The organism is Nocardia sp. NPDC050713, assembly GCF_040654315.1.
GTDB lineage: Bacteria > Actinomycetota > Actinomycetes > Mycobacteriales > Mycobacteriaceae > Nocardia.
In genome coordinates, this window is the sequence record NZ_JBFAHS010000020.1 from 55,966 (window position 1) to 113,636 (window position 57,671).

At 68.3% G+C, this 57,671-nt stretch carries 45 protein-coding genes (2 of these 45 only partly in view); 27 read left to right on the forward strand and 18 right to left on the reverse strand.

Going from position 1 to position 57,671, the window contains the following annotated elements; translation table 11 throughout:
* A protein-coding gene (locus AB0H49_RS29930; protein WP_357256172.1) for a lipase maturation factor family protein crosses the window boundary here: on the reverse strand, positions 1 to 362 show its beginning. The gene continues 1,072 nt to the left of window position 1, outside the view; the window shows 362 of its 1,434 coding nt (coding positions 1–362); it begins with the start codon at positions 360 to 362; its stop codon lies off the left edge, out of view.
* A 327-nt stretch (positions 363 to 689) separates the two neighbouring features.
* Positions 690 to 1,871: an elongation factor Tu gene (gene tuf, locus AB0H49_RS29935; protein WP_357256174.1), complete on the reverse strand. Its 1,182-nt coding sequence runs from the start codon at positions 1,869 to 1,871 to the stop codon at positions 690 to 692.
* Between the two features lie 344 nt (positions 1,872 to 2,215).
* Here tuf and AB0H49_RS29940 point away from each other — a divergent pair, with 344 nt between their 5' ends.
* On the forward strand, positions 2,216 to 2,776 hold the full coding sequence (locus tag AB0H49_RS29940; protein ID WP_354998182.1) for a dihydrofolate reductase family protein: 561 nt from the start codon (positions 2,216 to 2,218) through the stop codon (positions 2,774 to 2,776).
* Between the two features lie 67 nt (positions 2,777 to 2,843).
* On the opposite strand, the gene AB0H49_RS29945 is transcribed toward AB0H49_RS29940, so the two are convergent.
* From AB0H49_RS29945 to AB0H49_RS29955, 3 genes are read right to left on the reverse strand one after another with little or no spacing between them, the layout of a single operon-like run.
* Complete coding sequence (locus tag AB0H49_RS29945; protein ID WP_357256176.1) at positions 2,844 to 5,159, reverse strand: heavy metal translocating P-type ATPase; 2,316 nt, start codon at positions 5,157 to 5,159, stop codon at positions 2,844 to 2,846.
* Positions 5,160 to 5,189: 30 nt separating this feature from the next.
* Complete coding sequence (locus AB0H49_RS29950; protein WP_357256178.1) at positions 5,190 to 6,110, reverse strand: hypothetical protein; 921 nt, start codon at positions 6,108 to 6,110, stop codon at positions 5,190 to 5,192.
* Positions 6,111 to 6,140: 30 nt separating this feature from the next.
* Entirely contained in the window at positions 6,141 to 6,362 is a 222-nt protein-coding gene (locus AB0H49_RS29955) for a heavy metal-associated domain-containing protein (protein ID WP_354998179.1), read from the reverse strand.
* 129 nt (positions 6,363 to 6,491) lie between these two features.
* Here AB0H49_RS29955 and AB0H49_RS29960 point away from each other — a divergent pair, with 129 nt between their 5' ends.
* Complete coding sequence (locus AB0H49_RS29960; protein ID WP_357256180.1) at positions 6,492 to 6,629, forward strand: hypothetical protein; 138 nt, start codon at positions 6,492 to 6,494, stop codon at positions 6,627 to 6,629.
* Between the two features lie 190 nt (positions 6,630 to 6,819).
* Here the strand turns inward: AB0H49_RS29960 and AB0H49_RS29965 are convergent, their stop codons facing one another.
* The 9 genes from AB0H49_RS29965 to AB0H49_RS30005 form a co-directional block, all read right to left on the reverse strand.
* The gene (locus AB0H49_RS29965; RefSeq protein WP_357256182.1) at positions 6,820 to 7,482 is read right to left on the reverse strand and encodes a sterol desaturase family protein; all 663 of its coding nucleotides are present in this window, start codon (positions 7,480 to 7,482) and stop codon (positions 6,820 to 6,822) included.
* A 24-nt stretch (positions 7,483 to 7,506) separates the two neighbouring features.
* A complete protein-coding gene (locus AB0H49_RS29970; protein WP_357256184.1) occupies positions 7,507 to 8,271 on the reverse strand; it encodes a GntR family transcriptional regulator in 765 nt (254 codons plus the stop codon).
* A gap of 146 nt (positions 8,272 to 8,417) precedes the next feature.
* Positions 8,418 to 9,068, reverse strand: a complete 651-nt coding sequence (locus tag AB0H49_RS29975) for a hypothetical protein (protein ID WP_354998175.1) — start codon at positions 9,066 to 9,068, stop codon at positions 8,418 to 8,420.
* Positions 9,065 to 10,735 (reverse strand): ABC transporter family substrate-binding protein, encoded by a 1,671-nt coding sequence (locus tag AB0H49_RS29980; protein ID WP_357256186.1) that lies wholly within the window; start codon positions 10,733 to 10,735, stop codon positions 9,065 to 9,067. The genes AB0H49_RS29975 and AB0H49_RS29980 overlap by 4 nt, the downstream gene beginning before the upstream one ends.
* Positions 10,736 to 10,770: 35 nt before the next feature.
* Positions 10,771 to 12,453 carry an ABC transporter family substrate-binding protein gene (locus AB0H49_RS29985; RefSeq protein ID WP_354998173.1) on the reverse strand — a complete coding sequence of 561 codons (1,683 nt, stop codon included), beginning with the start codon at positions 12,451 to 12,453 and terminating at the stop codon, positions 10,771 to 10,773.
* A complete protein-coding gene (locus AB0H49_RS29990; protein ID WP_357256188.1) occupies positions 12,450 to 14,129 on the reverse strand; it encodes an ABC transporter family substrate-binding protein in 1,680 nt (559 codons plus the stop codon). Before AB0H49_RS29990 ends, AB0H49_RS29985 begins: the two co-directional genes overlap by 4 nt.
* A gap of 13 nt (positions 14,130 to 14,142) precedes the next feature.
* Positions 14,143 to 16,014, reverse strand: coding sequence for an ABC transporter ATP-binding protein (locus tag AB0H49_RS29995; RefSeq protein WP_357256190.1), 1,872 nt, complete (start codon positions 16,012 to 16,014; stop codon positions 14,143 to 14,145).
* Positions 16,011 to 16,937 carry an ABC transporter permease gene (locus AB0H49_RS30000; RefSeq protein WP_354998170.1) on the reverse strand — a complete coding sequence of 309 codons (927 nt, stop codon included), beginning with the start codon at positions 16,935 to 16,937 and terminating at the stop codon, positions 16,011 to 16,013. Before AB0H49_RS30000 ends, AB0H49_RS29995 begins: the two co-directional genes overlap by 4 nt.
* A 40-nt stretch (positions 16,938 to 16,977) precedes the next feature.
* The gene (locus tag AB0H49_RS30005) at positions 16,978 to 17,955 is read right to left on the reverse strand and encodes an ABC transporter permease (protein ID WP_141807929.1); all 978 of its coding nucleotides are present in this window, start codon (positions 17,953 to 17,955) and stop codon (positions 16,978 to 16,980) included.
* Positions 17,956 to 18,108: 153 nt separating this feature from the next.
* Here AB0H49_RS30005 and AB0H49_RS30010 point away from each other — a divergent pair, with 153 nt between their 5' ends.
* Positions 18,109 to 18,948, forward strand: coding sequence for an HAD family hydrolase (locus AB0H49_RS30010; RefSeq protein ID WP_357256240.1), 840 nt, complete (start codon positions 18,109 to 18,111; stop codon positions 18,946 to 18,948).
* A 39-nt stretch (positions 18,949 to 18,987) separates the two neighbouring features.
* On the opposite strand, the gene AB0H49_RS30015 is transcribed toward AB0H49_RS30010, so the two are convergent.
* Positions 18,988 to 21,432 carry an N-acetylmuramoyl-L-alanine amidase gene (locus AB0H49_RS30015; RefSeq protein WP_357256193.1) on the reverse strand — a complete coding sequence of 815 codons (2,445 nt, stop codon included), beginning with the start codon at positions 21,430 to 21,432 and terminating at the stop codon, positions 18,988 to 18,990.
* A gap of 265 nt (positions 21,433 to 21,697) precedes the next feature.
* Between AB0H49_RS30015 and AB0H49_RS30020 the strand changes: the two genes are divergently transcribed.
* On the forward strand, positions 21,698 to 23,104 hold the full coding sequence (locus AB0H49_RS30020; RefSeq protein WP_357256195.1) for a SpoIID/LytB domain-containing protein: 1,407 nt from the start codon (positions 21,698 to 21,700) through the stop codon (positions 23,102 to 23,104).
* Between the two features lie 33 nt (positions 23,105 to 23,137).
* Here AB0H49_RS30020 and AB0H49_RS30025 read toward each other — a convergent pair whose 3' ends face one another.
* Complete coding sequence (locus AB0H49_RS30025) at positions 23,138 to 23,638, reverse strand: MarR family transcriptional regulator (protein WP_357256197.1); 501 nt, start codon at positions 23,636 to 23,638, stop codon at positions 23,138 to 23,140.
* A 107-nt stretch (positions 23,639 to 23,745) separates the two neighbouring features.
* Between AB0H49_RS30025 and AB0H49_RS30030 the strand changes: the two genes are divergently transcribed.
* The 6 genes from AB0H49_RS30030 (at position 23,746) to AB0H49_RS30055 (ending at position 28,506) form a co-directional block, all read left to right on the forward strand.
* Positions 23,746 to 24,729 (forward strand): EamA family transporter, encoded by a 984-nt coding sequence (locus AB0H49_RS30030; protein WP_357256199.1) that lies wholly within the window; start codon positions 23,746 to 23,748, stop codon positions 24,727 to 24,729.
* Between the two features lie 75 nt (positions 24,730 to 24,804).
* Entirely contained in the window at positions 24,805 to 25,578 is a 774-nt protein-coding gene (locus AB0H49_RS30035; protein WP_357256200.1) for a MerR family transcriptional regulator, read from the forward strand.
* Positions 25,579 to 25,737: 159 nt separating this feature from the next.
* A complete protein-coding gene (locus tag AB0H49_RS30040; RefSeq protein WP_357256202.1) occupies positions 25,738 to 26,211 on the forward strand; it encodes a hypothetical protein in 474 nt (157 codons plus the stop codon).
* 74 nt (positions 26,212 to 26,285) lie between these two features.
* Positions 26,286 to 27,284 carry a hypothetical protein gene (locus AB0H49_RS30045; RefSeq protein ID WP_357256204.1) on the forward strand — a complete coding sequence of 333 codons (999 nt, stop codon included), beginning with the start codon at positions 26,286 to 26,288 and terminating at the stop codon, positions 27,282 to 27,284.
* A 32-nt stretch (positions 27,285 to 27,316) separates the two neighbouring features.
* A complete protein-coding gene (locus AB0H49_RS30050; RefSeq protein WP_354998162.1) occupies positions 27,317 to 27,904 on the forward strand; it encodes a hypothetical protein in 588 nt (195 codons plus the stop codon).
* Between the two features lie 77 nt (positions 27,905 to 27,981).
* Positions 27,982 to 28,506, forward strand: a complete 525-nt coding sequence (locus tag AB0H49_RS30055; protein WP_357256206.1) for a hypothetical protein — start codon at positions 27,982 to 27,984, stop codon at positions 28,504 to 28,506.
* A gap of 248 nt (positions 28,507 to 28,754) precedes the next feature.
* Here AB0H49_RS30055 and AB0H49_RS30060 read toward each other — a convergent pair whose 3' ends face one another.
* Positions 28,755 to 29,972 (reverse strand): hypothetical protein, encoded by a 1,218-nt coding sequence (locus AB0H49_RS30060; RefSeq protein ID WP_357256208.1) that lies wholly within the window; start codon positions 29,970 to 29,972, stop codon positions 28,755 to 28,757.
* A gap of 205 nt (positions 29,973 to 30,177) precedes the next feature.
* Between AB0H49_RS30060 and glf the strand changes: the two genes are divergently transcribed.
* The 16 genes from glf to AB0H49_RS30140 all read left to right on the forward strand — a co-directional run bounded on the left by glf (position 30,178) and on the right by AB0H49_RS30140 (position 56,135).
* Complete coding sequence (gene glf, locus AB0H49_RS30065) at positions 30,178 to 31,407, forward strand: UDP-galactopyranose mutase (protein WP_357256210.1); 1,230 nt, start codon at positions 30,178 to 30,180, stop codon at positions 31,405 to 31,407.
* Positions 31,404 to 33,335, forward strand: coding sequence for a glycosyltransferase (locus AB0H49_RS30070; RefSeq protein WP_357256212.1), 1,932 nt, complete (start codon positions 31,404 to 31,406; stop codon positions 33,333 to 33,335). Before glf ends, AB0H49_RS30070 begins: the two co-directional genes overlap by 4 nt.
* Complete coding sequence (locus AB0H49_RS30075; RefSeq protein ID WP_357256214.1) at positions 33,336 to 33,908, forward strand: phosphatase PAP2 family protein; 573 nt, start codon at positions 33,336 to 33,338, stop codon at positions 33,906 to 33,908.
* 74 nt (positions 33,909 to 33,982) lie between these two features.
* Positions 33,983 to 34,909, forward strand: a complete 927-nt coding sequence (locus tag AB0H49_RS30080; protein WP_357256216.1) for a decaprenyl-phosphate phosphoribosyltransferase — start codon at positions 33,983 to 33,985, stop codon at positions 34,907 to 34,909.
* Between the two features lie 7 nt (positions 34,910 to 34,916).
* The gene (gene zomB / locus AB0H49_RS30085; RefSeq protein WP_357256241.1) at positions 34,917 to 36,833 is read left to right on the forward strand and encodes a flagellar motor control protein ZomB; all 1,917 of its coding nucleotides are present in this window, start codon (positions 34,917 to 34,919) and stop codon (positions 36,831 to 36,833) included.
* Between the two features lie 326 nt (positions 36,834 to 37,159).
* On the forward strand, positions 37,160 to 38,155 hold the full coding sequence (locus AB0H49_RS30090; RefSeq protein WP_354998155.1) for an alpha/beta hydrolase family protein: 996 nt from the start codon (positions 37,160 to 37,162) through the stop codon (positions 38,153 to 38,155).
* 301 nt (positions 38,156 to 38,456) lie between these two features.
* Positions 38,457 to 39,512 carry an alpha/beta hydrolase family protein gene (locus tag AB0H49_RS30095; RefSeq protein ID WP_354998154.1) on the forward strand — a complete coding sequence of 352 codons (1,056 nt, stop codon included), beginning with the start codon at positions 38,457 to 38,459 and terminating at the stop codon, positions 39,510 to 39,512.
* A gap of 423 nt (positions 39,513 to 39,935) precedes the next feature.
* The gene (locus AB0H49_RS30100; protein WP_354998153.1) at positions 39,936 to 40,925 is read left to right on the forward strand and encodes an alpha/beta hydrolase family protein; all 990 of its coding nucleotides are present in this window, start codon (positions 39,936 to 39,938) and stop codon (positions 40,923 to 40,925) included.
* Positions 40,926 to 41,222: 297 nt separating this feature from the next.
* A complete protein-coding gene (locus tag AB0H49_RS30105) occupies positions 41,223 to 42,260 on the forward strand; it encodes an alpha/beta hydrolase family protein (protein WP_354998152.1) in 1,038 nt (345 codons plus the stop codon).
* Positions 42,261 to 42,467: 207 nt separating this feature from the next.
* Complete coding sequence (locus AB0H49_RS30110; RefSeq protein WP_357256218.1) at positions 42,468 to 44,270, forward strand: alpha/beta hydrolase-fold protein; 1,803 nt, start codon at positions 42,468 to 42,470, stop codon at positions 44,268 to 44,270.
* Between the two features lie 102 nt (positions 44,271 to 44,372).
* Positions 44,373 to 44,921 carry a DUF732 domain-containing protein gene (locus tag AB0H49_RS30115; RefSeq protein ID WP_354998150.1) on the forward strand — a complete coding sequence of 183 codons (549 nt, stop codon included), beginning with the start codon at positions 44,373 to 44,375 and terminating at the stop codon, positions 44,919 to 44,921.
* Entirely contained in the window at positions 44,921 to 45,901 is a 981-nt protein-coding gene (locus AB0H49_RS30120) for a cutinase family protein (RefSeq protein ID WP_354998149.1), read from the forward strand. Before AB0H49_RS30115 ends, AB0H49_RS30120 begins: the two co-directional genes overlap by 1 nt.
* A gap of 167 nt (positions 45,902 to 46,068) precedes the next feature.
* Positions 46,069 to 47,088, forward strand: a complete 1,020-nt coding sequence (locus tag AB0H49_RS30125) for an LLM class F420-dependent oxidoreductase (protein ID WP_354998148.1) — start codon at positions 46,069 to 46,071, stop codon at positions 47,086 to 47,088.
* 192 nt (positions 47,089 to 47,280) lie between these two features.
* Complete coding sequence (gene fadD32, locus AB0H49_RS30130) at positions 47,281 to 49,200, forward strand: long-chain-fatty-acid--AMP ligase FadD32 (RefSeq protein ID WP_354998147.1); 1,920 nt, start codon at positions 47,281 to 47,283, stop codon at positions 49,198 to 49,200.
* 111 nt (positions 49,201 to 49,311) lie between these two features.
* A complete protein-coding gene (gene pks13 / locus AB0H49_RS30135) occupies positions 49,312 to 54,594 on the forward strand; it encodes a polyketide synthase Pks13 (RefSeq protein ID WP_357256219.1) in 5,283 nt (1,760 codons plus the stop codon).
* The gene (locus tag AB0H49_RS30140; RefSeq protein WP_354998145.1) at positions 54,591 to 56,135 is read left to right on the forward strand and encodes an acyl-CoA carboxylase subunit beta; all 1,545 of its coding nucleotides are present in this window, start codon (positions 54,591 to 54,593) and stop codon (positions 56,133 to 56,135) included. Before pks13 ends, AB0H49_RS30140 begins: the two co-directional genes overlap by 4 nt.
* A gap of 71 nt (positions 56,136 to 56,206) precedes the next feature.
* Here AB0H49_RS30140 and AB0H49_RS30145 read toward each other — a convergent pair whose 3' ends face one another.
* On the reverse strand, positions 56,207 to 56,710 hold the full coding sequence (locus AB0H49_RS30145; protein WP_357256220.1) for a peptidylprolyl isomerase: 504 nt from the start codon (positions 56,708 to 56,710) through the stop codon (positions 56,207 to 56,209).
* Positions 56,711 to 56,849: 139 nt separating this feature from the next.
* Here AB0H49_RS30145 and AB0H49_RS30150 point away from each other — a divergent pair, with 139 nt between their 5' ends.
* On the forward strand, positions 56,850 to 57,671 hold the 5' portion of the coding sequence (locus AB0H49_RS30150) for an arabinosyltransferase domain-containing protein (RefSeq protein ID WP_357256221.1). The gene runs 2,508 nt beyond the window's last position; 822 of the gene's 3,330 nt are visible here — the first part of the coding sequence; the start codon lies at positions 56,850 to 56,852; its stop codon lies off the right edge, out of view.

Consider the following 57,671-nt stretch of genomic DNA (forward strand, 5'->3'; position numbering starts at 1 on the left):
TACCAGGCCTGGCCGATGTTGACGATCGACAGATACAGCGCCCACAGCACCGTCCACAGCGCCATGGCCGCCCACAGCGGCACCACATCTCCGAGCCCCGCGACCATCGCCGCCGAGAGCGCCACCCCCGCCCACGCCACACCCGCGAAGAACCGATCCGAATAGTGCAGGTGGAACAGGCTCGGCGAGCGCCGCGGCGAGACCCGTCGCAGGAACCGCGGCGCGGGCAGCATCCCGTGCTCGCCGATCAGCGCACGGAACTGCAACGCCGCTCCGAGGAAGGCGAGCAGGTACACCACCGCCAAGCCACGCTGAAAGATCAGCCTGGCCTGCCAGTATTCGGGCGCCGTGAACCACTCCATGCCCGCAGCTCCTCGGACGGTGGGCGTCCATGGTGCTTCCGTACTACCCAACCGCCCAGCACGGAAACGCCCCGCAGCCGCCTTGGCTGCCCCGGTGGCACAGACGGTGTGGACGCTTCACATAGGCACCGGCTGTGTGAAGCGTCCGCACGCTGTGTGGCCCCGCCAATCGCAGGCCGCCGCAGGCGCTTCGACCAGCCGTTGGCAGTGCCGCGAACGCTTTGGCTGTCCCGGTCGCACAAACTGTGTGGACGCCTCACATAGGTACCGCCTGTGTGAGGCGTCCACATGCTGTGTGGTCCCCGCCAACCGCTCGCTGGCCGGGGTTCAGGTGACGGTCAGGACCGTGCCCGCGCCGACCGTGCGGCCGCCCTCGCGGATGGCGAAGCCGAGGTTCGGCTCCAGCGGGAGCGCTCGGCCGAGCTCGACGGTGAGCTCGACCGTGTCGCCCGGGTGGGCGAGCGCGGTGTCGGCGGGCAGCGTGACGTCGCCGACCACATCGCCGGTGCGCACGTAGAACTGCGGCCGGTAACCGGTGGCGATCGGGGTGCGCCTGCCGCCCTCGGCCGTACCGAGCAGGTACACGCGCGCGGTGAAGCGGGTGCGCACCGCGATGCTGCCCGGCGCGGCGACCACCTGGCCGCGGCGGACCTGACCGCGCTGCACGCCGCGCAGCAGCAGCGCGACGTTGTCGCCCGCCTCGGCGAACTCCATGGTCCGGCCGAAGGTTTCGACGCCGGTCACGACCGTCGTCAACGCCTCACCGCCGAGACCGAGCAGCTCCACCCGGTCGCCGAGCCGGACCTGGCCGCGCTCGATCGCCCCCGTGACGACCGTCCCGCGACCGGTGATCGTGAGGACGTTCTCCACCGGAAGCAGGAACGGCGCGTCGGTGTAGCGGACCGGTATCGGCACGTGCGCGTCCACCGCGTCGAGCAGGTCGAGCAGCGCCGCCGTCCAGCGCTCGTCGCCCGCCAGCGCGCGCAGCCCCGAGACTCGCACGATCGGCGCGGTGTCGCCCGGGTAACCCTGGGCGGTGAGCAGCTCGCGGATCTCCAGCTCGATCAGCTCGAGCAGTTCCGGGTCGCCCGCGTCGGCCTTGTTCAGCGCCACCACGATGTGCTCGACGCCGACCTGCCTGGCGAGCAGCACGTGCTCGGCGGTCTGCGGCATCACGCCGTCCTGCGCGGAGACCACCAGGATCGCACCGTCCAGCTGGGACGCGCCGGTGATCATGTTCTTCACGAAGTCGGCGTGGCCCGGCATGTCGACGTGCGCGTAATGCCGTGTGGCGGTCTCGTATTCGACGTGCGCGATATTGATCGTGATGCCGCGCATCGCCTCCTCGGGGGCCCGGTCGATCCGGTCGAACGGCACGAACGCGCCGCCACCCCGCTCGGCGAGCACCTTGGTGATCGCGGCGGTCAGCGTGGTCTTGCCGTGGTCGACGTGCCCCATGGTGCCGATGTTCAGGTGCGGCTTGGTGCGGACATAGCTTTGCTTCGACATGTGTGTTCCTTGGTTTCCGGGCGAGCGCCCGAATGTCACGGGGGGACCTCTTCGACGGGGGCACCTTCCCCGTCGGAGATCCCGGGACATCCCGGGGAAGGTCAGCGTCGGGCGCCGTCGAACAGCGCGGCCACTGCCGCCGCTGCCAGGGCAGCCGCCATCGCGCCCGCGACCGCGGACTCCAGAACGATGGCGAGCCGGAACATGTCGAGCAGAGTACGGCCGCGGCGGGCCGCACGGCGAGCGATTTTTCTTGCGATGAGTTTTGCGGCCGTGCGCCGTCTGTATGTGTGAGATGCTCCGGACGTTCCGGGCACACAGCAACACATAAGCGAGGTCATGAAATGGGCAAGGTCGTTGTCTCCGAATTCGTTTCGGCCGATGGCATCATCGAGAACCCGGCGTGGACGTTCCCGTTCTGGAACGACAGCATCGCGAACTTCAAGAGCCGCGAGGTGTTCGACGCGGACGCGCTGCTGCTCGGTCGCACGACCTACGAGGGCTTCGCCGCGTCCTGGCCGGAGCACCCGGAGGAGGGCGAGTACAAGGACCGGATGAACAGCATGCCCAAGCACGTCGCCACCACCTCGCTCACCGAGCTGGCGTGGAACGCGACCCGCATCGAGGGCGATGTCGCCGAGGGCGTTGCCAAGCTGCGCGCCGAGCACGATCTGCTGGTCTTCGGCAGCGGCGCGCTGATCAACACGCTGCGCGCCAACCACCTCGTCGACGAGTACCGGCTGGTGATCTACCCGGTGCTGCTCGGCAAGGGCCAGCGGCTGTTCGAACCCGTCGACGCCGAGGACACCATGGAGCTGGCCGCCTCGGAGGTCCTGGACAACGGCGTGATCCTGGCGACCTACAAGGTCACCGCCCACAGCGTCGTGCGCCCCTCCTTCGACTGATTTCCGCGCGAAAAGGCGGGACGGCCATGTGGGGTGCCGTCCCGCCCTCTCTGTTTGTTGTCGCGCCCTACAGCGCCGTGGAGCGAAAACCGCGCAGCCGCAGGCTGTTGCTGACGACGAACACCGAGGAGAACGCCATCGCCGCACCGGCGAGCATCGGGTTCAGCAGCCCCGCCATGGCCAGCGGGATCGCGGCCACGTTGTAGGCGAAAGCCCAGAACAGATTGCCCTTGATGGTGCCGAGTGTCTTGCGGGACAACCGGATCGCGTCCGCCGCGGCGCGCAGGTCGCCGCGCACCAGGGTCAGGTCGCTCGCCTCGATGGCGACGTCGGTGCCGGTGCCCATGGCGAGTCCGAGATCGGCCTTGGCGAGCGCCGCGGCGTCGTTGACACCGTCACCGACCATCGCGACCACCTTGCCCTCGGACTGCAACCGCTCGACGGTGGCCACCTTGTCCTGCGGCAGCACCTCGGCGATGACCTCCTCGATGCCGACCTGATCGGCGATGGCCCGTGCCGCGGCCTTGTTGTCGCCGGTCAGCATGATCGGGGTCAAGCCGAGCGCCTTCAGCTGCGAGACCGCCTCGGCCGAGGTCGCTTTCACCGCGTCGGCGACCACCAGCACGCCGCGCGCCTTGCCGTCCCAGCCGACCGCGACGGGGGTCTTGCCCTCCGACTCCGCCGCGTGCCAGGCCCGCTCCAGCTCGGCGTCCAGGTGCTGCGACCAGTCGGCGAGCAACCGGGCCCGCCCGACGATCACCGCGTGCCCGTCCACCACGCCCTGCACGCCGAGGCCCTCGATGTTGGCGAAGCCTTCGACCGCCGCCAGCTCGCCGACCTTCTCGCGGGCGCCCTTGGCGATCGCCTGCGCGATCGGGTGCTCCGACGAATCCTCCAGCGCACCAGCCAAACTCAGCACTCGATCGGTGTCTTCGCCGTCGGCGGCGAGCACGTCGAGCAGGGTCATCTTGCCGGTGGTGACGGTGCCGGTCTTGTCCAGCACCACGGTGTCCACCCTGCGGGTCGACTCCAGCACCTCGGGGCCCTTGATCAGGATGCCCAGCTGCGCACCGCGTCCGGTGCCGACCATCAGCGCGGTCGGTGTGGCCAATCCGAGGGCGCACGGGCAGGCGATGATCAGCACCGCGACCGCCGCGGTGAACGCCGCCGCCACGGAACCGCCGGTGCCGAGCCAGAATCCGAGCGTCGCGACCGCGAGCGCGATCACCACCGGCACGAAGATTCCGGAGATCTTGTCGGCCAGCCGCTGGGCCTGCGCCTTGCCGTTCTGCGCGTCCTCGACCAGCTTCGCCATCTGCGCGAGCTGGGTGTCGGCGCCGATCCGGGTGGCGCGCACCACGATCCGTCCGCCGACGTTGACCGTCGCGCCGACGACGGCGTCGTCCGTGGCCACCTCGACCGGCACCGATTCACCGGTCAGCATCGACGCGTCGACCGCCGAGGAACCTTCCACGATCACGCCGTCGGTGGCGATCTTCTCGCCGGGGCGGACCACGAATTCGTCGCCGACACCGAGTTGTTCGATCGGAATCCGCTGCTCCACGCGGTCTCCATTGCCGCGGGGCCCTCCGTGGTCACGCTCACTGCCTCCGTGCCCGTCACTCGCGCCGGGACGCAGCACCGAGACTTCCTTCGCGCCGAGCTGGAGCAGAGCGCGCAGCGCCGCGCCCGCCCGCCGCTTCGACCTCGCCTCGAAGAAGCGCCCGGCCAGGATGAACGTGGTGACGCCCGCCGCGGCCTCCAAGTAGATGTTGCCGGTGCCGTCCATCCGGGAGATGGTGAACTCGAACGGGTGGGTCATGCCCGGCGTGCCCGCGGTGCCCCAGAACAGCGCGTAGAGCGACCAGCCCAGCGCGGCCAGGGTGCCCATCGAGACCAGGGTGTCCATGGTGGCGGTGCCGTGGCGCAGGTTGGTCCACGCCGCACGGTGGAACGGCAGCGCGCCCCAGATCACCACCGGCGCGGCCAGCGTCAGCGAGAGCCACTGCCAGTTGGTGAACTGCAACGCGGGGATCATCGCCATGGCGATCACCGGAACGGTCGACACCAGCGAGACGAGCAGCCTGGTCCGCAGGGCGGCGGTCGGATCCGCCTCGGCCGACTCTTCGGTCTTCTCCTCGGCCGGTGGTGCGGGCAGGGCGGCGGTGTAGCCCGCCTGCTCGACGGTGGCGATCAGGTCCTCGGGGGAGACGTCACCGGTGAAATCGACCCGCGCCTTCTCGGTCGCGTAGTTGACGGTGGCGGTGACGCCGTCCAGCTTGTTCAGCTTCTTCTCGATGCGGTTGGCGCAGGATGCGCAGGTCATGCCGCCGATCACCAATTCGACCTGGCCGGTGGCCGGTGATTGCGTCGCGGTCGTCATCGGTCTTCCTTTCTTTGCGGCATGTGGTGATCAGTGGCCGTGGCCTGGCTCGCCATGGCCGGTCTGCGCGTTGCCCGACGGTACCGAGAGCGTGAACTCGGCCGTGCGGACGACCCCTTCGTGCTGGAAGTCGAGGAACAGGCGGTAGTCGCCTGCCGTCGGCGCGGTCACGAAGAAGGTGACGCCGGGACCCGCCGTGGTGACGCCGTCGCCCGGGTGGCCTTCGGGGTGAACGTGTAGGTAGGCCAGGTCGGCGGCACGCAGCGCGACCAAGTGGCCGTAGGCGCCGAGGTAGGGCTGGAGGTCCGTGACGGGCTTGCCGCCCCTGCTCACCGAGAGCGTGACCTTCGAGGCCTGGCCGGGAATGACCGCACCATCCAGGGTAACGGTGTAGTCGCCCAGCGCCGTGGTGGTGGCGGGTGCGGGCAGTGGCCGCGGGTCGTAGGCGCCCGCGACGCGGAGGTCGGCGCCGAGCGTGCGGTTCGTGCCGCCCTCGGGGGTGAAGTCGGCGAACACGCGGTAATCACCCGCGCGGGTGAGGTCGAGCGGGACGCTCCAGGTTCCGTTGCCGTCCAGCGCCGGGTGCACGTGCTGGAAGGCGGTCATGTCACGGCGGACCACGATCAGGTGCAGGTCCTTGTCGTGGCTGCGGACGTAGCGGGTGACCGGTGCGCCCTGTCGATCCAGGATGCGGAAACGCAGCGTCGAGTTCGGCGCCGCGGTGGTCTGCGCGGTGTCCAGGCGCAGGGTGTAGCCGTCGGCGGTGGACAGTAGGCCGCCGGGCAGCTCCTCGGCGCCGGGCCCGCTGTCGGTGCCGGGCCCGGTCCCGTGTGTGTCGTGTGCGGCGGGCTCGGTGGGTTCCGGGCCGATCGCGGCTCCGGTCGCGAGAGCGATGACGAAGACCGCCGCGAGTCCGAGGGTGAAGCCGGTGAACTTGGTCGTGGCGTTCATCGGGGCTCCCTTTCGTGTCAGGGCTGGAGATCAGTCGGCGAGTCGGAAGCCCGCCCGGTCGATCGCGTCGGCGATGGTGGCGCGATCGAGCTGGGCCGGTCCCGACACGGTCACCGTCGCGCCGTCCAGGTCGACGCTCACCTCGGTCACGCCGGGAAGGGCACCGACCTTGTCGCGAACCTTGCCGACGCAGCAGCCACAGGTCATGCCGGTGACGGCATAAGTGGCTGTGGCGGGTGCGGTGGTGCTCATGTCTGTCTCCTCGTTGCTTCGACGGCTTCCTCCGTCGGCCTCGTTTTTACCATACCCCCCTAGGGTACTTTGTCAATCGGTTGCGGCTGTGGGTTCCGCGGCGGGGGTTCGCATGGTCACCTCGCGGCGATGTCCGCTGCGGCGAGCGCGAGCACCGCCGCGCCTGAGAACGGGGCCGAGCAGACGCTGGTCAGCTCGGAGGTATCGGCGATCTGGTTGGCGTCGAACGCCGCGGCGACGGCCGTGATCGCGGCCGAGCCCGCCTGATGGGAGACGTGGACGATGCTCGAGGCGGGCCAGCCGCCATTTGGCTACGTTCGATAGAGAAATGGATTCGACGGTAGTCGTATGGTGGCTTTTCAAGATCGAATAGCGACCATTCGACTACCGTCGAATTTCGGGGCATTGCACTGGATGCCGAGGCTGGCAGAGGCCGCCCTCGAGCGACGCGGTTACCTCAATTCACCTGCGCTCCATGCAAATTCCGAGCGGTGGGCGAGGTGTCCACCTCGCTCGGGTCCGGATACGTTCCGAAAATGCGGTCCGCGGTGCCGGAACTCGTGACGGTGAACCAGAAGTGCTCGTTCTTGTAGTGGTGGTGCCGGTGGTTGCGCCAAACGGCGCGGTACAGCGCCCTTTTCGGCTTGTAGTCGGTGTGGATGAGGTAGTGCGTCCACTCGTAGCCGAGGCCGAGCACCGTGATGGTCAGCAGGAACGTCAGGCCGAGGCCGAGGCGGGGGAATGCGAAGGCGGTGATCGCCAGCAACGCCACCATGACGAAGGCCAGCGAGCGGGTTGGGATGAAGATCAGCGGAATGTTGCGCGGATCGACGTGGTGCTGGCGGTGTTTGCGGGCCAGCTCGCTGTCCAAGGCGATCGGGCCGAGGCGCTTCGGCCGCCAGTGCAGCACTATGACGTGCACGACCCACTCGAACGCGGGAAACACCGCGAGCATCACCAGCGGCAGGAGTGCGTCGCTGAGCTGCCAGTCGCCCACCAGGATTCGGGCGACCAGGGCGAGAACCAGTGCGGTGCCGATCATCCAGGGTGAGGGGTGGCGGAGGAACTCGTGGAAGGCGTCACCGAGGGTGAGACCTCGGCGCAGCTGGGTTTTGGACATGGTGTCACCTCGGGTGTTGCGTGATCAGCGGCCGCCGAGGGCCTCGATCAGGGCGGTGGTCGCCGGTTCGAGCAGGGCCCGAGCCTTGTCGGCGGCCTTCTGCGGCCGGCCCGCCACGATGGCGGCGGCCAGTTCGCGGTAGCCCTCGGCATTGCCCACCTCGGCGGACATGACGGGGGCCAGCGCCGCGAGCGCGGGTTCGTAAGCGGTGCGCAGCATGTTGAACATCAGGCGGAACACGATCGAGTCGGCCGCGTCGACGACGTGATCCCAGAACTCCAGCGCATGCCGTTGCAGCGCGACCGGATCGGTCTCGACCGTGAGCGCCGCGACGACGCGCTCGAGATCGTCTCGCACCTGTTCGAACTCGGTGCTCGTCTCGGTGCTGGACTGGCTCGCGCCGCTTTGGTCCAACGACCCCATCCGCGCGGCCGCCAACTCGGCGACCTTCGGCCCGTTGTGCATACGGACCTCGAGGATGCTGCGCGCGACAGCGGGTTCGAGCATGCCCTCCCGGATCAACAGCCGGGGTAGAACCTCCAGCCCGGCGCCGCGCCGATAGTCGAGCACGGTGGTCGCGTCGCCCTGGCGCACCGCGACGAGCCCCGCCGCGGCCAGGCGTTGCAGCGCCTCGCGCACCGCGGGCCGCGAGACGCCGAGCGCTTCCGCCAACTGCCGCTCGCTCGGCAAGGTCGACCCGGGCGCGAGTTCACCGCTGAGCACATCCGCGGCGATCTGCTCGAACACATCCGCCGACACCGACCTCTTGACCACAGGTTGCAACGCCATGCGTCTACTGTGCGCCTCGGTGGTCAGCTGGTCAAGTGGTCAGACCAATTTGGCGGCCTAGTTCGGAGACGGCATCACGGTCGGTACGCCGGATGGCAGGCGACGATCTGAGCCACGAATGCATCGGGCCGGACTCGAGACTGGGCCTAGCTCGGATCGGACCCGCGAATGGCCGCCAGCCAGGTCGCGGTAGCCGCCGCGACACACAGCGCGCCGACAAAAGCGACAAGCCCCCCACCATCGACGTAGATCCACAGCAGCGCGGCGAAGGGCGCGGCAACGGCGGGTTGCACGTCGAACAGCAGGCGGCGCGTCACCCGGCTCGCGGCGAGCACGGGTGCGTCCGGATCGGGCCGACTCGGATTGTCGACGAGCCGCCCGGGCGGTTCCGTATCCCGCGCCCGCCCCGAGGGATACAGCCGCAAAGCCCCCGCACGAAGGACGCGCCCGTCGAACTCGGCCGAGCTCTCCGTGAAAGTCACCAGCGCCGGATCGAAGTACACCGGCAACCACCGTCGCGCACCAGCCGGACCGGTGACCTCCAACCACGATCGGCTCACCAACCGGTGCTGCTGCCGAACCCGAGCGACCCGAAGAACCTCGGGCAACCCGCAGGACAGCACCCCGAAGGCCACCAGAAGCCGAATCCCGGTGTAGCCCAGGATCCCCAGCGCCACCGTCGCCAACCCGGCCAACTGGTCCACCGTGGCGAACGGCGCCCACGCGGCACAGACCGCGAGGGCGCCGAGCGTCACGCCGATCGGATAGGCCAGCGGGTGGGCCGACCTCGAACTCACTTCAGGAAGCCGACTTTCGTGTAATCCGGCGTCGCCAACCCGAACGCGCCGTAGTTGGCGAGGTTGTCGCGCACCGCGTAGGTGCCCGAAGCCTGGTTCAGCGGAACCGAATAGCCCTCGGCGAAGATCATCTGATCGCACTGATTGGCCAGCTCGATCGCCTTGTCCGGGTCCAGCTCCGCGATGGTCTTGTCGATGAGAGCGTTGAGCTCCGGCGATCCGATGCGGGCCTTGTTGCCCATCAGGTTGTTCGGGTCGTAGTAGTAGACCTGCTGCAACACGCCGAGCGGCAGCGCGCTACCGCCCCAACTGAACTGGGCGATGTCGAAGTTACCGGGATCGATCACGTCCTTGAACAGACCCGTGCCCGGCACGGTCTGGATGTTCAGCTTCACGCCGACCGCGGCCAGGTTCTGCTGCACGATCTGCGCGGTCTGCACCCAGGCGTCCTGCTGGTACATCACGTCGCGCAGCTCCAGCCTGCGGCCGTCCTTCTCGCGCACGTCGCCGTTGAGCTTCCAGCCGAGCTCGTCCAGCATCCGGGCCGCCTCGGCCGGATCGTAGGAGATCGGCGCGGCGTTGTCCTGGTAGCCCTTCTGGCCCGCCATGAAGATGTGGTTGTTCAGCGGCTTCGGATTCTCGACCACGCCGTTCTGCGACGCGGTCACGATGCCCTGCCGGTCGATGGCCTTGGAAATGGCGATCCGCAGCTGCGGATCCTCGAGCAGCGAACCGGGCGCGCCGTTGAAGGTCAGATGCGACCAGCTCGGCTCCGGCGCGCGCCGGATGACCACGTTCGCCGCGTTGCGCGCCGCCGTCACGTTCTCGATGCCGGCCATGTAGGCGATGTCGAGCTCGTTGTTCTGGATGGCGGGCAGCCAGGCGGTGTGGTCGAGCACGCTCAGGGTGATGGCGTCCAGCTTCGGGGTGTCGCCCCACCATTTCGGGTTGCGGCTCAGCGTGATTCGCTGCTGCGCGCGGTCGATGTCGCTGATCACGAACGGCCCCGCGCTGAGTGTCGGCCCGTCCCGGTTGGCGGTGTTGAACGCCTCGGGAGATCCGGTGACCGACTTCGGGTAGAGCGGGCCGAACTGGCCGCGCCATTCACCGTAGGGCTGGGCGAAGGTGACGATCGCCTGCCGGTCGTCGACGCCGCGCTCGACCTTCTCCACCCGGTCGAAGCCGCTCAGCGCCGCGACCAGGTACGCGTTGTCCCTTCCGCTCAGCGCGTTCGCCTGGGAGCGCAAGTCCTCCCAGGTGATCGGGCTGCCGTCGGACCACACGGCTTTCGGGTTGATGGTGTAGGTGACCTGCTGCGGGCTGGTGTTGGTGAGCTGCACGTCGGTGAAGAAGTTGTGATCCACCGAGAGTTCGCCCGCCGCGTTGCTGACGAACGGCGCGGGCATGGTCGGGCCCGCCACCGCCGCACCGTCCTGGGTGTTGCCGTCCACATGAAGCACATTGAAGTTCTCCGGGAACGAGCTCAGCACCAACCGCAGGTTCCCGCCCTCGCGCAACTGGCTGGGGTCCACCGGGTTGATGTCGTTGGTGCTGCCGATCGTGCTGGTGCCGGGAGTGATCGCGCCGTTGTCGGAACAACCGGTGAGGATCAGGCCGAACGCGGCGAGTGACACCGCCACCCTGGTGGTCAAGGAACGTAAGCGCATCGAGCTGGTCCTTCCGCGTCGGCCTGATCGTCACATCACTGCGTGAACCCGACCTTAGTTACGTCGGCGGAGGCCAAGCCGAACGCGCCGTAGTTGGCGAGGTTCGCGCGCACGGCGACGGTGCCGGGCGACTGCACGATCGGCACCGAGTGGCCCAGGTCGAAGATCATCTTGTCGGCCCGGTTGGCCAGCTCGATGGCCTTGTTCGGGTCGAGCTCGGAGATCGTCTCCTCGATCAGCGCGTTCAGTTCCGGGCTGCCGACGCGGCCCTTGTTGCTGAGCCGGTTGTTCGGATCGTAGGCGTAGATCTGCGGCAGCGCGCCGAGCGGCAGGATGCCGCCGGACCAGGTGAACTGGCAGATCTCGAAGTTGCCGGGGTCGATCACGTCGGTGAAAAGACCGTTGCCAGGGAAGGTTTGGATGGTCATCTTCACGCCGACGGCGGCCAGGTTCTGCTGCGCGATCTGCGCCATCTGCACCCAGGTGTCCTGCTGGTACATCACATTGCGCAGCTCCAGCCTGCGACCGTCCTTCTCGCGCACGTCGCCGTTGAGCTTCCAGCCCAGTTCGTCGAGGATCCGCGCGGCGCCCTCGGGGTCGTAGGCCACCGACTGAGCGTTGTCCTGGTAGCCCTTCTGGCCGTTGAGGTAGATGTGGTTGTTCAGCGGCTTCGGGTTGTCGACGATGCCGTTCTGCGTCGCGGTGGCGATGCCCTGCCGGTCGATGGCCTTGGCGATCGCGACCCGCAACCGCGCGTCCTCGAGCAACGAGCCCGGCGCGCCGTTGAAGGTGAAGTGCGAGAACCGCGGTGCTGCGGCCCGGCGCACCTGGATGCCCGGCGAGTTGGTCGCGGTCTTCACCTCGTCGATGCCGGACACGGTCGCGTAGTCGAGCTCGTTGTTCTGCAGCGCCGAGATGCGCGCGGAGTAGTCGAGCACGCTGAAGGTGACGGTGTCGAGCTTCGGGGTGTCACCCCACCACTTCGGGTTGCGCTTCAGCACGATGCGCTGCTGGGCGCGGTCGATCGAGTCGATGAGGAACGGTCCCGACGAGATCGGCAGGCTGTTGCGCGCCCAGTTCTCGAAGGACTCCGGCGACTCGGTGGACGCCTTCGGATACAGCGGGTTGAACAGTCCCTGCCATTCGGCGTAGTGCTGGGCGAAGGTGACGATCGCCTGCCGGTCGTCGACGCCGCGCTCGACCTTCTCCACCCGGCTGTAGCCCTGCGTCGCGCGCACTTGATAGGCCGTGTCGCGTCCGTTCAGGGCGTTGACCTGCGAGCGCAGGTCCTCCCATGTGATCGGGGCGCCGTCGGACCAGACCGCTTTCGGGTTGATCGTGTAGGTGATCTGCTGCGGGTTGGTGTTGGTCAGCTCGATCTCGGTGAAGTAGTTCGAGTCGGTCGTCAGCTCGCCCGCCGCGTCCGAATTCACCGTGCCGGGCAGCGTCCAGCCGACCACCTCGGAGACGTCGCCCGATGCGTCCACGTGCGAGGAGTTGAAGGTTTCCGGGAAGGCGGTCAGCGCCAAGCGCAGATTGCCGCCCTCGCGCAACTCGCTGCGGTCGCGGGGGTTGATGTCGTTGCTGGTGCCGATCGAACTCGAGCCGGACTGCACATCGGCTCCCGCGCCACAGCCCGCGAGCAGCAGCGCGAAGGCCAGCGCGGGCGCGGCGACCACTGGGCCGAGCCGACGACGAGAGTGTATTGCTGCGGTCATTTCACGAATCCGATCTTGGTGTAGTCGTAGGACGCCAGGCCGGGAGAGCCGAAGTTGGCCACCTCGGCTCGGACGCCCCAGCTGCCGTCCGACTGGGTGAGCGGCAGCGAGTGCCCCTCTTCGAACACTTTGCGATCCACCTCGTTGGCCAGCTCGATGGCCTTGGCGGGATCCAGCTCGCGGAGTGTGCGCTCGATGAGCGCGTTCAGCTCCGGCGATCCGATGCGACCGAAATTGCCCTGCAGGTCGTTCGGGTCGTAGTAGTAGATCTGCCGAATGCTGCTGAGCGGGAAGGCGTCACCCTGGAAGGTGAACTGGGCGGCGTCGAAATCGCCCGGCTGGATGACGTCGGTGAAGTAGCCCGCGCCCGGTTTGGGGTCGATGACCAAGCCGACGCCGATCTGCGCCAGGTTCTGCTGGATGATCTGCGCGACCTGCACCCACAGCGCGTCGTTGTACATCACGTCGCGAATGATCAGCTTGCGGCCGTCCTTCTCGCGGACATCGCCGTTGAGTTTCCACCCGAGCGCGTCGAGTTCGCGCGCCGCCGCGGCCGGATCATAGGGCAGGCTGTTGTCCTGGTAACCGCGCTGGCCCTGCAAGTAGATGTGGTTGTTCAGCGGCTTCGGATTCTCCACCAGGCCGTTCTGGATGGCGGTCGCGATGCCCTGGCGGTCGATCGCCTTCGAAATAGCCACTCGCACCGCTGGATCGGCGAGGATCGAGCCGGGCGCGCCGTTGAACGTGATGTGCCGCCAGCGATTGCCCGGTGCGCGGCGCACCACCAGGCCCTCGGCGCCGCGCACGTTCTTCACGTCGTCGATGGAATTGAGCAGCACCGCGTCGATCTCGTTGTTCTGCAACGCGGCGACCCAGGCGCTGCGGTCGAGCACGGAGTAGGTGATGGTGTCGAGCTTGGGCTGCTCGCCCCACCACTTCGGGTTGCGGCCCAGCACGATCCGGCCCTGGCCGCGATCGGTCGACTGCACCTGGAACGGACCCGCGGTCGGACCCATCGCGTCGACCAGGCTGTTGTTGAACGACTCCGGGTCCTGCGTCACCGACTTGGGGAACAGCGAGGCGTTGCCCGCGAACTGGCCGCGCCATTCGGCGTAGGGATGGTGGAAGGTGAGGATGGCCTGGCGATCGTCCACGCCGCGCTCGACCTTCTCCACGAACTCGAATCCGTTGGTGATCGCGATCAGGAAGCGCTTGTCCTTGCCGCTGAGCGCGTTCGCCTGGGAACGGATGTCCTCCCAGGTGATCGGTGTTCCGTCGGACCAGACAGCCTTCGGGTTGATCGTGTAGGTGACCTGCTGCGGGTCGGTGCCGGTCAGCGCGACGTCGGTGAAATAGTCGTGATTGATCGACAATTCGCCCGAAGCGTCGGTGTGGAACGCGCGCGGCATCATCGGGCGCTCGATGTCGGCGATCTCGCCCTCGTTGCCGTCGTTGGACAGGGTGTTCCAGTTCGCCGGGAACGAGGTGGTGGCCAGCCGCAGATTACCGCCGTCGCGGATCTCCTCGCGCGGCTTGGGGTTGATGTCGCTCGTGGTGCCCAGCGCGTCGGACAGACCCGCCGCCGAGTCGTCGTCGGCCGTACCGCACCCGGCGGCGATCAGCCCGACCGCCACCGCTCCCGCGACCCACCGCATACCGTTCGAACGGATCCGCATGCTGCCCTCCTGACTATCGGCTGACGACCGGCACGGGCACCGCGTCGATCAGCCTGCGGGTGTACTCGTGGCTCGGGTCGGCGAAAATCCGCTCGGCGGGCCCGGATTCGACGATCTTGCCGCGATACATCACCGCGATGTCGTGGGCCAGGTTGCGGACCACCGAGAGATCGTGCGAGACGAACAGATACGACAGGCCACGCTCGGTCTGCAGGTCGCGCAGCAGATTCAGCACACCGGCCTGGATCGAGACGTCCAGCGAGGACACCGGCTCGTCGAGGACGAGCAATTCCGGATCGAGCGCGAGGGCCCGAGCGATGCTGATGCGCTGCTTCTGGCCGCCGGAGAAGTCGGCGGGATAGCGGTCGGCGTGCTCGGGCCGCAGACCGACCTGCTCGAGCAGCTCCGGCACCCTGCGGGCGATCTCGGCGCGCGGGCGTCCGTCGATGCGCAGCGGTTCGGCAAGCGCGTCGAAGATCGGCAGGCGCGGGTCCAGCGAAGCGGTCGGATCCTGGAAGACGATCTGCATCGTGCGCCGGATCTCGCGCCGCTGGGCCTTGGTCAGGGTGGACACGTCGCGGCCCATGATCTCGATGGTGCCCGACTGCGGCCGCACCAGGTCGAGAATCTGGGTGAGCGTGGTGGATTTTCCGGAACCCGACTCGCCGACCAGGGCCAGCGTGCGGCCGGCGCGCACCTCGAAGCTGATCCCGTCGACCGCGCGCACCTCGCCCTTGCGGCGCTGGAACACCACGCCCGAGGTGATCGGGAAGGTCTTGACCAGGTCGGTGACCCGGAGCACCACGCGAGACTCGGTCTCGACCTCGGCCTCCGGCTCCTCTATCTCGGAGCGGTACGCCTCGAACAGCCCCTGCGTGCCGACCTCCTCGGTGCGGATGCAGGCGGCGGCGTGGCCGGGGTCGGTCATCTCCAGCGGCGGTTCGGCGGCGCGGCAGTCGTCGATCGAGATCGGGCAGCGCGGCGCGAACGAGCAGCCGGGCGGCAGCGCGTGCATGGCGGGCGGCGCGCCGACGATCGGGATGAGTGGTCGGCGCGCCGGGCCGTCCATGCGCGGGATCGAGCCGAGCAGACCCACCGTGTACGGCATTCGTGGCGCGTTGAACAGCGCGCTCGCCGTGGCGGTTTCGACGATGCGGCCCGCGTACATCACCGCGACGCGGTCGGCGAGCGTCGCCGCGATGCCCATGTCGTGGGTGATCATGATGACGCCCGCGCCGGTGATGTCGCGCGCCTTGCGCAGCAGGTTCAGGATCTGCTTCTGCACCGTGACGTCCAACGCGGTGGTCGGCTCGTCGCAGATGATCAGCGCCGGATCGTTGGCGATGGCCATCGCGATCACCACGCGCTGGCGCATGCCGCCGGAGAACTCGTGCGGGAACGCCTTGGCGCGCATCTTCGCGTCGTCGATGCCGACCAGCTCCAGCAGCTCGACCGCCTTCTCGGCGGCCTCCTTCCGGTTCATCGCGCCGTGCGCGAGCAGCGCCTCGGCGATCTGATCGCCCACCCGGTACACCGGGGTCAGCGCGGAGAGCGGGTCCTGGAACACCATGCTGATCGAGCTGCCGCGCAATCGCGACAACTCCCGGTCGCCGAGGCCGAGCAACTCGCGACCGCGCAGCCGGATCGATCCGTTGATCCGCGCCTGCTCGGGCAGCAGACCCATCACCGCCAGCGACGACACCGACTTGCCCGAACCCGATTCGCCCACGATGGCGAGCACCTCGCCGTCGGCGACGCTGTAGTTCACCCCGCGCACGGCATCGATGCGGCCCTCCTCGCTGGGGAAGGAGACCCGCAGATCGGAGACTTCGAGCAGCGGTGCTGTGGAGTTGGCTGTCGCGGTCGAATCAACAGTCGCGGTCATGCCTCTGCCTTCTCCTTCTTGCGCGAGCGAGCCCGCTTGGCGCTCGGGTCGAACGCGTCGCGCAGGCCGTCACCGACCAGGTTCGCGCACAGCACGGTGACGATCAGCAGGCCACCGGAGAACATGAACAGCCAGGGATAGGTCAGCGCGGACTTGGTGCCCGCCGCGATCAGCGAGCCGAGCGAGACGTCCGGCGGCTGCACGCCGAAACCCAGGAAGCTCAGGCCGGTTTCGGCCATGATCGCCGAACCGACGGTCAGCGTGGTGTCGATGATCAGGATCGACGCGATGTTCGGCACGATGTGGCTGACGATGACGGTGCGCGTCGGCGCTCCCATATACCGTGCGGCCTTGACGAATTCGCGGTCCCGCAGGCTCAGCGTCAGGCCGCGCACGATGCGCGCGCTGATCATCCAGCCGAACACCGCGAGCAGAACGATCAGCAGCGCGATCGAACCGCTGCCCTTCGTGCGCGGCGCGAACAGCGCGATGATGATGAAGCTGGGCACCACGAGCAGCAGGTCGACGAACCACATGATGGCTCGGTCGGTCCAGCCACCGAGCAGACCGGCCAGCGCGCCCGCGGTGGCCGCGATGGTGGTCGAGATGATCGCCACGCACAGGCCGATGACCAGCGATTTCTGCAATCCGCGCAGGGTCTGCGCGAGCACGTCCTGGCCGATCTGGGTGGTGCCGAAGGGATGCTCGGCGCTGGGCGGTTTCAGCAGCGCGGTGTAATCCATCTGCTGGTAGTCCCAGGGCAGGAAGGGCGGCAGCGCGAAGCTCGCGACGAACAGCAGCACCAGCACGGCGGCGCCGACGACCGCGGGCTTGTTGCGCAGGAAACGCCGCAGCACCAGCTTGCGCCGCCCGGCCGCGGCGACCTCGGGCGCGCCTTGGACGATGATCTCGGCTTCGGTCATGCCGTTCTCCCCCTGATGAGAACCCCGTGGTCAGGCAGGTTCATCCCACACGCACCCGTGGATCGAGAATCGCGTAGACGATGTCGGACAGCAGGCCCGACACCAGCACGACCAGACCGGCGAACGCCGTCACCGTCACCACCACGTACAGGTCCTGGGCGTTGATCGAATCGACGAGCCACTCGCCGACGCCGTGCCAGCCGAAGATCTTCTCGGTGAACGTCGCGCCGGTGATCAGGCCGCCGAGGCTGTAGGCGAACAGGGTGGCCATCGGGATGAGCGCGGTGCGCAGGCCGTGCTTGTACAGCGCCTTGTTCCTGGTCAGACCCTTGGCGCGGGCGGTGCGGATGAAATCGCTCTGCAGCACGTCGAGCATCGCGTTGCGTTGGTAGCGGCTGTATCCGGCCATGCCGCCGAGCGCGAGCGCCGCGGTGGGCAGCACCAGGTGCTGGAGCCGGTCGACCAGCTGCGGCCAGAAGCCCTCGATCGCGCTGGCCGAGGTCTCGCCGGTGTAGAGGAATATCTGCGATCCGGTCGCCGAATTGATCTCCAGCGCGCCGTATTTCAGCAGCGTGGCCAGCAGGAATATCGGTGTGCTGAGAATCAGCAGCGAGACGACCGTCGTGAAGTAATCGCTGAATTTGTATTGCCGAATCGCGCCCGCAGCGCCGATCAGCACACCGAGCACCGTGCCGACGAGGGAACCGATGATCAGCAGCCGCAGGCTCACCGCGACCCGGCGCGGCAATTCCTCGCTCACCGGCTGACCGGCGAGCGTGGTGCCGAAATCGCCGCTCGGGATGCCCTTCAGCCAGGTGATATAGCGTTCTGGAATCGGATCGTTCAGATGCAATTCCTCGGCTTTGGCGTCGATCACCGCCTGCGGAGGGCGGGGGTTGCGCTGTTCGAGACTGTCCAGCGGCCGAAATGTCAGCGACGCGAGGCTGAACGTCAAGAACGAAGCCAGCAGCAACAGCACGACATAATTGAGCGCGCGTCGTAGCAGGAAGCCGGTCATCAGTCCTCTGGTTCTCCAGCCGGCTCGGCCGGCATTCGAGTGTTAGCCCCTGATCATAAGGACGCCGCCGTCGACGCGCGTGCCATGCATCTTTCCGGCATGTCCGGCGAACCCGAGCCGACCGCGACCGCGCCGAGACGGTTTTCCGGCAGGATGGAAGAGGTGACACGCCTGCACCTGCCCAAACCGAAAATGGTTGCCACCGACGTGGACGGCACACTGATCGATCACGACGAACGCGTGACCGCGCGCACCAAGGCCGCGGTCGCCGCGCTGATCGCCGACGGTGTGCCGTTCGTGCTGGCCACCGGCAGGCCGCCGCGCTGGATCGACCCGGTAGTCGAAGGACTCGGCTTCGCGCCGCTGTGTGTCTGCGGCAACGGCGCGGTCATCTACGACAGCGCTTCGGACCGGGTGCTCGCGAGCCGTTCCCTGGACGTGGAGACACTGAGCTGGATCGCCGACCTGGCCGAACGAGCGCTGCCCGGCTGTGGACTCGCCGCCGAACGCATCGGCGCCAGCGCGCACGACGCGGCGACGCCCCAGTTCGTCAGCTCCCCGGAGTACGAGCACGCCTGGTTGAATCCGGACGACACCGCCGTCGCCCGGCACGAGGTGATCGACACGCCCGCGATCAAGATGCTCATCCGGTTGCGCGGTGCGCTCAGCGGGGACATGCGCGCGGTGCTCGCGCCGCTCATCGGCGATCGCGCGGACATCACCTACTCCACCGACCACGGGCTGATCGAGTTGTCGGCGCCCGGCGTCACCAAGGCGTCCGGGCTGGCCACCGTCGCGCAGCGGCTTGGCGTGCAGCACTCGACGATCATCGCCTTCGGCGATATGCCCAACGACGTCCCGATGCTCGCGATGGCCGGGCACGGCGTCGCCATGGCCAACGCGCACTCGGAGGCGTTGGCCGCGGCCGACGAGGTGACCGCGACCAACGCCGAGGACGGCGTGGCGCAAGTACTCGAACGTTGGTGGGTCTGAGCGGGTTTCAGCTCCGGGTCGAGTGCTGCGACCGCGGGGCTAGTGCCCCGTTGGTGCGGGAGCGTCCGAGCCTTCGAGGTCCACGTCGGCCGCGGGAGCGGGTGCTGCGGGTAGCGAGGCCGGTGCCGGAGCGACCGCGCCCGCCTGAGCGGGGAGTGGAGCTGCGTCTGGGGCGGGAGCGGCAGGCAGCGGGGCGGCGACTTCATCGCCCCGGTTGCGGCGCATCTCCTGCTGATACGTCTCGTTGTAGGTCTTCCACACCGTCGTGACGATGCCGGTCAGCTGGTTCAGGATCAGTGAGCCGTACTGGAAGTCCGAGCGCAGGCCGTCCGGCACCGGGTAGGCGTTGGTGAGCGGCAGGCCGAGAATGCCCGAGTCGGCGCCGAGTTGCAGGAAGCGATCCAGGATCGCGCCCATCACCTCGATGACCTGACCGTCCGGAGCGGTGTAGACGTAGCCGTTGGCGAACCTGGCGTACTGCTGGCCCTGCGCGGCGGGCTGCGGCTCGGACAGCGCCTGGCCGAGCGGGCCGTCGGGACCGCCCTTCGCCGAGTAGTGCTTGGCGATGATGTTCTCGTTCACCATGCTCAGCAGCTTGGCCGTCAGCGCGGCGAGCGTCGCGAGATCGGACTGGGTGCGCGGCGGCGCCTGCGGACTCGGCCGACCCTGTGGCGCAGGCGAGCCGCCCGGCACGCCCGCGGCGATGTCGCGGATCCGGTCCATCAGCTCGTAGGCGGCGTCGCCGGGGCAGCTGGTGTTGCCGACGTCGCGGTGCGCGAACACGATCGGCAGGCGCACGGCCTCGCCCTCGGCGTACGGGGTGTACTCGGTGCCCTCGGAGTACATCGTGGTGTGGCCTTTGGGATCCAGGCCCGCGACCCGCGCCCGCCAGCCGACGAATTTGCCGACGGCGGTCACCGCTTGCTCGGACGGAATCTCCGACTCGTGATTGCCCATCAACGCCACGCCGGAGGTGTTCTCGTTGAACCCGCCCGCGTGCGCGCCCTGCACCGGGCGATCCAACCCGCCGTGGCGGCCTTCGAAGATCTGGCCGTACTTGTCGACGAGGGCGTTGTAGCCGATGTCGCACCAGCCGAGCGTCTGGGCGTGATAGGTGTAGATCGCGCGGACGATGCCCGCCGATTCGGCCTTGCTGTAGTCGTTGCGGCCTGCGGTGTGGTGCACGGTGACGCCGCCGAGACCGTCGTCGTAGGTGGGTTCGTCGCAGCGGATGGATTCGTCCGCGCCCCACTGGGATCGGGTGATCACATTCGGTCCGCCGCCCGGCAGCGCGGAGGCGACGTTGTTGAGCGCGCCGTCGATGGCGCCGCGACCGGGATCGATCAGGACCGCGGTGAGCGACGGCAATGCGAACTGGGCCGGATCGTTGTCGCGCGGTGCCGCGGCCGGGGTTGGTTGCAGCGGGCCGGATCCCGGTGCCGCACTGGAAGTTTGCGCGGTCGTAGCGACAGATTTGCGGGTGACCAGAATCTGGACCGCGTTGGTGTTCCCGACGTAGATCGGCTCGGTGCCGACGGTGTCGTCGGCCGGTGCGTGGTCGTTGCGGCGGGTGTCGATGGGTTCGGACTCGTACCAGGGTCCCCACGTGCCGTTGGGTTGGCGCGCGCGGACCATCGCCCTGGTGTTCGCCAGATCCCGCGCGGTGAGCGCGACGACGCTGAACGGCGTCTCCCTGGACAGCTCCTTCACCTGCGCGCCCACCTGATCGAGCAACTCCGGCGGAAGCGCGCCGGGCGCCAGTGCGGGTGTGTCGGGGGTGGTGCCTTCCGGCAGGTCGGCCGGGTCGGCGATGAACTTCACGCCGGGTTGCGGTACCGGGCTCGGCGTCGCGGGCGCGGGGACGGACTGGCCGGGGACGGGCTGCGCGGGCGCCTGGACCGTTTGGCCAGGTATGGGCTGCGCCGGTGCCTCGACCGTCTGACCTGGGATGGCCTGCGCGGGCGCGGGGACGGACTGGCCCGGGATGGCCTGCGCGGGTGCCGGGACGGACTGGCCGGGAATCGCCTGCGCGGGCGCCTGGGCGGCTTGGCCTGGCAGGGGCGCGACGGGCTGGGCTTGTGCCGGGAGGGATCCCTGCGCGGACTGACCGGGGATCGGTTGATTGGTGGTCGGCGCGGTGAATCCGGGAGGCACGGGTTTCGGCGCGGCGGGCAAGCCCTGATTGAGGCGGGGGAGCGGGATTTCCTTCGGCAGCTGCACACCGGGCGGCACCGGCAGGCCATCCGGTATCGGAATGGCGGGCGGGATCGGCAGCATCCGTAAATCGGATAGTCGCAGGTCGGGGAGGTCGAGGCCGGTCAGTTCGCGCAGCGGGAGGGTGATGTCGGGCGCCTGGGTGAGCATCACTTCCGCCAATTGCGCGGGCACTGCGGCCAGCTCGGCGTCGTTGGCCGTGCGGTAGTCGGTCGAATCGCCCTGTGCGAGCGTCGCGAGCGGCGCCGCTACCGCAAGTGTGGTCACCATCGGGAGCACGTAGGAGCGTTTCGGTTTGCGGTACGGCACGAGCATCTCCAATCAGGTCGAACCGGTGATCAGGTGCGGGAAATCAGGCTTGCTTCCTGATGCATCAACGATCACACTAGTTCACATCTGTCACAGATCTAAACCTCTTGTTGAGGATTAGAATCACGTGATTGCTCGAATGTAGCTCTCGAAATGCGACCGAACGGCACGACATGCCGACAGGTATCCAAACCGATCCGGTCCTGGAAAACCATGGGAGATACGAATGCGCAGAATTCGACCCGCCCCGATTTCGCTGAGGCCGGTGCTCGTCACCGGGTGCGCCGCGGTTATCGCGGGAACATCCCTCGCGCTGTGCGCCTGGCCCGGCGGCACGCCCGTCAGGCCACTCGCCGGTCCCGGCCACGGCCGCGGCATGAGTCAGGTCGACGCCTTCGACAGCGCCCAGCAGGGCTGGCTCGCCGAACGAATACTCGAGCACTACTACCCGGGCGCGACACTCGGGACCATCCCGCCGACCAATCTGGCCGTGCGGCTCATGGAACAGGACGATTCCACCCTCGACGCCTACGCCGAGGCCGGATTCCGGGTGGCCGGTCGGCAACTGGCGCCGGGCCAGGTCGCTCACCTCACCCCGCTGCCGGACGGCGGCGCGAACGTGGTCGTCACCCTCGGGTGCGACGGCGAAGTCCTATGGCAGACAGCCACTTCCGATCCGTGGATCTATCCCCTCGATCCCCGTCCGAACCGGCCCGCGACCGAACATCTCACGCTCTGCGGCGGCACGGCCTATCGCGGCTCGCTCGGCGTCGCCACCGAGAACGGGCAAGCGCGCACGATCAACCGCGTCGACGTGGAGGACTATCTGCTCGGCGTGGTCCCGGCCGAGGTCCAGGCGAACTGGGTCGACAAGGGCGCGGGCGAGGCGCTGCGCGCGCAGGCCATCGCGGCCCGCTCCTACGCGCTCGCCGAGCGTAGGTATTCGTACGCGCAGACCTGCGACACCACCGACTGCCAGGTGTATCCCGGTACGGCGAAAGAGGATCCGCGCACCGCCGCGGCCATCGCCTCCACTGCGGGCACCGTCCTGCTGCGCGACGGCCACATCTTGCGCTCGGAGTATTCCGCCGCGCCGGACGGCGGCGAACCCGTCGATATCTACGCCTTCGACGTGGGTCCGACACCCGCGGAACTCGCCGTCGGCCGTCCGCCTACTGATCCGCGGACCGACCCGCGCAGCCGGGCCGCGTCGACGCCGTCGGCGATCGAGCTCGAGTACCAGCGCGTCGGCGGCGAGTCGGGCTCGCTCGGCGCGCCGCTCGGCCCGGAGATGCTGCTGCCGCAGCGCGCGGGCACCTACCGGCTGTTCACCAATGGCGTCATCATCGCGACGCCGACGTTGGGTGTGCAGGTGGTCGACTTCGCGACGCTCATGCAGCTGGTGCCCGATCCGGCGATTCGCGAAGGGCTGCCGACGGATTCGGCGGCGCAGCCCGGAACTCTCGCGCCGACCACCGCGTCCACGCCGACGCCCCGGCCGGAATCCAGGGTCGTGCCGTCGGGTGGTGCGCTGCCCGGTGCGGAGGTGCAGCCGCGTACGCCGGAGTCGGGTCAGGTGCCGAACTCGGATCTCGCGGTGCCGTCCCTCGAGGAGGTGTTCGGCGACCGTTGACCGGGCGACGGCGCGATCACATCGTCTGCACGATCAGTCCAGTGCGGTGTCGCCCAACGACTCGGCGAGGCGGCGTAGCAGGGCGGCCAGCTGGTCGCGATCCTGAGTGTCGAGGGCGTCGAGCAGGCGCTGTTCGTTGGCGACGTGCAGCGGCAGCAGGTCGTCGACCAGCTTCCTGCCCTCGGCGGTGAGGCGAACGCGGACGGAGCGCCGGTCCTCGGGGCAGGGCATTCGTTCGACGAGGCCCTTGGCGGCCAGCCGGTCGATGCGGTTGGTGATGGCGCCCGAGGTGACCATCGCGGCACGGTTCAGCGCGCCCGCGGTGAGGCCATCCGCGCCACCGGAGCGGCGCAGCGTCGCGAGCACGTCGAACTCCCAGAACTCCAGGCCGTGACCGGCGAAGAAGCGCTTGAGGTCCTGCTCGAGCACCCGGGACAAGCGGGTGATTCGGCCCACGATGTGCATCGGCGAGACGTCCACGTCCGGACGCTCGCGGTGCCAGTGCGCGGTGATCAGATCGACTGCGTCGCCCATCGCGACTCCTCTCTGTCCTAAGAATTTCAACGTTCATCTACTTGACGATGAGACACCAGTCGGAGTAGATATTTCAACGTTGAGATTATCAATGAGGAGCGACCGACATGTCCATCACCACCGCGGCGCGGAACCCCTACGCGGGCACCCTCGCGCTCACCGCCCTCACCCCGATCGTCTGGGGCTCCACCTACGCCGTCACCACCGAGTTCCTGCCGCCGGACCGTCCGCTCTTCACCGCGCTGATGCGCGCGCTGCCCGCCGGGCTGGTGCTGCTCGCGCTCACGCGCACGCTGCCGAGGGGAATGTGGGTCGGCCGCGCCGCCGCGCTCGGCGTGCTCAACATCGGCGCGTTCTTCCCGCTGCTGTTCCTTGCCGCGTATCGGCTGCCGGGCGGCGTCGCCGGGGTGCTCGGGGCGGTCGCGCCGATGTTCGCGCTGGTCTTCGCCACCGGGGTGCTGAACGAAAGGCCAACCGGCCGTCAGGTTCTCGCCGGAGTGATCGGCGTGTTCGGCGTCGCGCTCGTGGTGCTGCGCGCCACCGCTCAACTCGACACCATCGGGGTGATCGCCGGACTCGTCGGCGCGGGCTCGATGGCGCTCGGCACCGTGCTGACCAAGCGGTGGGGGCGGCCCGACGGTGTCGGCCCGCTGGCCATGACGGGCTGGCAGCTCACCGGCGGCGGCCTGTTCATCCTCCCGCTCGCCGCGCTGATCGAGGGCGCACCGCCCGCCATGGACGGCCGCGCCATCGGCGGCTACCTCTACCTCGGCGTGATCGGCACCGCGGCGGCCTACTGGCTGTGGTTGCGCGGCATCGCGAAGGTGCCAGCCACGTCGGTCGCGTTCCTCGGACTGCTCAGCCCGGTCTCGGCGGCGGTCATCGGGTGGGTCGCGCTCGGGCAGGCGCTCACCGGGTTGCAGATTCTCGGCATGGTGATCGCGCTGGGCGGGACGTTGCTCGGGCAGACCACCGCACGGGTTCGAATCGACGAGGCCGGGAATGTCGGTGCGGCCGCGGAGATCGGCGGCGCCGCCGACGCTGGTGAGCCTGCCGAAGATGCGCTCATTCTGGTGGGAGCGAAAAGCTGAGAAAGCGGGTTGACCTTGACGTAGCGTCAACTTGCAGACTGGTTTCACCGACGAGAGAAGGAAGGAGTCCAGGTCGTGACCGCGGGCACCCGAGCAGGCGAATGGTCCATCCAGGATCTGGCGAAGGCGGCCGGTACCACCAGCCGCGCGCTGCGCCACTACGGGCAGCTCGGACTGTTGCCGCCCAGCCGGATCGGCGCCAACGGGTACCGCTACTACGACCAGGACTCCCTCGTGCGGCTGCAACGCATCCTGCTGCTGCGGGAACTCGGCCTCGGCCTTCCGGTCATCGCCGAAGTGCTCGCGGGCGAACAGGACACCGCCGCCGCATTGCGTACGCACCTGGAACTGCTTCGGCAGGAACAGGATCGGATCCGACGCCAGATCGACTCGGTGCACACCACGCTGCGGAAGACGGAAAGAGGTGAACAACTCGTGGCAGCAGAGGTTTTCGACGGGTTCGACCACACACAGTACAAGGACGAGGTGATCGAACGCTGGGGCAAAGAGGCCTACGAGAGCGGTGACCGCTGGTGGCGCTCGCTCACCGGCCAGCAGAAGAAGGATTTCCAGCAGACCCAGCTGGACATCGCCGCGGACTTCGGTCGCGCGCACGCCGCCGGGCTTCCGGTGGACAGCGACGAGGTGCAGGCCATCGTCGCCCGGCACCGCGCCTGGGTCGGTGACGGCTGGCAGGGGCGGCCGGTGACGGCCGACGCCTTCATCGGACTCGGCGAAATGTACGTCGAAGACTCGCGATTCGCGGTCAACTACGACGTGCACGGCGAAGGCACCGCCGCCTTCGTGCGCGACGCGATGAAGGTCTACGCGGAGGCCAACCTGCGCTGAGGCATCCGCCTTTTGCTCTCCGTCAATGCGCGGGTCATCGGCGGACGCGCCCAGCCAGCGCCCATTGGTGGAGTGAAAACCCAGCGCCCGCACGCGGATTCGCGTGCGGGCGCTTTTGCGTGCATGATGTCGGGTTCGCTCGAAGCGGGAGGGTCACGCATGCACGAGCAGGAAATCGATCGGAACGAGCCGGTCGCACGGGAATCGGATTCGCGGCCAGCGGATTCCAGCGCGGCGCCACCGCCGAGCGGGGCGCCCGCGAAGACCGCCGCGGTGCTGGCGATGCTGGTCGGCGGCATCGGGGGTTTCGCGGCGATCCCGTGGCTGGTACCCGGCGAGCGCACCGAGGCCGCCGGTCCGGCCGGCTATGTGCTCGGTGCGGTGATCGCATCGATCGGAGTGCTCTACTTCACCGGGGGAGTGCTCCTGTTCCGACGGAAAACGGCCGGGCGGATCATCGTGATCGGTGTGGCGGCGCTGCTCGCGCTCGCGAGTTTCATCGCCGCCGGTTTCGGTCCGGCGGTCGGTCAGCGTGATGCGTTGGTAGGCGGGTTCTTCCAGGTCGGGATCCTCACACTGGCCGCGCTCGGTGCGACGGGGGAGTGGATCGCGGCGGGCCGATCGCCGCGCTGACCGATCGCCGCGCGCGGGGCGGTCCGTGCGCATACTTTAAGTGTTCGACCGGCTGATTCGGAGGGACGAGACGCATGCTGTACAGCCAGGAGAGTTCGGGCACGCGGCCGGTCGAGCCCGTCGGGGCACTCGCGACCGCGGTGGCGCTGTTCGCGGCCATCGGCGCGGCGGCGAACCTGGTCGGGCTGCTCGTGCTGGCTTTCGGTTTCTTTCCCGATCCCGGCCGATACGACGATTCGCTCGCGGTCTCGACCGCGCTCGGCACGCTGCTGCTGGTCTGCGCACTCGGCTACGGTGCGGTGCTGACCGTCCGCGGTGACGAGGACGGGCGCTTCACGGTGCTCGTCGCCGCCGGTGTCTGGACGGTCGTCGGTGTCGCCGGTGTGTTCGCCGCACTACGCGGCTATCGGTCCGAATACGGCATCCATTGGGCCGAGGAGGGCGGTCCGGCGGTGGACATCGCCACGTCGACCGCGGGTCTGGTCGGCTCGGTGACGGCCATGGTGCACGGTGATTGGCTGGTGAATCTCACGGGGCTGGTACTGCCCGTGATCATCGTGACCCTTGCCGCATCCGCGATTCCGTCGGCTGCCCCTTCGCCGAGCGCACCCCCGCCGAGTGCCGCTACCGCCATCGACGAGGTGGTCGCGATCACCACGGGGGTGCTGGCGGCCTTCGTCGGTTTGCTCGGCGCGGTCGGCTCTTGCCTCGGCCTTGTCGTGGCGCTCGGCTCGGACAACGAAGTCGCGCCCGTCGTGTTCATCGGCTTCGGCGTTGGCGCGCTGATCGCGTTGCTCTGGCTGCTCGGTGCGCTGCTGCTGTTCCTGCGGCGGAATGCGGGGCGGCTCATCCTCATCATCTTGTCCGCGATCGCCCTGCTCGGCGCATTCGTTCTGGCCGCCGCCGTCGGTGGTCTGGTGGGCTGGCTCCCACTCGTCCTGTCCGGCGCCGTCTTCGGTCTCTCCGTCGCGCGCCCGACGGGCCGGTGGATCGCCGCACGGCGCCGACCGTTGCTCAACGCTCGAGCGCCGATGGATGATTCGCGGTCGAGCGGCGCGGTGACAGCGCGGTAGAGTTCACGGCGCAGCTACGAGGGGGTTTCGACATGTATCCAGGACCGGGTTATCCGGCATATCCGCCGTACGGGTACACACCGCCGCCGCCCAGCGGAGGCACCGCGATCACGGCCGGAATCCTCGCGCTGGTCTGCGGTTTGTACAACGGCTACAACGTCGTCGACGGGTTGCTCGCGGTGCAGCGGCTCGAAGACGCGCGCCGTTCGCTCGGCAGCTCGGCCCTCGCCAGCGACCTAGACGACGAGCTCTACCTGCTGATCGCGACCTCGGCGGGTATAGCGGGCGCCTTCGTCCTCGGCGGAATCCTGTTGCTGGCCCGGAAGGGTTCGGGACGCGTCCTGATCGTCTTGGCCTGCGTCGCAGCGGTATTCGTCGGGTTGGTCAACCAGGACACTCTCGAGCGGGCCGGTCTGGCCGGATCCGCGGCGAGCACCGTCGGTTGGGCTCTCGGCGTCGGGCTGCCGCTGTTCGTCGGCATCCTCACGGCCGTCGGCACAACGGCCCGCTGGGTCGCGGCGGGTCGGAGGCCTGCCGTTCCGCCGCCGATGTACGGACAGCCGCCGATGTACGGCCCGCCGCCGAATCACTATGCCCCGCCGCAGTATCCGCACTACTGACCACGAGCGGATTCGGTCGTCCCGCGATCCTGTCGTAGGGACGCGGTAGGGTTTCGATGCATTGAAGGGGGAGCCTTGTGAGCTATCCGTACGAGCCGCCCGGCTATGGCTATCCGCCGGTGCCACCCGGCTATCCACAGCCGGGACACGGGTTTCCGCCATCCGCTCCGAGCGGCGCGACAGCCATCATCGCGGCGGTGCTGTCCACGCTCGTCGGCCTGCTCGGCTCGGTCGGCGTCTGCATCGGCCTCTTCGAAGCCCTGGACCCGGACAACGAAGTGGAGCCCGCCGCGTTCATCGGCATCGGCGTCGGCGCGCTGATCGCGATGCTCTGGCTGCTCGGCGCACTGCTGCTGTTCATGCGTCAGACCGCGGGGCGCGTCATCATCATCGGCCTGTCCGCGATCGCCCTGCTCGGCGCACTCGTTCTGGTCGCCATCGGCGGCGTTGCCGGTGGCCTGCCACTCCTCCTGTCCGGCACGATCTTCGGCCTCTCGGTCGCGAGCCCGACGGGCCGCTGGATCGCCGCCCGCCGCCAACCCACCTACCCACCCGCTTATCCACCCCCGTCGTACGGCCAGCCGCCCTACCCGTACTACTGACCGCCGATCCCGCCCACGGTCCAGGACGTCCGCGGACCGCGTCGCGTGAGTTCCGCGCGCACCGATAGGTGCGATCGATGAGTCACCCGGCGTCGATATCGCGCACATCACCAACGGCGAACTGGGCGAACACTATTGGCGCGTGGACACCGAGACGTCCACGGCGAACTCGACGTCGGCTTCCCGGCCTGACTCGGCCAATTGCGACGGCGCATCCGCTCGGCGTGGGCCGCAAACTGCGCGAATCCTCAGACCGCGCATATCGACTGCATGACCCCTTTGAGGATCGGCGCGCCATAGGTCGCGGGCGAGAAGGCGAGCGTCTGGATGATCGACAGCGGTGTCGTCACGCTCGAGCCGACGCCGGTGAAGCCGAGCGCCATATTGCCCGCGGTCAGCAGCAGACTGGTGACGTCCAGGGTGAGCGTCGCCAGGTCGAAGGCGTGCTCGACGCGCACCTCGGCGAGCGGAACGGTGTTCAGCGCGCGGCCCTCGTAGAGGCTGAAGCCGAGATTGCTCAGGAAGGTCAGTGGCCCGTAGTCGATCGAGTGCACCAGGGGGCCGAGTTCCTCGGTGCGGCGCAGCAGCGCCAGCTCGGCGACCCGGTTCTCGCCGAGAAAGGCCTGGAGCGCGTCGGCGGCGGCGTGCATCGCGGGCCGGTCCAGCGGCAGATCGGCGGCGTCGAGGTAGGCCCTGGTGCGTTCGACCAGCGTGGCGGTGGTGAGTTCGGCCATCGGCGTGCACGTCCCGTCGGCGCGTACCAGCGCGTTGGCCAGGTCGATCAGCGGCGCGGGAAGTTCGACGCGCTCGATCGGATATTCGTCCAGCTCGAGTTTCGGGTAGGCGTTCGGCGCCGCGCAGTTGGCGGCGATGAACTCCTGCACCTTGCGCGTCACCGCCTTCACGCCGTTGAACATCGCGCCGACGATCGGCTTCAGGAAGAAACCGGCGGTGGGCACCATGCTGGCGGCCAGCTGCGCCGGGATCTTCACGATCCTGGTCGCGAGCACGAACACCTCGATCGCGTCGTTCACGGTGAGGTGGGCGACCGACATGGTCTCGTGCACGCGGCCGGTGCGGATCGCGTCCAGCCCGTTGACCAGATAGGTGACGATCGGGTCGTCGAGGAACTCGGGCCGCTCGCCCACCGCGCCCGGGTGCTTGGGCAGACCGTCGCGGTGCACGCGCACGGCGGCGAGGGAGGCGCGGAAGTCGGCGACCTGGCGGTCGTAGCCCGCGACCTGCTCCGGCGGGACCAGGGTGCGCACGGCGGTGGCGGCGGCGGTCACCACGTCGTCGAAAGTCGGGGCTCCGGTGACGCAGAGCGCCGCGGCGTCGGTGATCGGCGTCGAGGCTAGTGAGTCGTCCTCGGCGTTGGCGGTGGCGGGAATCAGGACGCTGCCGCCGAGGACCGCGCACAGTGCGAGGATGCCGGTGATCGGGGCGAGGAGGCGCGGAAGACGCATGACGACTACTCCGGTCGGACGATCGTTGGGAAACCCAACGCGACACCAACTGGACAGATGTTCAGTTGGACGGTCCTCTATGTAATAGCGCCTTCATGGCCGCGACGTAGCCGTTTCGGCGAACAACGCGGGAAATTGCGGTTGCCGGGGCCGCCCGCCGCCTTCCCCCGGGGCCGCGTGCGGACTTCCGATACGCTGGGCTCCCGTGACCGTCGCATCGTCCCCCGGTACCTCCGCCAACCCCTCCGCACAGTTCGATCTGATCGTCGTCGGCTCCGGCTTCTTCGGGCTGACCATTGCCGAACGCGCCGCCAATGTCCTCGGCAAACGGGTGCTAGTGCTCGATCGCCGCTATCACATCGGCGGCAACGCCTACTCGGAGCCGGAACCGCAAACCGGGATCGAGATCCACAAGTACGGTGCGCACCTGTTCCACACCTCGAACAAGAAGGTCTGGGACTACGTCACGCAGTTCACCGAGTTCACCGGCTATCAGCACCGCGTGTTCGCGATGCACAAGGGGCAGGCCTACCAGTTCCCGATGGGCCTCGGCCTGATCTCGCAGTTCTTCGGCCGCTACTTCACCCCCGACGAGGCGAAGGCGCTGATCGCCGAGCAGGCCGCCGAGGTCGAGACCAAGGACGCGCAGAACCTCGAGGAGAAGGCCATCTCGCTGATCGGCCGCCCGCTCTACGAGGCGTTCGTCCGCGACTACACCGCCAAGCAGTGGCAGACCGATCCCAAGGAACTGCCCGCGGGCAACATCACCCGCCTCCCGGTGCGCTACAACTTCGACAACCGCTACTTCAACGACACCTTCGAGGGCCTGCCCGCGCAGGGGTACACGAAGTGGCTGGAGAACATGGCCGCCTCCGACCTCATCGAGGTCCGGCTGGACACCGACTGGTTCGAGGTCCGCGACGAAGTGCGCGCGCAGAACCCGGACGCCCCTGTCGTCTACACCGGTCCGCTGGACCGCTACTTCGACTACAGCGAGGGCGAACTCGGCTGGCGCACCATCGACTTCGAGACCGAAGTGCTCGAAACCGGTGACTACCAGGGCACCTCGGTGATGAACTACAACGACGCGGACGTGCCGTACACCCGCATCATCGAGCCGCGCCACTTCCACCCCGAGCGCGAGTACCCCACGGACAAGACGGTGATCATGCGCGAGTACTCCCGCTTCGCGCAGACCGGCGACGAGCCGTACTACCCGATCAACACCCCGGAGGACCGCGCCAAGCTGCTCGCCTACCGCGAGCGCGCCAAGCGGGAAACCGCGTCGGCGAAGGTCCTCTTCGGCGGCCGCCTCGGCACCTATCAGTACCTGGACATGCACATGGCCATCGGCTCCGCGCTGAGCATGTTCGACAATGTGCTGCGACCGCATCTGGAGTCGGGCGCGCCCCTCGTGGACGAAAGTGCAGAATGACCTCCTCACCGATGTTGGAAGAGATGACGACCGAGACCCGCGCGAAATCGCTGCTGCAGCGCATCATCCTGCCCAGGCCGGGTGAGCCCCTCGACGTGCGCACCCTCTACCTGGAGGAATCGGCGACCAACGCCAAGCGCGCGCACGCGACCACCCGTACTTCGCTGTCCATCGGCGCGGAGTCCGAGGTCTCGTTCTGCACCTACTTCAACGCGCTGCCCGCCAGCTACTGGCGTCGCTGGAGCGTGCTGACCTCGGTGGTGCTGCGGCTGGAGCTGGCCGGACACGGCCGGGTGGACATGTACCGCTCGAAGGCCGACGGCTCGCGAATCCACGTACAGGGCAGCGAGTTCGCCGTCGCGGCGGGCGCCGACTCGACGACGGTGGAATTCGAGACCGATCTCGCCCCGTTCGAGGACGGCGGCTGGATCTGGTTCGACATCACCACCGACACCGCTGTCACGCTGCTCTCCGGCGGCTGGTACGCGCCGATCGATGCGCCGGGCGACGGCAGCATCGCGGTCGGCATGCCGACCTTCAACCGGCCCACCGACGCGGTGAAGACCCTCGGCGCGCTCGGCTCCGACCCGCTGGTGCTGGAGAAGATCAAGGCCGTCATCATCCCGGACCAGGGCACCAAGAAGGTCGTCGACGAGCCCGGTTTCGCCGAGGCCGCCGCGGTGCTCGGCGACCGGCTCGCCATCCACGACCAGCCAAACCTGGGCGGTTCCGGCGGCTACAGCCGGGTCATGTACGAGGCGCTGAAGACCACCGACGCCCAGTACATCGTCTACATGGACGACGACATCGAGATCGAGCCCGACTCGATCCTGCGCGCGCTGGCCTTCTCCCGGTTCAGCAAGTCGCCGGTGCTGGTCGGCGGGCAGATGCTCAACCTCCAGGAGCGCTCGCACCTGCACGTCATGGGCGAGGTCGTCGACCGGAGCATCTTCATGTGGACGGCGGCGCCCAACGTCGAATACGACCACGATTTCGCCAAGTACCCGCTGCGCGACCGCGACAATTCCAAGCTGCTGCACCGGCGCATCGACGTCGACTTCAACGGCTGGTGGACCTGCGTGATCCCGCGCCAGGTCGCCGAGGAGCTCGGCCAACCGCTGCCGCTGTTCCTGAAGTGGGACGACGCCGAATACGGCCTGCGCGCCCGCGTCGCCGGTTATCCGACCGTCACTCTGCCGGGTGCGGCGGTCTGGCACATGGCGTGGAGCGACAAGGACGACGCCATCGACTGGCAGGCGTACTTCCACCTGCGCAACCGCCTGGTGGTCGCCTCGCTGCACCTGCCGGGCGACGGGCGCGCCATGATCGTCAACACCGTCAAGGCCACGCTCAAGCACCTGCTCTGCCTGGAGTATTCGACGGTGGCGATCCAGAACCTCGCCATCCGCGACTTCCTCGCGGGCCCGGAGCGGCTGTTCCAGCTGTTGCCGAGCGCGCTCGGCGCGGTGCACGAGCTGCGCAAGCAGTACCCGGACGCGGTCATCCTGCCCTCCTCGACGGAGCTGCCGCTGGCCAGCCACGTCGGCGTCGGCGCGGTGGGCGAGCCGCCGAACCCGATCGCGAAGGTCGTCCGGCTGGTCAAGGGCCTGGTGCACAACGTGCGCCCGGCGCACACCGAACACCACCGGACCCCGCAGCTCAACGTGCCGACGCTGGACGCGCGCTGGTTCCTGCTCTCGCAGGTCGACGGCGTCACCGTCACCACGGCCGACGGCCGCGGCGTCGTCTACCGCAAGCGCGATCCGCGCCAGGCTCTCGGCCTGTTCAAGGAGGCGATGCGGCTGCGCAAGGAGCTCGCGGCCCGCTTCCCGGAGATGCAGCAGCGCTACCGTGCCGCGCACCCGCGGCTCACCAGCACCGCGGCCTGGGAGAACGCCTTCGGCATCGATCAGAACGGAACCAAATAAGTGAGTGCGGTCAACCCCAGCCTCCAGGATTCGGCCACCCGGCCGCCGGAGGTCGCGATCATCAACGCCGTGCAGGCGAGCATCGGCACGAATCCGTCGGTCGTCTCGGCCGCGCGCGGAATGTCGCACTTCGGCGAGCACGCGCTCGGCTGGATCGGCATCGCCGCCGCGGGGTGGTTGGTCGACAAGCCGCGGCGGCGGCAGTGGGCCGGGGTCGCGGTGGGCGCGGTCGGCGCGCACGCGGCCTCCATCGTGATCAAGCGCGTGGTCCGGCGCCCGCGTCCGAACGACCCGTCGGTGCAGGTCAACGTGGGGACGCCGAGCAAGTTGAGCTTCCCCTCCTCGCACGCCACCTCCACCACGGCGGCTGCGGTGTTGCTCGGCAGACTCACCGGGCTACCCTTGCCTGCGGTGCTCGTACCGCCGATGTTGCTCTCCCGAGTCGTACTCGGGGTGCACTATCCCTCCGACGTGCTCGCCGGATCCGCGCTCGGTGCCGCGTCCGCCGCTGCCCTGCTCGCCGCCGAAAAGCGACTCGACCCGCGGGGCGAGCGACAGGCCCGGAGGGGGTAGCTTGCGTAACCATGCAGGGCACCGGGAGCGCCGCAAATCAAACACCGTTCGCACAAGAAAAGGCCTTGGTTGACATGAGTGAAGAGCCGACCGGCGCCGATCTGGCCGAGGCCGTTGTCAAGGGGCCGCCCAAGACGCTGGCGGGCGGTCTGATCAAGGCAGTCCGGCCGCGTCAGTGGGTCAAGAACGTCCTGGTGCTCGCCGCCCCGCTCGCCGCGGGCTCGGTGACCGAGATCGACGTGCTCGCCCACGTCGGTGTCGCCTTCGTGGTGTTCTGCATGGCGGCCTCGGGCATCTACCTGGTCAACGACGCGCTGGACGTGGAGGCCGACCGGGCCCACCCGACCAAGCGGTTCCGGCCCATCGCCGCGGGCATCGTCCCGGTGAACCTGGCCTTCGGAATTTCCGCGGTGCTGCTGGTCGGCTCGATCGTCGGCTCGTTCCTCGCGGCCTGGCAGCTGGCCGTGGTGATGGCGGTCTACATCGTCATCCAGCTGGCGTACTGCTTCGGGCTCAAGCACCAAGCGGTGCTGGACATCTGCATCGTGTCGAGTGGCTTCCTGCTGCGCGCGGTCGCGGGCGGCGCGGCGGCGGCCATCCCGCTCTCGCAGTGGTTCCTGCTGATCATGGCGTTCGGTTCGCTGTTCATGGCGGCGGGCAAGCGCTACGCCGAACTGCAGATCGCGCTGGGCACCGGCGCCAAGATCCGCAAGTCGCTGGAGTACTACACGCCCACCTACCTGCGCTTCATCTGGACGCTGGCGGCTACCGCGGTCGTGGTCTTCTACGGGCTGTGGGCCTTCGAGCAGGATCGGGCCAACGACACCACCTGGTTCGCGATCTCGATGATCCCGTTTACCATCGCAATCCTGCGTTACGCGGTCGACGTCGACGGTGGCGAGGCCGGAGAACCCGAAGAGATCGCGCTGGGGGATCGCGTCCTCCAGTTCCTCGCAATCGCCTGGATCGGAGCGGTAGGTGTCGCTGTCTATCTCACCTGACGAGATGCTGGTAGAGGGAGCGGAGCGAACTGAAGACGAGGCGGAACGCACTGCCAACGCGCAGGCGCGGTCCACCTCGTCTTTCCAGCGCCTATCCCGAGCCACGTTCGTCGGTGGGATCGCGCTCACCGCGGCGCTTTTCGCGATCGGCGGCTGGCAGCGTCGCTGGATCGCCGACGACGGCCTGATCGTGCTGCGCACCGTCCGCAACCTGCTGGCGGGCCACGGCCCGGTGTTCAACATGGACGAGCGGGTCGAGACCAACACCAGCACGGCGTGGACCTACATCGTCTGGTTCTTCAGCTGGCTGACCCAGGCGCGGCTCGAGTACGTGGTGCTCGGCATCGCGCTGACGCTGTCGGTGGCCGCCATGGTGTTCGCCATGCTCGGCACGGCCCGGCTGTGGGGCGGCACCAGGTCGGCGCTGCTGTTGCCCGCCGGTGTGCTGGTCTACATCGCGGTGCCGCCCGCCCGCGACTACGCCACCTCCGGCCTGGAGAGCGGACTCGTCATCTGCTGGCTCGGCGCGCTGTGGTGGTTGCTGCTGCGCTGGGCGCAGGCCGAGCGGGTGCGCCTCGGCGGGCTGTTCGGTCTGGTGTTCTTCGCCGGACTCGCACCGCTGATCCGTCCGGAGATGACCCTCGTCGGCGCGCTCGCGCTGCTGATGATCTTCTTCGCGCCGCTGCCGGAGACCCGTTTCCGCCCGATCGTGCTGCGCGCGGTCATCGTCGCCGTGGCGGGTCTGGTGCCGTTGGGCTACCAGATCTGGCGGATGGGCTACTACGGCCTGCCCTACCCGAACACCGCCGTCGCGAAGGACGCGGGCGGTGCGAAGTGGAGCCAGGGTTTCACGTACCTGTGGGATCTGGTCGGGCCGTACTACCTGTGGATCCCGCTGCTCGTGCTGCTGGTCCTGGGTGTCGTCGCGGCCCGTTCGATGGTCGCGCCCGCGGGGAGCCCGTCGACCGAGGGGCGCCTGCGCCGGTTCAGCGCGTGGCTGCGCTCGCCCGCCGCGGTGGTCACACTGGTGCTGGTCAGCGGTTTTCTGCTGACGATCTACGCGTTGCGCGTCGGCGGCGACTTCATGCACGGCCGCATGCTGCTGCCGCAGCTGTTCCTGCTGCTGCTCCCGGTCGCGGTGATTCCGCTGCGGCTGCCCGAAGGCGGCCTGCGCGCGGCGAACTGGCCGGTCGCGGTGATCCTGATCGCCTGGCTCGGCACGCTCGGCTGGGCGCTGTTCGCCTCGGGCACCACGGCCATCAAGACCGGCACCAAGATCAGCTCGTCGGGCATCGTCGACGAGCGCGTCTACTACGTGCTCAACACCGGCCACGACCACCCGATCCGGGCCACGGACTACCTCGACTACCCGCGCATCCGCGCCATGGTGAACAACATCCAGGAGACGCCCAACGGCGGCCTGCTGCTGAACTCGCCCGCGTTCACGTTCTGGTACATCGCGCCCCCGCCGCAGCCCATCCCCGACGGCGGCGCCGGTCACACGGTGTACTTCCTGAATCTGGGCATGACCAGCATGAACGTCCCGCTCGACGTGCGCGTCATCGACCAGATGGGCCTGGCCTATCCGCTGGCCGCGCACACCGAGCGGCTGGCCGACGGCCGCATCGGCCACGACAAGAGCCTGTACCCGGACTGGGTCGTCGTGGACGCGGGCATGGTCGACAAGAAGCCGTGGATGCCCTGGTACCTGGACGAGAAGTGGGTCACCCAGGCGCGCACGGCCATGTCCTGCCCGGACACGCAGGCGCTGCTGATCTCCTCGCGCGATCCGCTGACCTTCGAGCGTTTCCGGCACAACCTGCGCAACGCGCTGTCGTTCGCGAAGTACCGGATCGAGCGGGTGCCGAAGTACGAGATCCAGCGCTGCGGGCTGGTCGACCCCTTCCCGCAGCCGCCGAACTGAACCTCTGGAGTCACACTGGGCCCACGGATCTCCGTGGGCCCAGTGGTTTCTGGTGAACTTCTCATAAACGTGTCGTACGCCGCTTTATCTCTTTTTGATAACGCCCTTGCATCGATGGCGGGTTAGGCTCATCCGGTATGCCCGCCGGGGTGTCCACTCGACGTGGACGGGGACCGGCGGTCTCCGTCGAGGCGCGGCCCTCTCCGGTCGCATGTAGGGAAAGGCCCAAAAAAATAATGCGAGGCGTGATCGGGCGCAGCGCGCAGGCTGGTCGCCTGCGTGCTCGCAGAGCCGGTGGATGGCTCAAGAAGTCGGTCCTGGTTTCGATGGCAGTCGTGCTACCGCTCGGGGCGTCGGTGGCAGGCCAGGGCGCCACCGCGTCCGCGGCGTTCAACCCGGAGGGCTTCGACTTCTGGGTCGACTCCAGCATGGGGCCGATCAAGTCGCGGATCTTCCGCGCGGCCGACGGCAACACCAACCGTGTGGTCTATGCCCTGGACGGCATGCGCGCCCGCGGTGACCTGAGCGGCTGGGAGATCGACACCGAGGTCGCCCGCGAGCTGACCAAGTGGAACATCAACGTGGTCATGCCGGTCGGCGGCCCGTCCAGCTTCTACGCGGACTGGAACGCGCCGAGCACCTTCCTCGGCATCCCGACCGGCTCGGGCCCCTCCGGCTCGTCCTCGGGCTCCTCGATGACCGGCTCGTCCGGCTGGAACGAGACCGTCGGCAAGGTCAGCACCTACAAGTGGGAGACCTTCCTGACCCAGAACCTGCGCTGGGCGCTGCGCGACCGGCTCGGCTTCAGCCCGAACCGCAACGGCGTGTTCGGCCTGTCGATGGGCGGTTCGGCCGCGCTGACCCTCTCGGCCTACCACCCGGATCAGTTCAGCTTCGCCGGTTCCTACTCCGGCTACCTGAACATCTCCGCGCCGGGCATGCGCGAGGCGCTGCGCGTCGCGATGCTGAGCGCCGGTGGGTACAACATCGACGCGATGGCGCCGCCGTGGGGCCCGCAGTGGCTGCGCATGGACCCGTTCGTGTTCGCGCCGCAGCTCAAGGCCAACAACACCCGCCTGTGGATCGCCGCGGGCAGCGGCCTGCCCGCCGCGGGTGACGTGCACTCGCTGATGGACGTCGTCCAGGGCGTGCCGCTTGAAGCGCTCGCGCTGGTCAACACCAGGGCGTTCCAGGTGCGGATGATGACGCTCGGCGCCAGCAACGTCACCTACAGCTTCCCGTCCGTCGGCATCCACAACTGGCGCAACTGGGAGTCCGAGGTCCACCGGATGATTCCGGACCTCTCGGCCAACATCGGCTGATTCCAGGCTCGACCCGAAACCGCCCGGCGCTCCCCGCGCCGGGCGGTTTTTTCGTCTGCCGAGCGGGCATCCGCAAGCGGGGTAGGCAACGAATCAGCAGCGGGAAAGCCATGAATCCTTGTGGGCTGGATCACTTTCCAGCAACATATAAGCATTCGTTGCCGATTGATACACATAGTGCATGCACAAAGGTCGAAACGTCCGTTTTCAGCGCGGACGCGTGATCTTCGTGCCCGATGAGGGGGCCGGTCGAGTTGCTTGCTGTTTGCCTCCTCTGGTCGCCGAGGAAAGGTCGAGTCGAATGCGTACTGCCCGTGGGAAACACCGCCCGAAGCCGTCATCCGGATCGTGGATGCGCAAGTGGGCGTTCGGAGTCGCTGTCGCGATGTTGGCGCCACTGGGGGTTTCCGTGGCGGGCACCGGAGCCGCGGCCTCGGCGGCGTTCAATCCGGCGGCCTTCGACTTCTGGGTCGACTCGGGCATGGGCCCGATCAAGTCCCGCGTTCTGCGCGCCGCCGACGGCAACACCCACCGCGTCGTCTACGTCCTGGACGGCATGCGCGCGCCCGAGACCCTGAACGGCTGGGAGATCGAAACCGACGTCCCGGCGCTGCTGGCCAGCCAGAACATCAACGTCGTGATGCCGGTCGGCGGCATGTCCAGCTTCTACGCGGACTGGAACGCGCCGAGCGAACTCCTCGGTATCCCAGCGGGTTCCGGCTCCAGCTCCGGCTCCGGCGCGATGAACGTGCTCGCGGGCGGTCCCGGCAAGAGCTACCGGTATCAGTGGGAAACCTTCCTGACCCAGAATCTGCGCTCGGCGCTGCGTGATCGCCTCGGATTCAACCCGAATCGCAACGGCGTCTTCGGCCTCTCGATGGGCGGCAGCGCCGCGCTGACCTTGGCCGCCTATCACCCGGACCAGTTCAGCTTCGCCGGTTCCTTCTCCGGCTACCTGAACAACTCCGCCCCCGGCATGCGCGAGGCGATCCGCGTGGCCATGCTCGACGCGGGCGGCTACAACGTGGACTCGATGGCGCCGCCCTGGGGCCCGCAGTGGCTGCGAATGGACCCGTTCGTCTTCGCACCCAACCTGATTCGCAACGGAACCCGCCTGTGGGTCGCCGCGGCGAGCGGGTTGCCCACGGCCACCGATTCGCCTAGCTTCAACACCCTCAACGGCATGGGGCTCGAGTCGCTCGCGCTGGTCAACACCCGGGCTTTCCAGGCGCGCATGGCGACGCTCGGCGGCGGCAACGCCGTCTACTCGTTCCCGGCCTACGGCATTCACGCCTGGAACAACTGGGCCGACGAGGCGAAGCGCATGCTTCCGGACCTGTCCGCGAACATCGGCTGACGAACCACCGAGGACCGCTCGGGGCCATCGGGTTCCGAGCGGTCCTTCGCGTTGGCTGAACGATCGCTGGCGGGCGATCGAGAACCGGCCCCCTATATAAGGAGGCGCCCCACCGGGAGCGGAACCGGCCGCCGTCCGGTTTTGATCACGATCCGATATAGGCGCGCGTCTCGCGTCGGTTTGCTTCGAATATGCACATATAGAAGAGCAGTACCGCTTCGAAACGGCAGTACCGCCGAAACCCGTGCTAGTCCGGTTCTCGGCGCCAGTGGCGATCCTCATGCACGACGGTTGCGGTCGATGAAGACCGCGCGGGCGAAAGGTCTGGTCGATGCGAGTTGACGGGTTGAGCGAACGCAGTGAGCGAATCATGGGCTGGCGCACACCACGCACGGTGATGCTGAGCGCGGGCGGGGCCGGGGCATGAACGGGAGGGTTGCCGGGGGGCGGCGATGGTGGCGGCGTTCGGTCGCCGGTCTGGCGCTCGCGCTCGCGGTGCCCTTCGGCGCGGCGACCGCCGGGCTGACCGCACCGGCCACGGCGGGCTTCGATCCGGCCGGTTTCGATTTCTGGGTCGATTCCAGCATGGGGCCGATCAAGACGCGCATCTTCCGCGCGGCCGACGGCAACACCAACCGCGTCGTCTACGCGCTGGACGGTCTGCGCGCACGCAACGACCTGAGCGGCTGGGAGATCGACACCGACATCTCGCGGACCCTGACGCAGTGGAACATCAACGTCGTGATGCCGGTCGGCGGTCAGTCCAGCTTCTATTCGGACTGGATCGCGCCGAGCAACACCAACGGCCAGACGATCACCTACGCCTGGGAAACGTTCCTGACCGAGAATCTGCGCTGGGCGCTGCGCGACCGGCTCGGTTTCAATCCGAACGGCAACGGCATCTTCGGTCTTTCCATGGGCGGTAGCGCCGCGCTCGCGCTGGCCGCCTATCACCCCGATCAATTCCGTTACGCGGGTTCGTATTCCGGATATCTGAACATTTCGGCGCCCGGCATGCGCGAGGCATTGCGGCTGGCGCTGCTCGACGCGGGCGGTTTCAACATCGACGCCATGTGGGGCCCGCCGTGGGACCCGCGCTGGCTGCGCCACGACCCGTTCATGTTCGCGCAATTGTTGCGGCAGAACGGCACTCGGCTCTGGATCTCCGCTGGCAGCGGCGCGAACGGACCGCGCGACGCGATCACCGCGCCGATCGACGCCTATCACCTCGGCAACGCCATGGCATTGGAGACGCTCGCGCTCGCCAACACGCGCGCGTTCCAGGCCAGGATGGACACCCTCGGCGGCGGGAACGTGGTCTACAACTACCCGGCGGTCGGTGTGCACAACTGGCATTACTGGCAGGACCAGGTGCTGGCGATGCTCCCCGATATGAGCGCCCATCTCGGATGACGTAACAAATTGACCTTCGGGGACGACATCACTGCTGGAACGCGGTATGGTCACCGCACGATCACAGATTGTGCGCGGGCGGATTTCGGCCACCCGGTCGACCGCAGCCTTGCTAAGGATTCGGACGTCGAATATCCTCCTGCGAGCGTAAGTGTGACCATATCGTTGTAGCGCCGTCGATTGATGCCGGAATGTCGGGAACCGGTATCGGTGTGACGCGCGTCTCGTTGGCAGCACGGGTGTCGCCCCGCCGGTTCGGCGCGGCGGCACCGCAACAGCAGAAAGTGAGCAGGATTCATGCGTTTCGGCAGGGCCGCCGCGCCGAAGAGTGTCAAGTCGGGTCGGCGAGGCGCACCTCGTGGTTGGCGTAATCGAATTCTGGCTGTCGGAGCCGCTGCGCTAGCGCTGCCGATCGCCGCCGGACTGGCTTCCCCGACCGTCGCCACAGCCGCTCCCGTGCACGCCCCGGTGCTGCGCGCGCCGGCCGGTGGTTACGAGGAGTTGATGGTCCCGTCGCAGATGGGTCCGATCAAGGTTCAGGTGCAGTGGGCATCGCGCGGCGGCAACGCGGCGCTGTACATGCTCGACGGCCTGCGCGCTCGCGACGACCGCAACGCGTGGTCGTTCGAGACCAACGCGATGGAGCAGTTCAAGAACGACAACATCACCCTGGTGATGCCGGTCGGCGGTCAGTCGAGCTTCTACACCGACTGGTACGCGCCGAGCAACACCAACGGTCAGAAGACCACCTACAAGTGGGAAAGCTTCCTGACCAACGAGCTGCCGAACTTCCTCGCGGGCTACGGCGTCTCCAAGAACAACAACGCGGTCATCGGCCTGTCCATGGGCGGTAGCGCCGCGCTGGCGCTGGCCGCCTACCACCGCGACCAGTTCAAGTTCGCCGCGTCCTACTCCGGCTACCTGAACATCTCGGCGCCGGGCATGCGCGAGGCGATCCGCATCGCGATGCTGGACGCGGGCCGCTACAACGTGGACTCGATGGCCGCGCCGTGGAGCCCGCAGTGGCTGCGCATGGACCCGTTCGTGTTCGCGCCGCAGCTGAAGGGCCTGCCGATGTACATCTCGGCGGCGTCGGGTCTGCCCGGTCAGTTCGACCGGCCCGCCTCGCCGGTCGGCCTGTTCAACACCGGTAACGCGATGGCGCTCGAGGCTCTGTCGCTGGTCAACACCCGCGCGTTCCAGGTCCGCCTGAACTCGCTCGGCATCCCGGCCTTCTTCGACTTCCCGGCCGCGGGCACCCACTCCTGGAAGTACTGGGAGGGCCAGCTGTGGAACTCGCGCAAGGGCATCCTGGACGCCACCGGCGCCTGGTGATCACCGCGCACTGAACAACCGCACGACGCCGTCGCTTCCTCGCGAAGCGGCGGCGTCGTCGTTTTCCGACACGCCGGTTCGCTATGGGCGCGGCTACCGGAAACTGAGGGTTTGCCGGAGTAGAAAACTCATGTGGCTGGAGTTGCGTGTGGTAAATGGGGGAGAGCCCGACGACGCGGCGGACGCACGGCGCGCGGCCGTTTCGCCATGCTTGCCACCGCCCTGGTGCTACCCCTCGCCGCGGGAATCACCACCCCGCTGACCTCGCCTGTCGCCGCCCAGCCCACGGCAGCCCTCGCCGACGCCACCGTGCAGAACGTGGTCTGGCACGGTGACCGCAGGGTGGCGCTGTGGGTGAACTCGCCGTCGATGGGCGCGCCGATACAGGTGCAGTTGCTACTGGCCAGGGACTGGAACAACCGGCCGGACGCCAGGTTCCCCGTGCTGTTCCTGCTCGACGGCCTGCGCGCCACCGAGGACGAGAGCGGCTGGACCAAGGACGCGGGGGCGGCGGGCTTCTACGCCGACAAGAACGTCACGGTGGTGCTGCCGGTGGGCGGCCAGTCCAGCTTCTACTCCGACTGGTTGCAGCCGAACAACGGCAAGAACTACAAGTGGGAGACCTTCCTCACCAAGGAGCTGCCGCCGCTGCTGGAGAGCCAATGGCGGGCCACCGCTGTGCGCGGCATGGCGGGCCTTTCGATGGGCGGCACCGCGGCCATGTTCCTCGCCGGACGCAATCCCGGTTTCGCCAAGTACGCCGCTTCGTACTCGGGTTTCCTCACCACGACCACGCTCGGCATGCCGCAGGCCATCGAGTTCGCCATGCGCGACGCGGGCGGTTTCGACTCGGCCGCGATGTGGGGTCCGCCGACCAGCCCGGAGTGGGAGAACCACGATCCGTACTTCCTCGCCGACCGGCTCGAGGGCACCAGCATCTACGTCTCCAGCGGCAGTGGCGCCACCGGGCCGTTCGATCAGGCCTCCGGCATTCCCGGCGTGAGCACCAACTACGCGGGCATGGGGCTGGAGATCCTGTCCCGGCTCACCTCGCAGAACTTCGTCACCAAGCTGGCCGAGCTGTCCATCCCCGCGCAGGTCAACTACCGGCCATCGGGCACCCACTCGTGGCCGTACTGGGACTTCGAGATGCGCCAGTCCTGGCCCCAGGCGGCGGCCGCGCTCGGGATCGAATCCGACAAGCCCGCGTGCGCGCCCGCCGAGTCGATCGGCGCCGCGGTGGCCGCGAACGGCTGGCTCGGCGAATGTCTCACCGGGGAGTACCAAGTGGCGGGCGGTGTCGCGCAGGACTTCCAGGGCGGGCGGGTCTTCTTCGCGCCGGAGAGCGGCGCGCACGCGGTCGGCGGCATGATCGGCGGCGGCTACCAGGCCGCGCACGGACCCGCGGGCCCGCTCGGCCTGCCGACCGGCGGTGAACGCGGGCTGCCCGACGGACGCGGCCGGTTCCAGCCATTCCAGCACGGCTCGCTGTATTGGACGCCACAGACCGGAGCGCAAGTGGTGCGTGGCGCGATCCTCGACGAATGGGGCGCGCAGGGCTTCGAACGCGGACCGGCGGGCTATCCGACCGCGCCGGAGATCAAGACGCCGAACAAGGACGGCGCGGTGCAGGCCTTCGAAGGCGGCCCGTTCTATTACAGCGCCAAGACCGGCGTGCACCGGGTGCACGGGCTGATCCTCGGCAAGTACGCCCAGCTGGGATACGAGAACAGCTGGCTCGGTTTCCCTGCGGCGGAGGAACTTCCGCTGAAGGATCTCGGCCGCTACAGCCGGTTCGAGGGCGGCAACATCTATTGGAGCCCGCTCTCCGGAGCCTGGGCGGTGCGCACCGGGCCGATGATGGACGCCTGGCAGAGCGTCGGCTTCGAGAACGGCAAACTCGGGTATCCGATCAGCGACGAGTTCGCGATTCCAGGCGGTGTGCGGCAGAACTTCCAAGCCGGGTTCATCACGGTGGTGAACGGCAAATCGGAGGTTCACGGCCTTTGATTCCGACCGGTCTGTTGGCTGACTGACGCCGGTCGGCCCGTGGTTGCCATTACCCTGGGGGCGACCGATCCCCCTTGCCCAATAGATCGAGGATAGAAATACATGCATCGGACCCGAGGAAAGGTACTCGGCGTCGCCGTGGCGATCGCCGCGACCGGCCTGCTCAGCGCCTGCGGTGACAACGACTCGACCGCGACGAGCACGCCGACTCTGAAGCCGACCACGACGACGTCGGCGCCCGCCGCCGCGCCGACCAGCCCGGCCGAGACCGGCCACGAAGGCCACGAGACCACCCCGGCTCCCGCGCCCGAGCAGGCGCCGCCGCCCGTCGAGACCGTCGCGCCGGAGCGTCCGGAGCCGGTGCCGACGAATGTGGTGCCGCCCGCCGACACCTCCAATCTCACCGAGAAGGACCGCAAGTTCCTCGACGCGCTGAAGGCGCAGGGCATCACCCCGTCCAGCCCGGATATCGCGCTGAGCATCGGTAGCTACGTCTGCCAGGGCGTCGCCGCTGGCGCGTCCGAGCAGGACCTGACCACGTTCGTCAACGCTATGGCCGGTTCCGACCCGTCCTTCGACCCGGCCAAGATGCCGGTCGAGCAGGCCGGTCAGATCTACATTCAGACGGCCAAGCAGAACTACTGCCAGTGATGGCGGGCGGTTCGAGACCCCGCCGGCTTCGGCCGGTGGGGTGCCTGGTCGCGCTGGCGGTCGTCGCGTTGATCGTCGTCGTGGTGATCTTGCTGTGGTTCCTGCTGGCCGGACGGCTGCGGGTGCCCAAGCCGGGCCCCGAACCGCCGCCCAAGCCGCCGACCTCGCAGCCCGCCACCTGCCCGGACGTGCAGATGATCTCGGTGCCGGGCACCTGGGAGTCGAGCAGCGCCGACGACCCGCGCAACCCGGCGGCCAACCCGCTGTCGCTGATGCTCAACATCTCCGGGCCGGTGCGGCAGCAGTTCCCCGCCGAGCGGGTCGACGTCTACACCGTGCCGTACGTTGCCCAGTTCTCGAACCCGATCGCCATCCCGCCGGACGGTCAGGAGTCCTACAACAACAGCCGTTCCGAGGGCACCCAGCGGATGGTCGACATGATGACCGAGCGATCCCGTGAATGCCCCTTGACGACTTACGTGATCGCCGGGTTCTCCCAGGGCGCGGTGATCGCGGGCGACGTCGCCGCGCAGATCGGCGCGGGCAAGGGTCCGGTTCCCGCCGACCGGGTGCTCGGCGTGACGCTGATCGCCGACGGGCGACGCACCCTCGACACCGGCCCGGGACGTGCCATCCCGATCGGCGCCACGCCGCCCGGCGTGGGCGCGGAGGTCGCGCTGACGGGCCTGAAGGTACCCGGCATCACGATGACCGGCCCGCGCGACGGTTTCGGCGCGCTCGCCGACCGCACCTACACCATCTGCGCACCGGGCGACATGATCTGCGATTCGCCGCCGCAGGCGCTGAACCCGGTGAACTGGATCCCCAGCGTGCTCGCGCTCGTGCGGGCGGTCGGAAATCCGGTGCACGCCTTGTACAACGGATACGTGGTGGACGGCGACGGCACCACGGCGACCCAGTGGACGGCGAGCTGGGCGAGCGGTCTGATCGAGGGCGCCCCTCGGCCGCCGCATTCGTGAGATGGCACAAACCACGCCGACGTCGTCGTGTGTTCGGCCAGCCTGTGCCGCAGCAACCGTACGGGAGTTCCCCGGCACGTTGTAAAGTGCGCTGATGATCGCGACTACCCCCGAGTATCAGGGGCGCGAGTCGCGCCGTATTTCCTTACAGCCAGGAGCATGAGTTCATGACACAAGCCGCCGCATCGGCCGGTGAGCTGACCGCATTGGGCACCCCGTTGCGTCCTTTTCGCTTCGGGGCTGCGGGCGAGGGGAACAAGCAGGAAGGCGGCGCCCGCAAGTTCATCCAGACGGCGCAGCAGGCCGAGGAGTACGGGTTCGACACCTTTTTCGTGCCCGATCACCTCGGTGATCAGATCGGTCCGATCGCCGCGCTCGGCGCACTGAGCCAGGCCACCGAGAAGATCCGCCTTGGTACGTCGGTGCTGGCCAACGGCTTCCGCCACCCCGTGGTGCTCGCCAAGGACCTGGCCACCATCGACGTGCTGTCGAAGGGCCGCCTCGAGGTGGGCGTCGGCGCGGGCTGGAAGCAGGACGAGTACCTGGCCGCGGGCCTGGTCTACGACTCGCCGGGCGTGCGTCTGGCCAAGCTGGACGAGGCGCTGACCATCCTCGACGTGCTGCTGCGCGGCCAGGAGTGCACTTTCGAGGGCAAGTACTACCAGGTCAAGGGCATCAAGGGCACCCCGCGTCCGCGGCAGGGCCCGCGCCCGCCGATCTGCACCGGCGGCGGCGGACCGAAGATGCTGCGCCTGGCCGCCAAGCACGCCGACATCATCTCGATCGTTCCGGTCACCACCAAGAACGGTAAGGGTCTGCTCTCCGGCATCACCATGGAGAAGACCATCGAGAAGGTGAACCTGATCAGAGAGGCCGCGGGCGAGCGGTTCGACCAGATCGAACTGAACTGGGCCATCACCGCGATCGTCATCACCGACGATCGGGAGAAGACCGCCGAAATGGCGCTCTCGGCCATCGACCGCGGTCTGCATCCCGACCTCGAGGTCGACACCAAGCTCTCGGTCGAGGACATCCTGAATTCGCCTTACGTGGCGATCGGGACGTTCGAGGAGATCGCCGAACAGATCCGTCGTGTGCGGCAACTCACGTCGATGTCGTATGTCGGCGTCTTCCCCACCCAGATGGACGCGTTCGCACCGGTTATCCCCCTGCTGCGGGAAGAGTGACCCGGTCTTCTCTGTAACATGTCTCTGGTTTGAGAACATCTAGCCAATAGCGGTCACCGCGCAGACCGCGTCGAATTTGCAGGTTTGGCTCTAGGACGACGAGCACCCGCGGGCGAAAGCGAGTCGGGGCCTCACAGGTAACAGGCGGCGTCGCCGCCGTCCTGCTGCGTGTGCCTCGGAGGAGAAGAAGGAATGGAAGAGACTTTCGACGACTACCTGGACGAAACCGGGAACATCCGTATTCCCGAGGATCACACCCTGGTTGATCACGTCGAGAAGCACACCCGCAACGACGCGAACACGCTCGCGTACCGCTACATCGACTACTCGCGGGAACGCGATGGCGAGGTGCACGAGCTGACGTGGCAGCAATTCGGTGTTCGGCTGCGCGCGGTGGCCGCCCGTCTGCAGCAGGTGACCAAGCCGGGCGACCGGGTCGCGATCCTCGCTCCGCAGGGCCTCGACTACGTGGTCTCCTTCTTCGCCGCCATCTACGCGGGCACCATCTCGGTGCCGCTGTTCGACCCGGACGAGCCGGGTCACACCGACCGCCTGCACGCGGTGCTCGGCGACTGTGAGCCCTCGGCCATCCTGACCGCGAGCTCCTCCGCGGCCGGGGTGCGTCAGTTCTTCCGCGCGCTACCCGCGGCGCAGCGCCCGCGCATCATCGCGGTCGACGCGATCCCGGACAGCGTCGGCGAGACCTGGGTCCGCCCGGACATCAAGATCGACGACATCGCCTACCTGCAGTACACCTCGGGTTCGACCCGGGTTCCGGCCGGTGTGGAGATCACCCACCGGGCCGTCGGCACCAACCTGCTGCAGATGGTCCACTCCATCAACCTGGACTGGAACTCGCGCGGCGTCACCTGGCTGCCGCTGTTCCACGACATGGGTCTGCTGACGGTGATCCTGCCCGCGGTGGGCGGCAAGTACATCACCATCATGTCGCCGAGCGCGTTCGTGCGCCGCCCGTACCGCTGGATCAAGGAACTCGCCGCGGTCTCCGACGGCGCCGGGACCTTCGCCGCCGCACCGAACTTCGCCTTCGAGCACGCCGCGGCGCGCGGTCTGCCGAAGCCGGGCGAGTCGCTGGATCTGTCGAACGTCATCGGCCTGATCAACGGCAGCGAGCCGGTCACCACCTCCTCGATGAAGAAGTTCAACGAGGCGTTCGCGCCGTACGGCCTGCCCAAGACCGCGATCAAGCCCTGCTACGGCATGGCCGAGGCGACCCTGTTCGTCTCCGCGACCAAGGCCGAGGACGAGGCGAAGGTCGTCTATGTCGACCGCAACGAGCTCAACGCCGGTCGGATGGTGAAGATCGACCAGAACGCCGAGAACGCCATCGCGCAGGTGTCCTGCGGTTACGTGGCGAAGTCGCAGTGGGCCGTGATCGTGGACCCGGAGACCGTCGAGAGCGACGGCGGCGGCCACGAGCTGCCCGACGGCCGGGTCGGCGAGATCTGGCTGCACGGCAACAACATGGGCATCGGCTACTGGGGCCGTCCCGACGAGACCGCGAAGACCTTCCAGAACAAGGTCACCGAGCGGCTCGCCGAGGGCAGCCACGCCGAGGGCGCCGAGGCCGACGGGCACTGGATGCGCACCGGCGACTACGGCGTGTACTTCGAGGGCGAGCTCTACATCACCGGCCGCGTCAAGGACTTGGTGATCGTGGACGGCCGCAACCACTACCCGCAGGACCTCGAGTACTCGGCGCAGGAAGCGAGCAAGGCGCTGCGCCCCGGCTTCGTGGCCGCGTTCTCGGTGCCCGCCAACCAGCTGCCGCCCGAGGTCTTCGAGCAGGGTAGCCACTCCGGCCTGAAGACGTTCGACGCCGACGACGCCTCCGAGCAGCTCGTCATCGTCGGCGAGCGCGGCCCGGGCGCGGGCAAGGCCGATCCGCTGCCGATCGCCGACGCGGTGCGCGCGGCCGTCTCGCAGCGCCACGGCGTCACCGTGCGCGACGTGCTGCTGGTTCCCGCGGGCTCGATTCCGCGCACCTCCAGCGGCAAGATCGCCCGGCGCGCCTGCAAGACCGCTTATCTGGAGGGAACCTTGCGCGGTGGTTACACCCAGCAGGCTTTCCCCGATGCACCGGAAGAGTAATTGCCCAGGGTGAGTTAGAAGCCGACCAGCGACGCTCGGCGCGGATCTCATCCACGCCGAGCGTCAATTCACGGCGCGCCCGGTTACGCAGACAGGTAGCTTGAGGAATTGATGGCTGACAACGAGGGCACGCCCACCCAGACGACCGAAATCGCCTCCGCCGCCACGGAAGGCGCGGCCGCGCCTGCCGCCACGGACATCTCGGTGGCCGAACTGCGAGAGTGGTTGCGCCGCTGGGTCGCCGACGCGACCGGGCAGCCGATCGAGCAGATCACGGTGGATCGGCCGATGGAGGAGTTCGGGCTCGCCTCGCGCGACGCGCTCGCCCTCGGCGGCGACATCGAGGAACTCACCGGGGTCATGCTGAACGCGACCGTCGTCTACAAGCATCCGACCATCGCGTCGTTGGCCGAGGTCATCGTGCACGGTGAGCCCGAGGCGCCCGAGGAGTCGGCGGACGACGCTTTCTACACCGCCCGTTTCACCCCGGGCGAGGCGCACGACATCGCGATCGTCGGTCTTTCCACCCGGCTGCCCGGTGCGGGCGACACCCCGGAGTCGACCTGGGAGTTCCTGATCAACCGCGGCGACGGCATCCGGGAAAGGCCCGAAGGTCGCTGGTCGGAGTTCCTGAGCGAGCCCGAAGTCGCGAAGGCTGTCGCCGAGGGCAATACGCTCGGCGGCTACCTGGACCAAGAGGTCGTCAAGGGCTTCGACGCCGAGTTCTTCGCGATGTCGCCGATCGAAGTCGAGCGCGTCGATCCGCAGCAGCGACTCATGATGGAGCTGACCTGGGAGGCGCTCGAGCACGCCAGGATTCCGGCGAGCGAGCTGCGCGGTGAGTCGGTCGGCGTCTTCATCGGTTCGTCCGCCAACGACTTCCAGCTGATCGCGGCGCTCGGCCTCGGCGGCGAGCGCGACGGCAACCTGCCCGCGACGGCGCAGGGATACGCCATCATGGGCAGCGTCTCCAGCATCATCCCCAACCGGGTGTCCTACTTCTTCGACTTCCGTGGTCCGTCGGTCTCCGTCGATACGGCCTGCTCGTCGACGATCGTCGCCGTGCACCAGGCGGTGCGTGCGCTGCGCGACGGCGATGCCGATCTGGCGCTGGCGGGCGGCATCAACATGATCCTGACGCCGATGGCCACGCTCGGCTTCGACATGGGCGGCGGCGTCGCGAAGGACGGCCACATCAAGGCCTTCTCCTCCGACGCCGACGGTATGGTGCGGTCCGAAGGCGGCGGCCTGGTCGTGCTGAAGCGACTGACCGACGCGGAGCGGGACGGCGACCGGATTCTCGCCGTCATCAAGGGTTCCGCGGTCAACAACGACGGCCGTTCCAACGGTCTGCTGGCGCCGAACCCGGACGCGCAGGCCGACGTGCTGCGCGCGGCCTACCGCGATGCGGGCATCAAGCCCTCCACCGTCGACTACATCGAGGCGCACGGCACCGGCACGCCGATCGGCGACCCGATCGAGGCCGACGCGCTCGGCCAAGTGGTCGGTCGCGGTCGCGACGCCGACAAGCCCGCGCTGCTCGGCTCGGCCAAGACCAACTTCGGCCACCTCGAGTCCGGCGCGGGCGCGGCCAGCTTGGCCAAGGTGATCATGGCGTTCCAGCACAACGTCATTCCGCCCAACATCAACTACGCGGGCCCGAGCCCGTTCATTCCGTTCGAGCAGGCGCGGCTGAAGGTCGTCGACGCGCCGACCGAGTTCCCGCGCTACAGCGGCGTCGCCACCGTCGGCATCTCCGGCTTCGGCTTCGGCGGCACCAACGCGCATGTCGTGCTTCAGGAGTACGTGGCGTCTGCTGCCGCACCCGCTCAGGGTGCGCCGGTCGAAGTGTCTGCTGAACAGAATCTGGACGACGAGACCACCGACGTGGTCGCCGAGGCCACCGAGATCGTCGCCGAGGCCGAGGCGGAAGCCGTCGAGGCTGCGGCCGCCGAGGTGGAAGCAGCCGAGGTGGAAACCGCGGCGCCCGCCGAATGGTCGGCCGACCGCGAAGAGCCGCTGCCGGTGATCCTCGCGGTGTCCGGCTACCTGCCCTCACGCCGCAAGCGCGCCGCCGCCGTGCTCGCCGACTGGCTGGAGTCCGACGCTGGTCGCGACGTCCCGCTCGCCGACGTGGCCCGTTCGCTGGCCAAGCGCAGCCACTGGCGTTCGCGCGGCGTCGTGGTCGCCAAGACGCACGAAGAGGCCGTCGCCGGTCTGCGCGCGATCGCCGCGGGCAAGCCGGGCACCGGCGTCTTCACCGCCGACGCCCCGGCCGCGCAGGGCCCGATGTGGGTGCTCGCCGGATTCGGCGCGCAGCACCGCAAGATGGGCAAGCAGCTCTACCTGGAGAACTCGATCTTCCGCGCCACCGTCGACCAGGTCGACGAGCTGGTGCAGGACGAGGCCGGTTACTCGATTCGCGAGCTGATCCTGGACGACGCCCAGGACTACACCGTCGGCACCTCGCAGGTCGGCATCTTCACCATCCAGATCGGTCTGGCCGCGCTGCTGCGCGCGCACGGCGCCGAGCCCACCGCCGTCGTCGGCCACTCGATGGGCGAGGTCGCGGGCGCTTACATCGCGGGCGGTCTCGCGCTCGAGGACGCGGTGCGGGTGATCTGCGCCCGTTCGCGCCTGATGGGCGAGGGCGAGCAGATGATCAGCGACGACGACGTGCGCAACATGGCGCTGGTCGAGCTCAGCGCCGCCGACGTCGAGGCGATGCTGCCGGAGTACCCCGACGTGGAGGTCGCGGTGTACGCCGCGCCGACCAACACGGTGATCGGCGGCCCGACCGAGCAGGTGCAGGCGATCGTCGCCAAGGTCGAGGAGGCGGGCAAGTTCGCCCGCGTGCTGCAGACCCGCGGCGCGGGCCACACCTCGCAGATGGATCCGCTGCTCGGCGAGCTGGCCGCGGAGCTGGCCGGTATCGAGCCGACCCGCATGAAGACGGGCCTGTACTCGACGGTGAACAAGGAGCAGTACTACCGTCCCGGCCACGACCCGATCCACGACGAGGACTACTGGGTCAAGAACATGCGCCACAGCGTGTACTTCACCAACGCGGTGAAGCTCGCGGTGGACTCCGGGCACACCACGTTCCTGGAACTCGCGCCGAATTCCGTTGCGCTGATGCAGGTTCTGGGCACCACCTTCGCCGCGGGGCTGCACGACGCGCAGCTCATCCCGACGCTCAAGCGCAAGGAAGACGAGTCGGCGGGCGTGATCTCCGCGCTGGCCCAGCTCTACGTGCACGGTCACGCCGTCGACCTGCCCTCGCTGCTGCCCGCCGGTGACTACGCCGACGTGCCGCGAACGGTGTTCGTGCGCAAGGAGTACTGGCCGAAGGCGCAGATGACCAGCGGCAGCGGCAACACCAAGGTCCCCGGCGCGCACGTCGCGCTGCCGGACGGCCGCCACGTCTGGGAGGTCCAGGCGGGCGCCGTCACCGAGCTGCCCGCGCTCGTACGCGCCGCGGCGGCGCAGGTGCTCAGTGATGTCGCCCTCGGTGCATCCGTGCCGCACGGCGCGCTGCCCGCGGCGGGCACCCTCACCACCACGCTGACCCCGCACCTCGGCGGCGCGTCGGTGCAGGTGCATGCCAAGGAGGGCAACGCCTTCCGCTTGCTCTTCGAAGCTGTCGTGACCTCCGGCGCCGCGCTGCCGGAAACCGCTGTCGCGCAACCGGTTACCGAAACCGCGGTCGCGACGGTCACCGAGCCCGAGGTCGTGGAGACCTTCGGCGACCGCTGGGACCCCAACGGCAGCCAGACCATCGAGCAGCGGCTCGCGATCATCGTCGCCGAGTCCATGGGCTACGCGGTCGAGGACCTGCCGATGGAGATCCCGCTCATGGAGCTGGGTCTGGACTCGCTGATGGCCATGCGCATCAAGAACCGCGTCGAGTACGAATTCGACATCCCGCAGCTGCAGATCCAGGCCGTGCGCGACGCCAACCTCAACGAGGTCGGCAAGGTGCTGCGCTACGCCATCGAGCACCGCGACGAGGTGCAGGCCATGGCCGACAAGCAGGCCGCGGGTGAGGAGATCGCCGTCGACGGCGACTTCATCGCCGCGGCGCGTTCGGCCCTGGAATCGGGCGAGGATCCGGCCGCCGCGGTGAAGGCCGCTGGCGCGCCGGTGCCGGGGCTCGACGCCGAGAACACCACGATCGAGGCCGAGGCGGAAAAGATTGTCGCCGAGGCGGAATCGGCCGCGGTCGCCGCGACGGTCGAGGCGCCCTCGGAGCCGCAGGAAGACGCCGCTGCCGCGCTCTTCGGCGAGCAGCAGTCGCAGGCCGACGAGGACGGCGTGCCGCCGCGCGACGCCGCCGAGCGGCTGACCTACGCCAGCTGGGCCGTTGTCACGGGCAAGTCGGCGGGCGGCATCTTCAACACCCTGCCGATCCTGGAGGAGGAGGTCGCCGAGAAGCTGGCGGCCCGCCTCACCGACCGGGTCGGCGCCGAGGTCACCGTCGACGACGTGCTCGACTCGGAGACCATCGAGCAGCTCGCCGAAATCGTGCGCGGACTGCAAGACAGTGGTGCCGACGTGGAGGGCTTCATCCGTCCCCTGCGCCCGCGTGCCGAGGGCTCGAATGCCGTGCCGGTCTTCGTCTTCCACCCGTCGGGCGGCAACACGTTGGTCTACGAACCGCTGCTCAAGCGGCTTCCGGCCGACACCCCGATGTACGGCTTCGAGCGCGTCGAAGGCGATATCGAGGAGCGCGCGCGGCAGTACCTGCCCGAGCTGCGCAAGATCCAGGGCAACGGACCTTACGTGCTGTACGGCTGGTCGCTCGGCGCGGTCTTCGCGCTCACGGTGGGACAGCTGCTGCGCGCGGAAGGCGCCGACGTGCGCTACGTCGGACTGATCGACCTCGCGATCCCGGCCGAGCCGGAGGACAACAGCCCGGCCGAGCGAGTCCGGCGCATCCAGCGCTACCAGGAATTCGCGAAGAAGACCTACGGCATCGAGGGCGAACTGCCCGAGGAGCAGCTCATGGAGCTGGCCGGTGCCGACGACGACGAGCAGTACACGATCGTCACCAACCTCATCAAGCTGACCGGCGCCAAGATCCCGGGTGGTGTGCTCGAACACCAGCGCACCTCCTGGGTCGAAGGACGGCACCTGGCCAAGACCACGCCGACCCGCTATGACGGCAACGTTGTGCTCTATCTCGCCGATCGCTACCACGACGGGATGATCGAACTCGAGCCGCGCTACGCGGACCGGCGCCCCAACGGCGGCTGGGACGAGTACATCCCCAACCTCGAGGTCATCCACATTCCGGGTGATCATCTGCAGATCGTCGACGAGCCGCGGATCGGCAAGATCGGTGCCGACCTGACCGCGAAGCTCGGGGAAATCGAGGCGAAAGGCGCACAGTGAGCACTACTGCCGAGAAACTCGCCGACCTGCGGAAACGTCTGGATCTGGCGCAGGAACCGGCGGGTGAAGCGGGGGTCGCGAAACGGGCCAAGAAAGGCATCCCCAGCGCCCGCGACCGGATCAACATGCTGCTCGATCCGGGAACCTTCGTGGAAATCGGCGCTCTGGTGCGCAAGCCCGGTGATCCCACCGCGCTGTACGGCGACGGCGTGGTCACCGGCCACGGCCTCGTGGACGGCAGACCCGTGGCGGTGTTCTCCCACGACCAGACCGTGTACGGCGGGTCGGTCGGCGAGATGTTCGGCCGCAAGGTCGCCTACATCATGGAGTACGCCGCCAAGGTCGGCTGCCCGGTCGTCGGCATCAACGACTCCGGCGGCGCGCGCGTTCAGGAGGCGGTCACCTCGCTGGCCTGGTACGCCGAACTCGGCAGACGCCAGGAGCCGCTGTCCGGCCTCGTTCCGCAGGTGTCGATGATTCTCGGCAAGTGCGCGGGCGGCGCGGTGTACGCCCCCATCAACACCGACGTGGTGGTGGCGACCGAAGAGGCGTACATGTTCGTCACCGGCCCCAAGGTGATCCGCGAGGTCACCGGCGAGGACGTCAGCCTGGAGGAGCTGGGCGGCGCGCGGAGCCAGGCCGAGTACGGCAACATCCATCACGTCGCCAAGGACGAGACGGCCGCGTTCCAGTGGGTCCGCGACTACCTGAGCTTCCTGCCGACCAGCTGCACGGAGCGGGCGCCGATCGTGAATCCCGGCCTGGAGCCGGAAGTCACCGATTCCGACCGCGAACTGAACTCGATCGTGCCCGACTCCGACAACGCGGGCTACGACATGCACGAGATCCTGCTGCGCATCTTCGACGACGGCGATTTCCACGAGATCGGCGCGACCGCGGGACGCAACATCATCACCGGCTTCGCCAGGGTGGACGGTCGCAGCGTCGGCGTGGTCGCCAACCAGCCGATGGTGTACGCCGGTGCGCTGGACGCCCGCGCCTCGGACAAGGCCGCGCATTTCGTCCGCCTCTGCGACGCCTTCGAGCTCCCGCTGGTCTTCGTGGTGGACACGCCCGGCTTCCTGCCCGGTGTGGAACAGGAGAAGATCGGCGTCATCAAGCGCGGCGGCCGCTTCCTGTTCTCCTTCGTGGAGGCGAGCGTGCCCAAGGTGACGGTCGTGATCCGCAAGTCCTACGGCGGCGGCTACGCCGTGATGGGCTCCAAGCAGCTCGGCGCCGACGTGAACCTGGCCTGGCCGACCGCCCGCATCGCGGTCATGGGCGCGGAGAGCGCGGTGAGCCTGATCGGGGCGCGGCAGATCGAGGCGGCGCCGGAGGAGCAGCGCGACGCGGTGCGCAAGCAGATGATCGACTTCTACAACGCGACCGTGGCGACGCCGTGGGTGGCCGCCGAGCGCGGGTACATCGACGCCGTCATCGAGCCGTCGAGCACCCGCCTGGAGCTACGCCGCGCTCTGCAGCTGCTGCAGGACAAGCAGCTCGAGCGCAACCCGCGCAAGCATCACCTGCTGCCGCTGTAACTTCCCAGCGAATCGAAATCGGGCCGTACTCCCTTGGGAGACGGCCCGATTCGCGTTCCTATGTTCGGCGCTCAGCCGATGCTCGCGGATTCGATGACGACGGCCTCGAGCGGTACGTCCTGGTGCATGCCCGCCGAGCCGGTCCGCACGCCCGCGATCTTGTCGACCACCTCGGCGCCGTCCACGACCGCGCCGAACACGGTGTAGCCCCAGCCGGACGGCGTGGGCGCCGAGTGGTTCAGGAAGTCGTTGTCGGCGACGTTGATGAAGAACTGCGCGGTGGCCGAGTGCGGGTCGTTGGTCCGCGCCATCGCGACGGTGTACTTGTTGTTCTTCAGGCCGTTGTTCGCCTCGTTCTGGATCGGGGCGTTGGTGCCCTTCTGGCGCATGTCGGGCTCGAAGCCGCCGCCCTGGATCATGAAGTTCGGGATCACGCGGTGGAAAATCGTGCCGTTGTAGTGGCCGGCGTTCACGTAGTCCACGAAGTTCTGCACCGTCTTGGGCGCCTTCTCCGCGTCCAACTCCAGGACGATCGCTCCGAAATTCGTCTCGAGATTCACCTTGGTCATACCCACACCTTTCCATTCGACCGGTAATGGGTCAGCACGTCGGGTCGTGTTTCGGGGTGAAAAGTACCCCGGCCAGAAATTCGGCGAACTCACAGCACGCTTCCGGGACCCGGTGCCGTCCCGTTATTCGCTAGCATTGCCAACCGTGCCCGACGCCGCAACCGCTGTCTTGACGAAGCCTCCCGCCGCACCCGAGGTCCGACCGAAGGACTATCGAACGGCGCGAATAATCGCGCTGGTGGCCGGGGTGCTCGGCGCGCTGCTGGCGCTGGCCACGCCGTTCCTGCCCGTCGAGCAGACCACCGCGGTGCTGAAGTGGCCGCAGGGCGGCACGCTGGGCAACGTGCAGGCGCCGCTGATGTCGCAGGTGCCGACCGGCCTGCGGGCGACCATCCCGTGTTCCGCGGTGGCGTCGTTGCCCGCACAGGGCGGCATGCTGCTGGCCACCGCGCCGCCGCAGGGCGACCGTGCGGCGCTGGAGGCCATGTTCGTGCGAGTCTCCGAGTCGTCGGTCGACGTGGTGGACCGCAACGCGGTGGTCGCGTCGGCCGAGCGTGAGCGGATGGGCGAGTGTTCCTCGATCGTCATCACCTCCGATCGCGAGCGCACCCACGCCGCGTTCGAGGGACTGACCAGGACCGTCGACCAGCCGGTCGAGGGCGGACGCGGCGTCGAGAGCGTCCAGGTTCCGGTCGAGGGTCAGCTGATCGGTGATCTGCGGCCGCAGGTGGTGGGCGTCTTCTCCGATCTGAAGGGCGCGGTCCCGGCCGGTCTGGCCTTCGACATGACTGTCGACACCCGGTTCAGCTCCAGCCCGACGCTCGTCAAGATGATCGCGATGATCGCGGCGCTGCTGTGCACCCTCGTCGCGCTGGGGGCGCTGGCCCGCCTGGACAGCAGCGACGGCCGCGGACACCGCCGCTTCCTGCCCGCCAACTGGCTGAAGCCGACCTGGGCGGACGGCGCG

Bases quoted from the DNA above. Each gene is read 5' to 3' on its own strand.
- tuf (WP_357256174.1), bottom strand. From the start codon at position 1,871: ATGTCGAAGCAAAGCTATGTCCGCACCAAGCCGCACCTGAACATCGGC.
- AB0H49_RS30125 (WP_354998148.1), top strand. From the start codon at position 46,069: ATGACACAAGCCGCCGCATCGGCCGGTGAGCTGACCGCATTGGGCACC.
- AB0H49_RS29950 (WP_357256178.1), bottom strand. From the start codon at position 6,110: ATGAACGCCACGACCAAGTTCACCGGCTTCACCCTCGGACTCGCGGCG.
- AB0H49_RS30110 (WP_357256218.1), top strand. From the start codon at position 42,468: ATGCTTGCCACCGCCCTGGTGCTACCCCTCGCCGCGGGAATCACCACC.
- AB0H49_RS30060 (WP_357256208.1), bottom strand. From the start codon at position 29,972: ATGCGTCTTCCGCGCCTCCTCGCCCCGATCACCGGCATCCTCGCACTG.
- AB0H49_RS30120 (WP_354998149.1), top strand. From the start codon at position 44,921: ATGGCGGGCGGTTCGAGACCCCGCCGGCTTCGGCCGGTGGGGTGCCTG.
- AB0H49_RS29960 (WP_357256180.1), top strand. From the start codon at position 6,492: ATGTCCGCTGCGGCGAGCGCGAGCACCGCCGCGCCTGAGAACGGGGCC.
- AB0H49_RS29990 (WP_357256188.1), bottom strand. From the start codon at position 14,129: ATGCGGATCCGTTCGAACGGTATGCGGTGGGTCGCGGGAGCGGTGGCG.
- AB0H49_RS30090 (WP_354998155.1), top strand. From the start codon at position 37,160: ATGGCAGTCGTGCTACCGCTCGGGGCGTCGGTGGCAGGCCAGGGCGCC.
- pks13 (WP_357256219.1), top strand. From the start codon at position 49,312: ATGGCTGACAACGAGGGCACGCCCACCCAGACGACCGAAATCGCCTCC.
- AB0H49_RS30045 (WP_357256204.1), top strand. From the start codon at position 26,286: ATGCTGTACAGCCAGGAGAGTTCGGGCACGCGGCCGGTCGAGCCCGTC.
- AB0H49_RS30000 (WP_354998170.1), bottom strand. From the start codon at position 16,937: ATGACCGAAGCCGAGATCATCGTCCAAGGCGCGCCCGAGGTCGCCGCG.
- AB0H49_RS30095 (WP_354998154.1), top strand. From the start codon at position 38,457: ATGCGTACTGCCCGTGGGAAACACCGCCCGAAGCCGTCATCCGGATCG.
- AB0H49_RS30015 (WP_357256193.1), bottom strand. From the start codon at position 21,432: ATGGTGACCACACTTGCGGTAGCGGCGCCGCTCGCGACGCTCGCACAG.
- AB0H49_RS29955 (WP_354998179.1), bottom strand. From the start codon at position 6,362: ATGAGCACCACCGCACCCGCCACAGCCACTTATGCCGTCACCGGCATG.
- AB0H49_RS30010 (WP_357256240.1), top strand. From the start codon at position 18,109: ATGGAAGAGGTGACACGCCTGCACCTGCCCAAACCGAAAATGGTTGCC.
- AB0H49_RS30080 (WP_357256216.1), top strand. From the start codon at position 33,983: ATGAGTGAAGAGCCGACCGGCGCCGATCTGGCCGAGGCCGTTGTCAAG.
- AB0H49_RS30040 (WP_357256202.1), top strand. From the start codon at position 25,738: ATGCACGAGCAGGAAATCGATCGGAACGAGCCGGTCGCACGGGAATCG.
- AB0H49_RS29985 (WP_354998173.1), bottom strand. From the start codon at position 12,453: ATGACCGCAGCAATACACTCTCGTCGTCGGCTCGGCCCAGTGGTCGCC.
- AB0H49_RS30070 (WP_357256212.1), top strand. From the start codon at position 31,404: ATGACCTCCTCACCGATGTTGGAAGAGATGACGACCGAGACCCGCGCG.
- AB0H49_RS30115 (WP_354998150.1), top strand. From the start codon at position 44,373: ATGCATCGGACCCGAGGAAAGGTACTCGGCGTCGCCGTGGCGATCGCC.
- AB0H49_RS29980 (WP_357256186.1), bottom strand. From the start codon at position 10,735: ATGCGCTTACGTTCCTTGACCACCAGGGTGGCGGTGTCACTCGCCGCG.
- AB0H49_RS30025 (WP_357256197.1), bottom strand. From the start codon at position 23,638: ATGGGCGACGCAGTCGATCTGATCACCGCGCACTGGCACCGCGAGCGT.
- AB0H49_RS30005 (WP_141807929.1), bottom strand. From the start codon at position 17,955: ATGACCGGCTTCCTGCTACGACGCGCGCTCAATTATGTCGTGCTGTTG.
- AB0H49_RS29945 (WP_357256176.1), bottom strand. From the start codon at position 5,159: ATGACGACCGCGACGCAATCACCGGCCACCGGCCAGGTCGAATTGGTG.
- fadD32 (WP_354998147.1), top strand. From the start codon at position 47,281: ATGGAAGAGACTTTCGACGACTACCTGGACGAAACCGGGAACATCCGT.
- AB0H49_RS30100 (WP_354998153.1), top strand. From the start codon at position 39,936: ATGAACGGGAGGGTTGCCGGGGGGCGGCGATGGTGGCGGCGTTCGGTC.
- AB0H49_RS30030 (WP_357256199.1), top strand. From the start codon at position 23,746: ATGTCCATCACCACCGCGGCGCGGAACCCCTACGCGGGCACCCTCGCG.
- AB0H49_RS30105 (WP_354998152.1), top strand. From the start codon at position 41,223: ATGCGTTTCGGCAGGGCCGCCGCGCCGAAGAGTGTCAAGTCGGGTCGG.
- AB0H49_RS30050 (WP_354998162.1), top strand. From the start codon at position 27,317: ATGTATCCAGGACCGGGTTATCCGGCATATCCGCCGTACGGGTACACA.
- AB0H49_RS29970 (WP_357256184.1), bottom strand. From the start codon at position 8,271: ATGGCGTTGCAACCTGTGGTCAAGAGGTCGGTGTCGGCGGATGTGTTC.
- AB0H49_RS30020 (WP_357256195.1), top strand. From the start codon at position 21,698: ATGCGCAGAATTCGACCCGCCCCGATTTCGCTGAGGCCGGTGCTCGTC.
- AB0H49_RS29965 (WP_357256182.1), bottom strand. From the start codon at position 7,482: ATGTCCAAAACCCAGCTGCGCCGAGGTCTCACCCTCGGTGACGCCTTC.
- AB0H49_RS29940 (WP_354998182.1), top strand. From the start codon at position 2,216: ATGGGCAAGGTCGTTGTCTCCGAATTCGTTTCGGCCGATGGCATCATC.
- AB0H49_RS29995 (WP_357256190.1), bottom strand. From the start codon at position 16,014: ATGACCGCGACTGTTGATTCGACCGCGACAGCCAACTCCACAGCACCG.